51 protein-coding genes (2 of these 51 cut by a window edge) are annotated in these 56,983 nt (G+C 62.9%); 27 read left to right on the forward strand and 24 right to left on the reverse strand.

Annotated elements, in window-relative coordinates:
* Together mutL and AC0L26_RS05160 are read right to left on the reverse strand one after the other, a co-directional pair.
* Nucleotides 1-344 carry the 5' portion of a DNA mismatch repair endonuclease MutL gene (mutL, locus tag AC0L26_RS05155; RefSeq protein WP_473631592.1) on the reverse strand. 1,531 nt of this gene lie to the left of the window's left edge, so 344 of the gene's 1,875 nt are visible here — the first part of the coding sequence; its start codon is at nt 342-344; its stop codon lies beyond the left edge, outside the window.
* Nucleotides 345-419: 75 nt separating this feature from the next.
* The gene (locus AC0L26_RS05160; protein ID WP_473631593.1) at nt 420-1,322 is read right to left on the reverse strand and encodes a LysR family transcriptional regulator; all 903 of its coding nucleotides are present in this window, start codon (nt 1,320-1,322) and stop codon (nt 420-422) included.
* 104 nt (nt 1,323-1,426) lie between these two features.
* Between AC0L26_RS05160 and AC0L26_RS05165 the strand changes: the two genes are divergently transcribed.
* On the forward strand, nt 1,427-2,416 hold the full coding sequence (locus tag AC0L26_RS05165) for a zinc-dependent alcohol dehydrogenase family protein (protein ID WP_473631594.1): 990 nt from the start codon (nt 1,427-1,429) through the stop codon (nt 2,414-2,416).
* A 21-nt stretch (nt 2,417-2,437) separates the two neighbouring features.
* Here AC0L26_RS05165 and AC0L26_RS05170 read toward each other — a convergent pair whose 3' ends face one another.
* Nucleotides 2,438-3,346 (reverse strand): LysR substrate-binding domain-containing protein, encoded by a 909-nt coding sequence (locus tag AC0L26_RS05170; protein WP_354493858.1) that lies wholly within the window; start codon nt 3,344-3,346, stop codon nt 2,438-2,440.
* 92 nt (nt 3,347-3,438) lie between these two features.
* On the opposite strand from AC0L26_RS05170, the gene AC0L26_RS05175 reads away from it, so the two are divergent.
* From AC0L26_RS05175 to AC0L26_RS05195, 5 genes are all read left to right on the forward strand, one after another.
* Complete coding sequence (locus AC0L26_RS05175) at nt 3,439-4,989, forward strand: trimethylamine methyltransferase family protein (RefSeq protein WP_473631595.1); 1,551 nt, start codon at nt 3,439-3,441, stop codon at nt 4,987-4,989.
* Nucleotides 4,990-5,031: 42 nt separating this feature from the next.
* Nucleotides 5,032-6,681 (forward strand): ABC transporter substrate-binding protein, encoded by a 1,650-nt coding sequence (locus tag AC0L26_RS05180; RefSeq protein ID WP_473631596.1) that lies wholly within the window; start codon nt 5,032-5,034, stop codon nt 6,679-6,681.
* Between the two features lie 184 nt (nt 6,682-6,865).
* Entirely contained in the window at nt 6,866-8,851 is a 1,986-nt protein-coding gene (locus AC0L26_RS05185; protein ID WP_473631597.1) for an oxidoreductase, read from the forward strand.
* A gap of 264 nt (nt 8,852-9,115) precedes the next feature.
* Nucleotides 9,116-9,592, forward strand: coding sequence for a DUF3828 domain-containing protein (locus AC0L26_RS05190; RefSeq protein WP_473631598.1), 477 nt, complete (start codon nt 9,116-9,118; stop codon nt 9,590-9,592).
* A 4-nt stretch (nt 9,593-9,596) separates the two neighbouring features.
* Nucleotides 9,597-10,172 (forward strand): hypothetical protein, encoded by a 576-nt coding sequence (locus AC0L26_RS05195; RefSeq protein ID WP_473631599.1) that lies wholly within the window; start codon nt 9,597-9,599, stop codon nt 10,170-10,172.
* A gap of 20 nt (nt 10,173-10,192) precedes the next feature.
* Here AC0L26_RS05195 and queF read toward each other — a convergent pair whose 3' ends face one another.
* Nucleotides 10,193-10,654 carry a preQ(1) synthase gene (queF, locus tag AC0L26_RS05200; protein WP_473631600.1) on the reverse strand — a complete coding sequence of 154 codons (462 nt, stop codon included), beginning with the start codon at nt 10,652-10,654 and terminating at the stop codon, nt 10,193-10,195.
* Nucleotides 10,655-10,713: 59 nt separating this feature from the next.
* Here queF and AC0L26_RS05205 point away from each other — a divergent pair, with 59 nt between their 5' ends.
* On the forward strand, nt 10,714-12,759 hold the full coding sequence (locus AC0L26_RS05205; RefSeq protein WP_473631601.1) for an oxidoreductase: 2,046 nt from the start codon (nt 10,714-10,716) through the stop codon (nt 12,757-12,759).
* Nucleotides 12,760-12,900: 141 nt separating this feature from the next.
* Here AC0L26_RS05205 and AC0L26_RS05210 read toward each other — a convergent pair whose 3' ends face one another.
* Complete coding sequence (locus tag AC0L26_RS05210; protein ID WP_473631602.1) at nt 12,901-13,308, reverse strand: hypothetical protein; 408 nt, start codon at nt 13,306-13,308, stop codon at nt 12,901-12,903.
* A 146-nt stretch (nt 13,309-13,454) separates the two neighbouring features.
* Between AC0L26_RS05210 and AC0L26_RS05215 the strand changes: the two genes are divergently transcribed.
* A complete protein-coding gene (locus AC0L26_RS05215) occupies nt 13,455-13,853 on the forward strand; it encodes a MarR family winged helix-turn-helix transcriptional regulator (RefSeq protein WP_473631603.1) in 399 nt (132 codons plus the stop codon).
* A gap of 29 nt (nt 13,854-13,882) precedes the next feature.
* On the opposite strand, the gene AC0L26_RS05220 is transcribed toward AC0L26_RS05215, so the two are convergent.
* The 3 genes from AC0L26_RS05220 to AC0L26_RS05230 all read right to left on the reverse strand — a co-directional run bounded on the left by AC0L26_RS05220 (nt 13,883) and on the right by AC0L26_RS05230 (nt 16,764).
* On the reverse strand, nt 13,883-14,398 hold the full coding sequence (locus AC0L26_RS05220) for a polysaccharide deacetylase family protein (RefSeq protein ID WP_473631604.1): 516 nt from the start codon (nt 14,396-14,398) through the stop codon (nt 13,883-13,885).
* Complete coding sequence (locus tag AC0L26_RS05225) at nt 14,386-14,619, reverse strand: polysaccharide deacetylase family protein (protein WP_473631605.1); 234 nt, start codon at nt 14,617-14,619, stop codon at nt 14,386-14,388. The genes AC0L26_RS05220 and AC0L26_RS05225 overlap by 13 nt, the downstream gene beginning before the upstream one ends.
* 72 nt (nt 14,620-14,691) lie before the next feature.
* Nucleotides 14,692-16,764 (reverse strand): putative bifunctional diguanylate cyclase/phosphodiesterase, encoded by a 2,073-nt coding sequence (locus tag AC0L26_RS05230; RefSeq protein ID WP_473631606.1) that lies wholly within the window; start codon nt 16,762-16,764, stop codon nt 14,692-14,694.
* A gap of 278 nt (nt 16,765-17,042) precedes the next feature.
* On the opposite strand from AC0L26_RS05230, the gene AC0L26_RS05235 reads away from it, so the two are divergent.
* The 3 genes from AC0L26_RS05235 (at nt 17,043) to AC0L26_RS05245 (ending at nt 19,753) form a co-directional block, all read left to right on the forward strand.
* Nucleotides 17,043-18,230, forward strand: a complete 1,188-nt coding sequence (locus AC0L26_RS05235; RefSeq protein ID WP_473631607.1) for a glycine C-acetyltransferase — start codon at nt 17,043-17,045, stop codon at nt 18,228-18,230.
* A gap of 66 nt (nt 18,231-18,296) precedes the next feature.
* On the forward strand, nt 18,297-19,331 hold the full coding sequence (gene tdh, locus AC0L26_RS05240; RefSeq protein ID WP_292399008.1) for an L-threonine 3-dehydrogenase: 1,035 nt from the start codon (nt 18,297-18,299) through the stop codon (nt 19,329-19,331).
* Nucleotides 19,325-19,753: a hypothetical protein gene (locus tag AC0L26_RS05245; protein WP_473631608.1), complete on the forward strand. Its 429-nt coding sequence runs from the start codon at nt 19,325-19,327 to the stop codon at nt 19,751-19,753. Before tdh ends, AC0L26_RS05245 begins: the two co-directional genes overlap by 7 nt.
* Here AC0L26_RS05245 and AC0L26_RS05250 read toward each other — a convergent pair.
* The gene (locus AC0L26_RS05250) at nt 19,750-20,208 is read right to left on the reverse strand and encodes a MarR family winged helix-turn-helix transcriptional regulator (protein ID WP_473631609.1); all 459 of its coding nucleotides are present in this window, start codon (nt 20,206-20,208) and stop codon (nt 19,750-19,752) included. The genes AC0L26_RS05245 and AC0L26_RS05250 overlap by 4 nt on opposite strands.
* 88 nt (nt 20,209-20,296) lie before the next feature.
* Between AC0L26_RS05250 and hmgA the strand changes: the two genes are divergently transcribed.
* The 5 genes from hmgA to AC0L26_RS05275 are packed head-to-tail and all read left to right on the forward strand — an operon-like array spanning nt 20,297 to nt 24,418.
* Nucleotides 20,297-21,610, forward strand: a complete 1,314-nt coding sequence (gene hmgA / locus AC0L26_RS05255) for a homogentisate 1,2-dioxygenase (RefSeq protein ID WP_473631610.1) — start codon at nt 20,297-20,299, stop codon at nt 21,608-21,610.
* On the forward strand, nt 21,607-22,515 hold the full coding sequence (locus AC0L26_RS05260) for an MBL fold metallo-hydrolase (RefSeq protein ID WP_473631611.1): 909 nt from the start codon (nt 21,607-21,609) through the stop codon (nt 22,513-22,515). Before hmgA ends, AC0L26_RS05260 begins: the two co-directional genes overlap by 4 nt.
* A 47-nt stretch (nt 22,516-22,562) precedes the next feature.
* A complete protein-coding gene (locus tag AC0L26_RS05265) occupies nt 22,563-23,576 on the forward strand; it encodes a fumarylacetoacetate hydrolase family protein (RefSeq protein ID WP_473631612.1) in 1,014 nt (337 codons plus the stop codon).
* A gap of 4 nt (nt 23,577-23,580) precedes the next feature.
* Entirely contained in the window at nt 23,581-23,874 is a 294-nt protein-coding gene (locus AC0L26_RS05270) for a hypothetical protein (RefSeq protein WP_473631613.1), read from the forward strand.
* A 4-nt stretch (nt 23,875-23,878) separates the two neighbouring features.
* A complete protein-coding gene (locus tag AC0L26_RS05275; RefSeq protein WP_473631614.1) occupies nt 23,879-24,418 on the forward strand; it encodes a DinB family protein in 540 nt (179 codons plus the stop codon).
* Here AC0L26_RS05275 and AC0L26_RS05280 read toward each other — a convergent pair whose 3' ends face one another.
* The 3 genes from AC0L26_RS05280 to hppD all read right to left on the reverse strand — a co-directional run bounded on the left by AC0L26_RS05280 (nt 24,419) and on the right by hppD (nt 26,202).
* On the reverse strand, nt 24,419-24,793 hold the full coding sequence (locus AC0L26_RS05280) for a type II toxin-antitoxin system VapC family toxin (RefSeq protein ID WP_095485688.1): 375 nt from the start codon (nt 24,791-24,793) through the stop codon (nt 24,419-24,421).
* Nucleotides 24,790-25,017 carry a type II toxin-antitoxin system Phd/YefM family antitoxin gene (locus AC0L26_RS05285; protein WP_095485689.1) on the reverse strand — a complete coding sequence of 76 codons (228 nt, stop codon included), beginning with the start codon at nt 25,015-25,017 and terminating at the stop codon, nt 24,790-24,792. The genes AC0L26_RS05280 and AC0L26_RS05285 overlap by 4 nt, the downstream gene beginning before the upstream one ends.
* Nucleotides 25,018-25,086: 69 nt before the next feature.
* Nucleotides 25,087-26,202, reverse strand: a complete 1,116-nt coding sequence (hppD, locus tag AC0L26_RS05290; RefSeq protein WP_473631615.1) for a 4-hydroxyphenylpyruvate dioxygenase — start codon at nt 26,200-26,202, stop codon at nt 25,087-25,089.
* Nucleotides 26,203-26,341: 139 nt separating this feature from the next.
* On the opposite strand from hppD, the gene AC0L26_RS05295 reads away from it, so the two are divergent.
* The gene (locus tag AC0L26_RS05295; protein ID WP_473631616.1) at nt 26,342-26,809 is read left to right on the forward strand and encodes an Lrp/AsnC family transcriptional regulator; all 468 of its coding nucleotides are present in this window, start codon (nt 26,342-26,344) and stop codon (nt 26,807-26,809) included.
* Here AC0L26_RS05295 and AC0L26_RS05300 read toward each other — a convergent pair.
* The 4 genes from AC0L26_RS05300 to aztA form a co-directional block, all read right to left on the reverse strand.
* On the reverse strand, nt 26,806-27,144 hold the full coding sequence (locus AC0L26_RS05300; protein ID WP_473631617.1) for a protein tyrosine phosphatase family protein: 339 nt from the start codon (nt 27,142-27,144) through the stop codon (nt 26,806-26,808). The two genes, AC0L26_RS05295 and AC0L26_RS05300, sit on opposite strands and share 4 nt — an antisense overlap.
* A 142-nt stretch (nt 27,145-27,286) precedes the next feature.
* Nucleotides 27,287-28,207, reverse strand: a complete 921-nt coding sequence (gene aztC / locus AC0L26_RS05305; protein ID WP_473631618.1) for a zinc ABC transporter substrate-binding protein AztC — start codon at nt 28,205-28,207, stop codon at nt 27,287-27,289.
* Nucleotides 28,208-28,228: 21 nt separating this feature from the next.
* Nucleotides 28,229-29,104, reverse strand: a complete 876-nt coding sequence (gene aztB / locus AC0L26_RS05310; protein ID WP_352933032.1) for a zinc ABC transporter permease AztB — start codon at nt 29,102-29,104, stop codon at nt 28,229-28,231.
* Nucleotides 29,104-29,910: a zinc ABC transporter ATP-binding protein AztA gene (aztA, locus tag AC0L26_RS05315; protein ID WP_473631619.1), complete on the reverse strand. Its 807-nt coding sequence runs from the start codon at nt 29,908-29,910 to the stop codon at nt 29,104-29,106. The genes aztB and aztA overlap by 1 nt, the downstream gene beginning before the upstream one ends.
* Nucleotides 29,911-30,123: 213 nt before the next feature.
* Here aztA and AC0L26_RS05320 point away from each other — a divergent pair, with 213 nt between their 5' ends.
* Nucleotides 30,124-30,468 carry a RidA family protein gene (locus AC0L26_RS05320; RefSeq protein ID WP_095485694.1) on the forward strand — a complete coding sequence of 115 codons (345 nt, stop codon included), beginning with the start codon at nt 30,124-30,126 and terminating at the stop codon, nt 30,466-30,468.
* Between the two features lie 168 nt (nt 30,469-30,636).
* Here the strand turns inward: AC0L26_RS05320 and hutC are convergent, their stop codons facing one another.
* Together hutC and AC0L26_RS05330 are read right to left on the reverse strand one after the other, a co-directional pair.
* Nucleotides 30,637-31,377 carry a histidine utilization repressor gene (gene hutC, locus AC0L26_RS05325; RefSeq protein ID WP_473631620.1) on the reverse strand — a complete coding sequence of 247 codons (741 nt, stop codon included), beginning with the start codon at nt 31,375-31,377 and terminating at the stop codon, nt 30,637-30,639.
* The gene (locus tag AC0L26_RS05330) at nt 31,374-32,726 is read right to left on the reverse strand and encodes a formimidoylglutamate deiminase (protein ID WP_473631621.1); all 1,353 of its coding nucleotides are present in this window, start codon (nt 32,724-32,726) and stop codon (nt 31,374-31,376) included. Before AC0L26_RS05330 ends, hutC begins: the two co-directional genes overlap by 4 nt.
* Nucleotides 32,727-32,826: 100 nt before the next feature.
* Here AC0L26_RS05330 and hutI point away from each other — a divergent pair, with 100 nt between their 5' ends.
* The 8 genes from hutI to AC0L26_RS05370 all read left to right on the forward strand — a co-directional run bounded on the left by hutI (nt 32,827) and on the right by AC0L26_RS05370 (nt 50,509).
* Nucleotides 32,827-34,062 carry an imidazolonepropionase gene (gene hutI / locus AC0L26_RS05335; protein ID WP_473631622.1) on the forward strand — a complete coding sequence of 412 codons (1,236 nt, stop codon included), beginning with the start codon at nt 32,827-32,829 and terminating at the stop codon, nt 34,060-34,062.
* Nucleotides 34,059-35,600 (forward strand): histidine ammonia-lyase, encoded by a 1,542-nt coding sequence (gene hutH, locus AC0L26_RS05340; protein ID WP_473631623.1) that lies wholly within the window; start codon nt 34,059-34,061, stop codon nt 35,598-35,600. The genes hutI and hutH overlap by 4 nt, the downstream gene beginning before the upstream one ends.
* Entirely contained in the window at nt 35,597-36,412 is an 816-nt protein-coding gene (gene hutG / locus AC0L26_RS05345) for an N-formylglutamate deformylase (RefSeq protein ID WP_473631624.1), read from the forward strand. Before hutH ends, hutG begins: the two co-directional genes overlap by 4 nt.
* A 40-nt stretch (nt 36,413-36,452) precedes the next feature.
* A complete protein-coding gene (hutU, locus tag AC0L26_RS05350; RefSeq protein WP_473631625.1) occupies nt 36,453-38,123 on the forward strand; it encodes a urocanate hydratase in 1,671 nt (556 codons plus the stop codon).
* 8 nt (nt 38,124-38,131) lie between these two features.
* A complete protein-coding gene (locus AC0L26_RS05355; RefSeq protein WP_473631626.1) occupies nt 38,132-38,719 on the forward strand; it encodes a HutD/Ves family protein in 588 nt (195 codons plus the stop codon).
* Nucleotides 38,720-38,965: 246 nt separating this feature from the next.
* On the forward strand, nt 38,966-47,527 hold the full coding sequence (locus AC0L26_RS05360) for a glycoside hydrolase family 94 protein (RefSeq protein WP_473631627.1): 8,562 nt from the start codon (nt 38,966-38,968) through the stop codon (nt 47,525-47,527).
* Between the two features lie 360 nt (nt 47,528-47,887).
* On the forward strand, nt 47,888-49,660 hold the full coding sequence (locus AC0L26_RS05365; RefSeq protein ID WP_354493825.1) for a glucan ABC transporter ATP-binding protein/ permease: 1,773 nt from the start codon (nt 47,888-47,890) through the stop codon (nt 49,658-49,660).
* A gap of 96 nt (nt 49,661-49,756) precedes the next feature.
* Nucleotides 49,757-50,509 (forward strand): heme ABC transporter permease, encoded by a 753-nt coding sequence (locus tag AC0L26_RS05370; RefSeq protein ID WP_473631628.1) that lies wholly within the window; start codon nt 49,757-49,759, stop codon nt 50,507-50,509.
* Between the two features lie 44 nt (nt 50,510-50,553).
* On the opposite strand, the gene AC0L26_RS05375 is transcribed toward AC0L26_RS05370, so the two are convergent.
* The gene (locus AC0L26_RS05375) at nt 50,554-51,612 is read right to left on the reverse strand and encodes a D-TA family PLP-dependent enzyme (protein ID WP_473631629.1); all 1,059 of its coding nucleotides are present in this window, start codon (nt 51,610-51,612) and stop codon (nt 50,554-50,556) included.
* A gap of 139 nt (nt 51,613-51,751) precedes the next feature.
* Here AC0L26_RS05375 and AC0L26_RS05380 point away from each other — a divergent pair, with 139 nt between their 5' ends.
* On the forward strand, nt 51,752-52,438 hold the full coding sequence (locus tag AC0L26_RS05380) for a D-lyxose/D-mannose family sugar isomerase (RefSeq protein ID WP_473631630.1): 687 nt from the start codon (nt 51,752-51,754) through the stop codon (nt 52,436-52,438).
* 42 nt (nt 52,439-52,480) lie between these two features.
* On the opposite strand, the gene AC0L26_RS05385 is transcribed toward AC0L26_RS05380, so the two are convergent.
* The 5 genes in view from AC0L26_RS05385 to AC0L26_RS05405 are tightly spaced (each overlapping or abutting the next) and all read right to left on the reverse strand, a layout consistent with a single transcriptional unit that may run on beyond the window.
* Nucleotides 52,481-53,797 (reverse strand): aspartate aminotransferase family protein, encoded by a 1,317-nt coding sequence (locus AC0L26_RS05385; RefSeq protein ID WP_473631631.1) that lies wholly within the window; start codon nt 53,795-53,797, stop codon nt 52,481-52,483.
* A complete protein-coding gene (locus AC0L26_RS05390; RefSeq protein ID WP_473631632.1) occupies nt 53,794-54,576 on the reverse strand; it encodes an N-formylglutamate amidohydrolase in 783 nt (260 codons plus the stop codon). The genes AC0L26_RS05385 and AC0L26_RS05390 overlap by 4 nt, the downstream gene beginning before the upstream one ends.
* The gene (locus AC0L26_RS05395; protein WP_473631633.1) at nt 54,576-55,895 is read right to left on the reverse strand and encodes a type I glutamate--ammonia ligase; all 1,320 of its coding nucleotides are present in this window, start codon (nt 55,893-55,895) and stop codon (nt 54,576-54,578) included. Before AC0L26_RS05395 ends, AC0L26_RS05390 begins: the two co-directional genes overlap by 1 nt.
* On the reverse strand, nt 55,892-56,539 hold the full coding sequence (locus AC0L26_RS05400) for a cysteine hydrolase family protein (RefSeq protein ID WP_473631634.1): 648 nt from the start codon (nt 56,537-56,539) through the stop codon (nt 55,892-55,894). The genes AC0L26_RS05395 and AC0L26_RS05400 overlap by 4 nt, the downstream gene beginning before the upstream one ends.
* Nucleotides 56,536-56,983, reverse strand: the 3' end of a protein-coding gene (locus tag AC0L26_RS05405) for a MurR/RpiR family transcriptional regulator (RefSeq protein ID WP_473631635.1). 506 nt of this gene lie beyond the right edge of the window; 448 of the gene's 954 nt are visible here — the last part of the coding sequence; its start codon lies beyond the right edge, outside the window — the gene reads right to left on this strand; its stop codon occupies nt 56,536-56,538. Before AC0L26_RS05405 ends, AC0L26_RS05400 begins: the two co-directional genes overlap by 4 nt.

A 56,983-nucleotide genomic window follows, 5' to 3' on the forward strand; every position in this document is an offset into this window, starting at 1 on the left:
CCGTTGGCCGTGCGCGAGCGGATCGATAGCCGCGCCACCGAGCCGATCGACGGCAGCGCTTCGCCGCGAAAGCCGAGTGAGCGGATGTCGTGGATGTTGTCGGCGAGCTTCGATGTGCAATGGCGCGCGATCGCCAGCGCCAGTTCCTTTTCCGGGATGCCCGAGCCGTCGTCGGTAACGCGGATCAGGTTGAGCCCGCCGCCGGCGGTAACGATCTCGACTCTGGTGGCGCCGGCGTCGAGTGCGTTCTCAACCAGCTCCTTGACCACGCTTGCCGGACGCTCGATGACTTCGCCGGCGGCGATCTGGTTGATCATCGTTTCGGAGAGCTGGCGAATGGGCATAAGAGCACTATAGGCGGATTCGCGGGCCATGCGGGAGGGGTAGAATTAAGCAATCCGGGCGGCCGACCGCGCTCTTCACGTCATGAGCCTGGGCAGTGCTGTCGCCAGCGCGTCCACGGCAAGACGAACCTTCAGCGGCAAGTGGGGTGTCTGCAGCCATAGCGCATAGGCGTCGTAAAGAAATCCCGGCTGGTCCGGCAGCAGCACGACCAGTGTGCCGGCCTGAATGCGCTCACGGACCAGCCAGTATGGCAGCCAGGCAAGTCCCATGCCGGCGGCCGCGACATCGGCGATCGCATCGAGGTCGTCGAGCCGCAGCCGGCTGACCGGCATGACTTCCAGCGCGGGCTGGCCGTTGCGCGGAAACAGCCATGGTTGAACGACACGGCCCGAACGGCGGTAGATGATGGCCTGGTGCCTGCCGAGATCCTCTATCTGCCGTGGCCATCCATGCATATCGAGATAGGATGGCGACGCGCAGACGACCATGCGCTGGCGCGCGATGCGACGCGCCATCACTCCGGCCTGATCCTCCAGATTGCCGGTCCGGATGGCAAGGTCGCAGCCATCCTCTGCAAGATCGGCGAGGGGATCGCTGAACGACAGGTCGAGTTCCAGCGCGGGATATTGCTGCGCCAACTCCAGCAGGATCGGAGCAACGCAGCGCCGGCCGAAATGCACCGGCATGATGACGCGCAGCTTTCCGCGTGGTTCGGAAAATTGATCTGCTGCCAATGCGTCCGCAGCCTCGGCTTCCGCGATTATCATTCGGCAGCGCTCGTAATAGGCGCGCCCGAAGTCTGTAAGGCTCTGACGGCGTGTGGTCCGGTTGATGAGGCGCACGCCCAGACGCTCCTCGAGAAACCGGACATGCTTGCCCACCATCGGCCCGGACAGATCGAGAGCGGCAGCAGCCGCCGCGAACGAGCCCAGGTCAACGGTTTTGACGAATACGGCCATGCTCGTAAGGCGATCCATATTCGAAACTCTCAGTTTCTACTGTTCTGCCCAAGCAGCTATTTATCTGCCAGATGGCCGCTGGCATAGGCTATTCGGTTCAAACATTTTGGAGTGGTGGCCGGATGGCACGTGTTGTTCGTTTTCATGAGCATGGTGGTCCCGAGGTTCTGCGCATCGAGAATCTCGACATTCCCGCGCCAGGTCGAGGCGAGATCCGGATCCGGGTCAAGGCATTGGGCCTCAACCGGGCCGAGGCGCTGCTGCGCTCGGGCACTTATATCCAGACGCCGCCATTGCCTTCCGGCCTTGGCCTTGAGGCAGCGGGTGTCGTCGAAGCGGTCGGCGAAGGCGTGGACGGTTTTGCGCCAGGTGACGCCGTCAGCGTCGTGCCGCCACTATCGATGGCCCGCTGGCCCGCCTATGGCGAGATCGCCACATATCCCGCCGAGCTTGTGGTCAAACACCCGCCGTCGCTCAGCTGGGAAGAGGCGGCTGCCGTCTGGATGCAATATCTCACCGCCTATGGCGCACTGATCGATATTGCCAAGCTCGGCAGGGAGGATTTTGTCGTCATTACCGCGGCATCGAGCAGTGTCGGACTTGCAGCGATCCAGATTGCCAACGTCGTTGGTGCGACACCGATCGCGGTCACGCGGACATCTGCCAAGAAGCAGGCCTTGCTCGAGTTCGGCGCAGCTCACGTCATCGCTTCAGCGGGCGAAGATCTGGAAGCCCGGCTGAAGGAAATCGCCGGCCCGGACAACATCCAAGTGGTGCTCGACGCAGTCGGCGGCCCGATATTCGAGCCTTTGACGGCGGCGATGGCACGCGGCGGCATTCTCATCGAATATGGCGGCTTGAGCCCCGAGCCGACGCCGTTCCCGCTGTTCGCCGTGCTGGCCAAGACACTGACGCTGCGCGGCTATCTCGTCCACGAAATCACGGGCAATCCAGCGAAGCTGGAGGCCGCCAAGGCGTTCATCCTCGACGGCCTGATGTCGGGGTCGCTGCGGCCAGCGATCGCCAAAACCTTTCCCTTCGACCGGATCGTCGAGGCGCATCGCTTTCTCGAGTCGAACGAGCAATTCGGCAAGATCGTCGTGACGGTTTGACCAGGCACGATTGGCATAGCCTCATGCCTGCGCGGCCAGCCAGTCCCGCACCTTGCGGGCATTGTCGCTGAGTTCGCGGTTCTTCGGCCAGATGACATAGAACGCCTTGCCAGTGGTCATGACGTGATCCGTTGCCCGCACTAGCAGCCCTGACGCCAGCAGCCGCTCGGCGAGGTGCCGCCAGCCGAGCGCAATGCCTTGCCCCTCCATCACCGCTTGGATCACCAGGGCATAGTCGTTGATGCGCAGGCCGCGCCCGGCATCGGCCTCGCTGAGACTGGTGCCGGCTGACGCGAACCACTCCTCCCAGCTCGCCGCCTCGCGAAACGGCTCTTCGAGATGAATGAGGCGGTGGACGGCAAGAGCCTTGACGGTATCGGGAAGCCCGAACCGGGCCACATAGCTGGCGCCCGCGACCGGGAATATCTCCTCGTCGGCCAGCGGCAGCGAGTGATAGTCGGCCCATTCCCTGGGCTCGCCGCCGCGCACGCCGAGCGGGATACCCTCCGCGATGATGTCTAGGTCGCGGTCGGCGGTCTGGATGCGCAGATCAATGCCTGGCAGTTCGTCGCGGAACTGCTGCAGGCGCGGCATCATCCAGAAGGAACCGAAAGCGGTCGAAGCGGCAAGCGTCACATGGCCGCCGGTCGCCTGCAGGCGCAGATCCTCTGCCGATTTGCGGATGTGCGACAGGCCGAGGGAGACATCGGCATGAAAGCGGTCGCCGGCTTCGGTAAGACTGACTTGCCGATGGCGGCGCTGAAAGAGCTTGGCGCCGAGCTGCTCTTCAAGGCCGCGGATCGCATAGGACACGGCAGCCTGCGTCATGCCGAGCTCCCGGCCAGCGGCGGTAAAGCTCGACAGCCGCCCGGCGGCCTCGAAGACGATCAGGCTGCCGGCCGACGGCAGCAGATGGCGTAGGCTTCGCATAAGCTGAGTTTATACAAGAGATCAGGATTTTCCAGCGTCACAGCGATATTACGTCTCGTTAAGTTGACTGACCCTGGGAGGATGGAGTTGCCATGAACGCACCGGCCGTTGAAGTGACCGAACACACCAACCGCCGCAGCGGCGGCCGCCTGGGGCGCAAGGCGCTGCGAGGCGCTCCGGTCACGTCGTTCCCGACCCTTGTCCGCAAAATTCCGGTCTATCAGATGGTGCCGGACGAGGCGGTGGAGCTGATCCACGAGGAGTCGCTCTCGATCCTCGAAGAGGTGGGATGCGAGTTTCGTGACGACGAGGCGATCGCGATGTGGAAGGCGGCGGGGGCCGACGTTTCGGAAACGAGAGTGCGAATCGACCGCGCCCTTCTGATGGAACTCGTCTCGAAGGTGCCGTCGGAATTCACGCTTAATGCGCGCAACCCTGAGCGCACCGTGCAGGTGGGCGGAAACAACTCCATCTTCGTGCCGATGTATGGCGCGCCTTACGTGCGCGACCTCGACAACAACAGACGCTATGGCACGCTCGCCGATCTCAACAATTTCCACAAGCTCGCCTATATGGCGCCAGCGCTGCACTCGTCGAGCTCGATCATCTGCGAGCCGATGGAAATTGCGGTGCCGAAGCGCCACCTCCACATCATCCATTCGGCGCTAAAGCACTCAGACAAGCCGTTCATGGGCATCGTGACATCAAAGGATCGGGCCGAAGATACGATGGCGATGGCAGGCATCGTCTTCGGCGCGGATTTTGTCCGCGACAACCCGGTCCTGGTGGCGATCACCAACTGCAATTCGCCGCTGGTTTGGGATGCCACCATGCTGGACGCGATGAAGGTCTATGCGCGCCACAACCAGCCGCTGATCCTGGCGCCTTTCGCGTTGTGCGGCGCCTCGACTTCGGCTTCCGCCGTGGGAGCGGTCGCGCAGGTCAATGCGGAAGCGCTTGCCGGCGTCGCATTCACGCAGCTCCTGCGTCCGGGTTCGCCGCAGATCTACGGACAGTTCATGGTGACGGTCGACATGAAGACCGGCGCGCCCATGGGCGGCACGCCGGAAGCGGCCCAGATGATGTATCTGATGGGAGCACTGGCGCGGAAATACCGGCTGCCATGGCGAACGTCGGGCTTCCATGTCGGGTCGAAGCTGAACGACGCGCAGGCGGGCTACGAGGCGAACATGCTGATGCACGCCGCCATCCTTGCCGGCGCCAATTACATCTGGCACTCCGCTGGATGGCTCGAGGCCGGCCTGACCTGCGGCTATTCGAAATTCGCCACGGACTGCGAACAGCTTGTCGGCTGGTACAAATACGCCGGCGGGCTCCCGTTCGACGATTTCAAGGAGGCTATGGCGGCGATCCGCGAGGTCGGGCCGCAGGGCCATTTCCTCGGCACCCAGCACACGCTTGACCATTTCCAGTCCGCCTTCTTCATACCGAGCATCATGGACTTCAATTCGTTCGAACAGTGGAAGGCTGAAGGAGCAAAGGACCACGACACCCGCGGCCGCGAAAAAGCGCGCAACATGCTCGCGGATTACGAGGAGCCGAAGCTCGATGAAGGCATTGCCGATGGCCTGCGAGACTTCATCGCGCAGCGCGAGGAGCGGCTGCCGGACAGCGTTAGTTGATGCAACGGGCGAAGACCCAACGGGAACCACAGGGAGAAAAAAATGGCACTCTTCAGAAGCAACGGTGATCGTGTCCCGAGCCCTATAAAGGCGATGGCGCAAGAAGCCCGCTCAGGTCGCATGGACCGGCGCGAGTTTCTGGCGCTGGCGAGCGCCTTTGGGGCATCGACGGCTTTGGCCTACGGCATGATCGGTCTCGCGGTGCCGGAACGGGCCTTGGCCGAAGAACCGAAGAAAGGCGGAACGCTGCACGTTTCGATGTCGGTAAAGGCACAGAAGGATCCGCGCACTTACGACTGGGTGGAGCTTGCGAACATCTCGCGCTGCTGGCTGGAGCCGCTTGTCCGCTATACGCGCGAATTCACATTCGAGCCGGTCCTGCTCGAAAGCTGGGATGTCAACGACGACGCCACCGAATACGTGCTGCATGTGCGCAAGGGCATCACCTGGAACAACGGCGATGCTTTCAACGCCGATGACGTGGTTTACAACCTGACGCGCTGGTGCGAGAAGGGTGCGGCCGGCAATTCCATGGCCGCCCGCGTCGGTGCGCTGATCGACGAGAAGACCGGCAAGGCCAAGGATGGCGCGATCAGCAAGGTCGACGACAGCACGGTCAAGCTGAAGCTGAACGAGCCTGACATCTCGCTGATCCCCAACTTCACCGACTATCCGGCGCTGGTGGTCCACCGCAATTTCGACGCCGACGGTGCGGATCCTATCAAGAAGCCGATCGGCACTGGCCCCTTCGAGCTCGTCTCTTACGACGTCGGCCAGAAAGCCGTCGTCAAGCGCCGCGAGAACGGCAAGTGGTGGGGTGGTGAAGCGCCGCTCGATAGCGTCGAATTCATCGACTACGGCACCGACTTCAACGCCTCGGTGAACGCGTTCGAGTCCGGCGAGATCGACCTCAATTTCGAGACGCCCGCCGACTTCATCGACATCCTCGACAAGATGGGGCTGGAGAAGACCGAGGTCGCGACCGCGACGACGCTCGTTGCCCGGACCAACATCACGCACAAGCCCTATGACGACCAACGGGTGCGCAATGCCCTGCAGATGGCCGTCGACAACAATGCCGTGCTCCAACTTGGCTACGCAGGACGAGGCACCCCAGGTGAAAATCACCATGTCAGCCCAATCCACCCGGAATACTACCCGCTGCCGAAAAAGACGCGCGACGCGGCGGGCGCCAAGAAGCTGATGACCGAGGCCGGACAGGCCGACTTCGAGCATGAACTGATCACCGTTGAGGACGATTGGCAAAAGAACACCGGCGACGCGATTGCCGGCCAGTTGCGCGATGCCGGGATCAAGGTGAAGCGCACGGTGCTTCCAGGGTCGACCTTCTGGAATGACTGGACGAAATATCCCTATTCCATGACGATCTGGTACATGCGCCCGCTTGGCGTTCAGGTGCTGGCGCTCGGCTATCGCACCGGCGAGGCCTGGAATGAATCGGCGTATTCGAATCCCGATTTCGACGCCAAGCTCAAGCAGGCTCTTTCACTCATCGATGTGGAGAAGCGCCGCGAGGTCATGAAAGACGTCGAGCAGATCCTGCAGGATTCGGGCGTTATCGTTCAGCCGTTCTGGCAGAAGCTGTTCAGCCATATGGACAAGAAGGTGAAGAATTACGCTGTCCACCAGACCTTCGAAATGGATCTCCAGAACGTCTGGCTGGACGCGTAATTTCCAAAGCTTGGCAACAAGCCGCGCTGGCACTCGATGGGGCGACGGCGCGGCTCGATCAACAATCGGAGCATAGCGATGAAGTGCAGGCACGACGTTGACCACGCTTGAGCACAGCAGTCCGATCTGATCGGCATCGGACCTGTGTTAGCCATACTGTCGCGCGTTGAACGAGAGAGGGCATATGTCTGAGCGGGCCTTCAAGCGTCTGTTCGAGCCAGCAACGTTGCGTGGCAAAACGCTGCGCAACAGGATCGTGTTCGGAGCACATACCGCGAACATGGCCGAGGATGGGCTGCCGACGGAGCGCCATGTCGGCTACTATGCCGAACGGGCGATGGGCGGTGCCGGCATGATCGTGGTCGAACCGATGCCTGTACATCAGGCTGCGGTGCTGACGCGCGGTAACTTTCGCCCTTGTGACGACAGCGTCGTTCCTCATTTTCGCAAAGTAACCGAGGCGATCCGCAGCAATGGCGCCATCGCCATCCAGCAGCTCTACCATGTCGGTCAACACGCGGACGCGGATAACTCGTTCCATGCTGGCTGGTCGCCTTCAGGCTTGCCGAGTTATCACGACTCCGACGGTTCGCATCGAATGTCCGAGCGCCAGATCGAAGAGACGATCGACGGCTTCGTACAGGCAGCACGCCGCTGCCGCGAGGCCGGATTCGACGGCGTCGAGGTCTGGGCCGCGTACCATTCGATGCTGGACCAGTTCTGGACGCCTTGGTCGAACCGCCGAGATGACCAATGGGGCGGCAGCCTTCAAAATCGGACGCGCATGAGCCGCGAGGTGATGACCCGCATCCGCAGGGAATGCGGCGAGGACTTCATCATTGGTCTGGCGATCAACGACGAACCCGAAGTCGAGGTGGCGCTGAAGCGAGAAGCGTTGGCCGAGATAATCGACGTGCACGACCGCGACGCCTTGATGGATTATGTCACCTGTGGATCGGGTTCCTACTTCGATTTCTACAAGATCATGCCAACCTTCCTTTATCCGGAAAAGCTCGGTGCGGACCTCGCGGCGGTACTCAAATCGACCGTGAACCACGCGCTGATCACCGCCGAGAGCCACATTCGTACTCCTGAAAACGCCGAGAGCGTGCTGAGTGAAGGCCGCGCCGACCTCGTTTCCATCGTCCGCGGTCAGATCGCCGATCCGCACCTTGCCGCAAAGGCTGCCGCCGGACGGCACGAGGACATCCGCGGGTGCCTGTCCTGCAACCAGATGTGCTGGGGCCGACGCAGCCGCGACTACTGGATCAGCTGCGTGATCAATCCGTCGGCGGGACGAGAATGGGAATGGGGAGGCGACCGCTTCTCCCCGGCCGTTCGGCCGAAATATGTGTTTGTCGTTGGCGGGGGGCCGGCCGGTCTCGAAGCTGCGCGTGTGGCAGCCGAGCGGGGTCATCGTGTCACGCTGGCCGAGGCATCGGACCGCCTCGGGGGGCAATTCCGACTTGCCGGTCTACAGCCGCGCCGGGCGCAAATCCTGGATCTCATCGACTGGTATCAGCGTCAGCTTAGCCAGCTTCAGGTGGACGTGCGGTACGGTCAGTATGTCGAGGCTGAGGATGTAGAGCGCGAGGGTGCGGATCACGTCATTGTCGCCACCGGCTCCTTGCCGCAAGCCGGGGCGTTCCAACGGGCACTGCCGCAATGGGACAGCATTCCGGGTGGCGGCCCGGTTCTCTCTGCCGAAGCTGTGATGGCCAGGGAGGCAAGGCCGGGAAAACGTGTGATCATCCTGGACGACGGCGGCAACTGGAAAGGCTGTGGCACCGCCTGGAAACTCGCCGAGGACGGTCACGCCGTGACAATCGTGACACCCGACGCCCTGGTTGGCAAAGAACTTCAGCGAATGGCCGTGGACGCGCCGCTGCGTCGAGCGCTCGCCGGGCTGAAGGTCAAGTTTGTCACCGAGAGCGCCGTTGTGCGCTGGGATGGCAAGACGGCCAGAATTGCTTCGCTGCTCGACGGGACTGAGCAAGAGGTGGGGGCCGACGCTTTGGTCTTCGCCGCTACCAATATGGCGGAGGACAGCCTGTCCATCGAACTCGAAAGGCTCGGTATCGGGCATACCTCTATCGGCGATTGTACCGCCTCCAGGCAGGCGGCATTTGCCATTCATGACGGGCGCAAGGTGGCGCTTGGCCTTGATTGATTGTGCTCGTCAGGGATCCGTTCCCGTCTCACCGATTTCTGAAACGCAGTTGCCGACTCTTTTGCGACGGCTTGATCGAACCCCTCGGCCCGCATCGCCACGACCGTCGCGGCAGTCGCACTGCGGAACTCCAGAAACCTTCAGACGTCCGGCTGCGCGCTTCAGGCTGGCGCTCCGGGACTTCATGAGCCGCACAAAAGCCGATATGCAGGGTGCGTGGTACTGGACCTTGCCAGTTCGCCGCCGATCGCCCGGAGCGCCCCGATGAAACCGATAGTGCTGGCCGTTGCCTTTTCCCTTGCCGTGCCGGGCGCCGCCTTGGCGGGCCCGGCTTCAAATGCCGTGAAGTTCTTCTACGTGCCCGAAGTGAAGTTCGAGGCCGACGCGAAGTACCGCGACCGCTTCACCGAGCCGGTGACCAGGCTGTTCGCTCTCAACGACCAGGCGCAGAAGAACAGACCGGATGAAGTGCCCTGCATCGACTTCGCCCCCGGACTTGACGCGCAGGACTACGACGAGAAGACCGTCGCCAAGACGCTCAAGCTGTCTGAGGCGGTGGATGGCGAACGCGCCGAGGTGACGGTGACCTTCAATCTCTTCCCGGAAGGCGACGATTCCAAACGCGAAATGGTCTGGTCCCTCAGGAAGGTCGACGGCAAATGGAAGGTCGCCGACATCGCTTCCAAATCCAGCGGCTGGACGCTCAGCGCGCTGGAGTGCATGCTCGGTTCGGCGGAGTGATGTCGTGCTTCGTCGCCTTGTCCTGGCACTCTCGTTGGTCTCGATGCCGGCGGCCGGGCTGAACGGCGGCGCCTTGGCGCAAGATCTGTTCGGCGCGCCGCCGCCGAACGCGCCTTCCGGCGATGCCGGCAACCCGCCCGCCGATACATTTTCGGCGAACCCGCCGGCGACATCGGCGCCGGCCGCACCGGTACTGCCGGGGTCGCCGACGGCCGTGGTAAAACCGTTCTACGGGCATCTCGGGCTGGAGCTCGACCCGGCCGAGCGAAAGAATTTCATCGACCCGGCCAAGACCGTGCTCGACAAGAGCGATGCGCTCAGAAAATCGGGGCAGGGCGAATGCCTCGATCCCAACATGGCGCTCGGCAATGCCGATTACGATAAGCTTGCGATCGACAAGAGCCTGAAGACCATCGAAGCGGTCAATGGCGATGAGGCCAAGGTGGTCGTCGCCTTCGCCGTCGAAGGCAATGCGCACCGGCTGGAGTGGAAGCTCAGGAAGGTGGACGGCGGCTGGAAGATATCGGACCTTCTGTCGGTGACCGGCGAATGGGCGCTGAGCCAATATCAGTGCGAATGACTACGATCGCATCAGACCGCTCAACCCCTTCCGCGATAAGGCGCGACGCCTGTGTCGGGGAGCCATGCGCCTTCCGGCGGCGCGCCGGTCTGCCAGAACACATCGATCGGAATGCCGCCGCGCGGATACCAATAGCCGCCAATGCGCAGCCACAGTGGTTTGGTCGCGGCGATAATGCGGCGGCCGATCATGACGGTGCAGTCCTCATGGAAGGCGCCATGATTGCGAAACGAGGTCATGAACAGCTTGAGCGACTTCGATTCCACCAGCAGCGTGTCGGGTGCATAGTCGATGACGATATGGGCGAAATCCGGCTGGCCGGTGACCGGGCAGAGCGAGGTAAATTCCGGGCAGGTGAAGCGAACGATGGCCGGCGGCCCGTCGCCGCGCTCGAACGGCACGGTTTCCAGGACTGCCGCTTCGGGGCTCTGTGGCGTCTCGACCTTGGTGCCGAGCTGGGTAAGGTTTTTGGTGATGGTCATCGCGGCAACTCCTTGAATTTTTGCCGCTCATTAGCACAATTTGAAACAGCAGGAAGACGATGACCAGCAACGATCCGCTTCTCCAGCCCTATCAGCTCAAACATCTGACGCTGAAGAACCGGGTCATGTCGACCAGTCACGAGCCGGCCTATTCCGAGGACGGCATGCCGAAAGAGCGATACCGGCTCTACCATGCCGAAAAAGCCAAAGGCGGCATGGCGCTGACCATGACGGCAGGCTCGGCGATCGTCTCGCGTGATAGCCCAGCCGCCTTCGGCAATCTGCATCTCTATGACGACCGCATCGTGCCATGGCTCAAAGAGCTCACCGATGCCTGCCACGAGTATGACTGCAAGGTCATGATCCAGATCACCCATCTCGGGCGCCGCACCGGCTGGAACAAGGCAGACTGGCTGCCGGTGCTGTCGGCCTCACCGGTGCGCGAGCCGGCGCATCGCGCCTTCCCCAAGACAATCGAGGATTGGGACATCGAGCGCATCGTTACCGACTACGCCTCGGCCGCTCAGCGCTGCCAGGCGGCTGGCCTCGACGGCATCGAGTTCGAGGCCTACGGCCATCTGATGGACGGCTTCTGGTCGCCGGCCACCAACCATCGCGACGACGAGTTCGGTGGCTCGCTCGACAACCGCCTGCGCTTCACCAACATGGTGCTCGATGCGGTGCGGGCCGCGGTCGGCGAAAAGTTCGTCGTCGGCATCCGTATGGTCGCCGACGAGGATTTCGAGAAGGGCCTTTCGAAGGAGGAGGGGGTCGAGATCGCCAAGCGGCTGGCCGGCTCCGGCAAGGTCGATTTCCTCAACATCATCCGCGGCTCGATCGAGAGCGACGCGGCGCTGACCAAGGTCATTCCGGTGACCGGTATGCGTTCTTCGCCGCATCTTGATTTTGCCGGCGAGGTGAGGGCGGCGACGAAATTCCCGACCTTCCATGCGGCGCGCATTTCCGACGTCGCTACCGCACGTCATGCCATCGCCACGGGAAAACTCGATATGGTCGGCATGACCCGCGCCCATATCGCCGACCCGCATATCGTGAGGAAAGTGATGGAGGGTCGCGAGCATGAAATCCGCCCTTGCGTCGGCGCCACCTATTGCCTCGACCGCATCTATGAGGGCGGCGAGGCGCTGTGCGTCCACAATGCGGCGACCGGCCGCGAGGCCGAGATCCCGCACATCATCGCCAAGACCGCGGGCCCGAAGCGCAAGGTGGTGATCGTCGGCGCCGGCGCCGGCGGGCTGGAAGCGGCGCGCGTCACGGCCGAGCGTGGGCACGAGGTAACGGTGCTGGAGGCCTCGGGGCAGGCCGGCGGCCAGGTACGGCTGGCGACGCAAAACCCGCGCCGCAAGGAGCTGATCGGCATCATCGACTGGCGGCTGGCCGAACTGGACCGGCTCGGTGTCGAGATCCGCTACGACACCTGGGCGGAGAAGGACGATGTTCTGGCGCTGTCGCCAGACGTGGTGGTGGTCGCCACCGGCGGCCTGCCGCAGAACCCGCCGCTAGTTGCAGGCGATAACCTCGTCACTTCCAGTTGGGATATCATGGCCGGCAGCGTCAAGCCTGCCGAAAACGTGCTGCTCTATGACGACAATGGCGGCCATCAGGGCATGGGCGCGGCCGAGCTGATCGCGGGCAGCGGTGCAAGGCTGGAGCTGGTTTCGCCAGAACGCTTCTTTGCCCCGGAAATGGGCGGCATGAACCACGTGCCCTATATGCGCGCCTTCCAGGAGAAAGGCGTCACCATCACCATCAACACGCGGCTGCGTTCGGTGCGGCGCGAGGGCAATCAGCTGGTCGCCGAGCTTGCCTCCGACTTCGCCGACGGCTGGCGTGGCGAGCGGCGGGTCGACCAGGTGGTGGTCGAGCACGGCACCCTGCCGCTCAACGATCTCTATCTCGCACTGAAACCGCTGTCGAAGAACGGCGGCGCAGTCGATTACGAGCGGCTGGTCAGTGGCGGCGACATTTTTCCCCAGCGCAATCCGCAAGGCGGTTTCGTGCTCTTCCGCATTGGCGACGCGGTCGCCTCGCGCAATATCCATGCCGCCATCTATGACGGCATCAGGTTCGGCCTCCGGATCTGACGATCGTCACCGCTCGATTGGTGGCGCGCAGCCGAACGTCCGCACGGAGAGCCACCAGGCACGTCCGTTCGGTCTGCGCGCCGCGCACGCCGCCGGCTGACGGCCGGACATCGTAAGATCTTGTCAATTGCGGCAGGCCGCTCAAAACATCCTGGCGGTGGCCATGCAGAACACAGTGATGACCAGCAGTCCGCCAGCGATGCGTTGGCCTCGTGTCATCTTCGCGCGCAACTGGTTTTGCGTCGCTGCATCAGCGCTGGCCAACTGCCTGCTGGCAGAGCCGACCAGCGCGCCCTGGACGCCGGCGGCAATTAGGGCCGTCACGATGCCCAGCGCCAGCACCTTCTCCATCGAGCCGAAAACGCCCTCATGGAAAAAGTACCAGAGCAGCAGGCCGGTGAGGAAAACCAAGCCGGCCGCGCCCATTTGCGGCCGGAAGAACCGTTCCGCCCGAATCTCCGGTTCGCGGGCAACCGCGATGGTCGTGCCGGCCCAGAACACACCCGCCATGACGTGAAGGCCGAGGACGATGATGTAGACATATTGCATGACCGCATTTCCTCTCTTGCCCGCCGCTAGCGATATAGATAGATATCTAATGATTAGATGTCAATGTGTGGGTCGAGCCAGTTCCATAGGCCTTGGCCTTGTTCTAGTGTCGGATCATGACGCCCTTTGACCGCCCGCCAATCGGGATGAATCTCGCTCGGACCGCAAAGCTTGTCGCACAGGCCTTCGACGCAGCCTTGGTCGAGGCGGGCGGCACGCTGCCGGTCTGGGTCACCCTGCTGTCGGTCAAGTCGCGCGAACTCGCCAACCAGCGCGAGCTCGCCGGCATGATCGGCATTCGGGGCGCAACGCTGACCCACCATCTCAACGCCATGGAGACGCAAGGCCTGCTGACCCGGCGCCGCGATCCTGTCAATCGCAGGGTTCACCAGGTCGAGTTGACCGAAGCCGGCGAGGCGCTGTTCCTGAAACTGCGCACCGCCGCGTTCGCCTTCGACAAGCGGCTGCGGAAGGGGCTATCCGACGACAGGCTGGCGGAGTTTGCGGAAGTGCTTGCGGCGCTGCGGGCGAATGTCGAGGGCTAGGTGGCGCAGTCCGAATCTACCTGATGTGCTCAGCCGTCATGATCGGAGATCGCGCCGAAGGTGTAGCGGCGCAGCTTCAGCGCCTTGACCAGGGCCGTCAGGTTCGCCTTGCCGTCGAACACGTCCTGGAACATCTCGTCATGCATCAGCAGGATCAGCTTGCCCGGTTTGACGAAGCGGCCATAGCCGAACAAATGATCGATTTCGCTGACCAGATGATCGACGGTCTGCACCGGATTGCCGCTGTTTTCGTGAACCCATTCATGATCCCAGCCGTAGAGATGGAAGCCAGACGCAGCGACGAACTCGTAGTCGGGGTCCTCGCGGCCCTCTTCGGCCAGTCCGAGTGAAGTGTCGTTCTTCGACATCGAGAGCAGCCTGAACACGTCGCGCCCCGGCAGCCGTGCATGGACCGATGGTTTCAGCCCCAGCACCGCGTTGGCCCGCAGCATGTCGGCGACGACCCCTTCGGTGTCCCCGTAGAAGTGCCGGTAGTGGTTGTATGCGTGGCTGTAGCTGTAGTTGCCGATCGTTACCAGCGGCATCCTCTTGGCGCGCTGCACCAGCGCTTTGTTGAGCGCGTTCGCCTGGCATGCATGCCAACCATGAAGAGAGTCGCCGGAACTTGCTCGGCCTCGAGCACATCGAGAATGTTGCTGGTGCCGGTCAGCGGGCGGTCGTCGAAGGTGAGATAGATGGTGCGATCGGCGGCGCCTGCCGGGAAAGCAAAAAACAGCACGATCAGCACGGCAAGGCGAAGCGGCATCAGTATCCGGAATATCCGTTTCCGATCACGACAGGCGGCCATTTCCGAGGAAGCTTGTCAAGGTTTGGCGCCTTACGCCAGGCTTCCCTGGAGCACCCTCAACCTGGCCTTCCTCGGCGCCCGCGCGACCAGCCATTCGCGTGCCTTGTCCTGCGGCATCGGGAAGGCGATGGAATAGCCCTGCACCTGATCGCAGCCGATCGCCATCAGCGAATCGAGCTCGGCCTCAGTTTCTGCGCCCTCGGCGACGATCGAGATGCCGAGGCCGCGGGCGAGTTCGGTGATGGCTCGCACGATCTTGGTGTTGTCGCCGTTCTCATTGATATTCTGGACGAAGCGACGATCGATCTTCAGCCGGTCGATCTCGTTCGGGTTGACGTGACTGAGCGATGCGTAGCCGGTGCCGAAATCATCCAGTTCGAGATGCACGCCGGCGGCGCGGATATTTCGAAGCTTTGCCGCAATGCCGGTTTTCTCATCATCTAGAATGACGGATTCGACAATTTCGAGCGAAAGTCTTTGTGGCGGCAGGCCAGCCTTTTCCAACGTCTCGAAGAGGAACGCATCGAAATCAGGCTCACGCAGTTCGGAGCCGGACACGTTGACGGCGAGCCGTCCGAAGGCAATGCCGGCGCGGTTCCACTCGGCCGCCGCGCTGATCGCCTTGGCGATGACGATGCGGCCGATCTCTGCCATGAGTCCGCATTTTTCGGCGAGGGGAATGAACTCGCCCGGTGCGATCATGCCGCGCTCGGCGTGTTTCCAGCGAACCAGCGCCTCGATCCCGCCGATCGTGCCACTCGACAATGAAACCTGCGGCTGGAAATAGACCTGGAACGCCTTCTCCGAGATGGCAATCCTGATGTCATGCTCGAGCTGTTTGCGGTAATCGAGTTCCTGCCGCAACTCCTCGGAGAAGAATGAGAGACTGCCGCCGTTCTGCTTCTTGGCGCAGTGGAGCGCGAGGTCGGCGTGGACGAGCAGATCTTGTGCATTGTCGGCGTCGACCGGATAGACGGCGACGCCGGCACTGGCGCCCGGAAGGATGGTCGTGCCCTGAAAGACGATCGGCTCGTTGACCTTTCTCAGGGTGCGCCTGGCAACCATGTTGATATCCTCGGTCCCGCCGGCACCGTCGAGAATCATCACGAATTCGTCGCCGCCGAGACGAACGCAGAGATCCGACGTCCGGCAAGAATCGCGCATCCGCTGCGCCGTCACCACCAGCACATAGTCGCCGGCGGCGTGGCCGAGTGTGTCGTTGATCTGCTTGAACCGGTCGAGGTCCAGCTGGACCGCCGCAAGCCGTTCTCGCCGACGCTGCGCGCCCTTGATCAACGTATCGAAATGGTCGGTCAGGAAGGTGCGGTTGTGCAAGCCGGTAAGGCCGTCATGCACGGCGATGAAGGCCATCGAATTGCGGGCATCGATCAGCTCATGCGTTTTGCGCAGAATGGCGTTCGACATCGGCCTGAAGATGAAAAGTGCCACCAGCACGATGACGCCGATGGTGGTGTAGAACAGCGTTCGATGGAGATCGAGAAGTGTTTCCGATCGTGCATCGGCGTGGGCGCTGATGCGCTGGCCGAGTGCCGCATAGCCCGACAGCGTAGCGTTGGCGATGGAAGCGTCGAGGTTGACGCGTTCGCCGCCGCCCTTGTAGCCGCCATTATCGGCCATGCCGAGTTGCGATTCAAACGCCGAAACCAGGCGTCCGCCGTTGGCAATAAGCCCGACCGAGAAGTAATCGAGATGAAACGGCTTGGCGAAAAGTACGCTCTCGATCGATTTTGGGTCGAACCTTGCCGGCGACGCCGGGTGGGCGACGACTCGCTCGAGCAGGAGATCGTAGTTCCTCTCGAACTCCGCCGTTGCCTGTTTGAATGCGGTGACCAGAGCCGGTTGCTGGTCACGCGAAGCAGCACCTGCCGCGTTGGCAAGGAAGACAATGCGTTGCGACAGCGCCTTTTGCGTGCCGACGACGTCGAGCAGCGCATCGTCGTGCCGCTGGGCAGCCATCATCTGCTGGAGAAGGACGAAAGAGGCAATCACCATGGCTGCAATGATCAGCAGCGCCAGCCAATAGCCCGCCCTGATCAACAGTACGAGCCTGCCCGAAATGGTTTGCACCGGCTGCTGCGACATTTTCTGGGGCGGTCCCTCTCGCCGACAGATTGTTAGGTGTGAGAACCATTGGCTTGAAAGTGTTAACAGCTCTGGAAGTCGACAGACCGGCGACAGCGGCAGCGGTGGAAAAGCTCGCGAAATGGTTATCGCGTTCTTTCGCGGCGCGCCCGCATTTGAACATCAGCCATTGACGCCATTCGGGGTACTGGCCTTCGCGCCACCAAAGCGGTCGCTTTTGCGGTGGATTTTTCGCCCGCGCGGGGCGACAGTCCATTCAATCTCAACAGGGCCTGATCATGAGCGCGGCATTCCTCTCCCACATCGACAGCGAGCTTCAGGGGCTGAAATCGGCCGGCCTCTTCAAATCCGAGCGGGTGATCACCTCGACGCAGTCGGCCGAGATTGAAGTGGGCGGCGAGAAGGTGCTGAATTTCTGCGCCAACAACTATCTCGGCCTCGCCGACAGCGCCGAGTTGCGCGACGCGGCCAAGCAGGCGCTTGACCGCTATGGTTATGGCATGGCGTCGGTGCGTTTCATCTGCGGCACGCAGGAAGAGCACAAGCAGCTCGAGGCGACGATTTCTGGCTTTCTCGGCATGGAGGACACGATCCTCTATGGCTCCTGCTTCGATGCCAATGGCGGCCTGTTCGAGACGCTGCTCGGCGAGGAGGATGCGGTCATCTCCGACGCGCTGAACCACGCTTCGATCATCGACGGCGTGCGGCTGTCGAAAGCAAAACGCTTCCGCTACGCCAACAACGACATGGCCGATCTGGAGGCGCGGCTGAAGGAGGCAATGGATTGCCGTTTCCGGCTGATCGCCACCGATGGCGTGTTTTCCATGGATGGCATCATCGCCAATCTGAAGGGCGTCTGCGATCTCGCCGAAAAGTACGATGCGATGGTTATGGTCGACGACAGCCATGCGGTCGGCTTCGTCGGCAAGAACGGCCGCGGCTCGGCCGAGCATTGCGGCGTCGAAGGCAGGGTGGATATCATCACCGGCACGCTCGGCAAGGCATTGGGCGGCGCGTCGGGCGGCTACACATCGGGCAGGAGCCAGGTGGTCGACTGGCTGCGCCAGCGCTCGCGGCCCTATCTGTTTTCCAACACGCTTATGCCGGCCATCGCCGGCGCCTCGATCCGGGTCTTCGAACTGATCGGCAATGGCGATGCGCTGCGTCAGCGCCTATATGCCAATGCGGCGCGCTTCCGGTCTGAAATGGGTAAGCTCGGCTTCACGCTTGCCGGCGCCGACCATCCGATCATCCCGGTCATGCTGGGCGACGCGACGCTGGCGCAGGAGATGGCAGCGCGCATGCTGAAGCGCGGCATCTACGTCATCGGCTTCTCGTTTCCGGTGGTGCCGAAGGGCCAAGCGCGGATCCGCACGCAAATGTCGGCCGCCCATTCCAGTGCCGACATCGACCGTGCGGTTGAGGCGTTCGGTGCGGTCGGGCGCGAACTCGGTGTGATTTCCTGACGGCCGGAACCGAAAAGCGATTCCGGATCAAGAGATGCAAGCGACTAAGGTTCTGGGGACAAAAGCATGTCGAACATGATGAAGGCGCTGGTCAAAGCCAAGGCCGAGCCGGGCATCTGGATGGAAGAAGTGCCGGTGCCGGAAATCGGCCCGAACGACGTTCTGATCAAGATCAAGAAGACCGCGATCTGCGGTACCGACGTCCACATCTACAATTGGGACCAGTGGGCGCAGAAGACCGTGCCGGTGCCGATGGTGACCGGCCACGAGTTTGTTGGCACGGTCGCCGATTTCGGTGCGGCGGTAACCGAGTACAAGGTCGGCCAGCGCGTTTCGGGTGAAGGCCATATCGTCTGTGGCCATTGCCGCAATTGCCGGGCAGGCAGGGGGCATCTGTGCCGCAACACGCTCGGCGTCGGCGTCAACCGGCCGGGCGCCTTCGGCGAATATCTGGCGATCCCGCAGCACAATGTCGTGCCGATCCCCGACGATGTGCCCGACGAGATCGCCGCGATCTTCGATCCCTTAGGCAATGCGGTGCACACCGCATTGTCCTTCGATCTCGTCGGCGAGGACGTGCTGGTCACCGGCGCCGGGCCGATCGGCATCATGGGTGCGCTGGTGGCGCAGTGTGTCGGCGCGCGAAAAGTGGTCATCACCGACATCAACCCCGTGCGATTGGCGCTGGCGAAAAAACTCGGCGTCCAGCATGTGGTCGACGCGTCGAAGGAAAAGCTGCGCGATATCATGCCGGCGCTCGGCATGACTGAAGGTTTTGACGTCGGCCTCGAAATGTCGGGTGCGGCGCCCGCCTTCCGCGACATGATCGACACCATGAACAATGGCGGCAAGATCGCCATCCTCGGCATCGCGCCGACCGGCTTCGAGATCGACTGGAACAAGGTCATCTTCAAGATGCTGCACTTGAAGGGCATCTACGGCCGCGAGATGTTCGAGACCTGGTACAAGATGATCGCGCTGGTGCAGGGTCCGCTCGATGTCAGCGGCCTGATTACCCACCGCATCGGCATTGACGACTATATTTCCGGCTTCGAGGCGATGAAGAGCGGCAATTCCGGCAAGGTGGTGATGGATTGGTAGGCCAGCTATCCTTCCGCCACCTGAACCCACACTGGAACGCTGAGCCGAACGCTCCCGATGTGGAACTGACGGTTGAGGGCGACACGGTTCAGCTTACATTTCTCTTGAATTCCTGGGCCTATGACGCGAGCAAGGGAGAAACAGGAACCCTTCGTTTCATCGGTTGCAGCCGTTGGCGATGGGACTCCACTAACGATCACGCCTGGTTCGCAGGTAAGGGCCTTTACGGCAAGCAAGCTCCAAAATGGGGCGAGTTCTACGAGGTGATCGGCGATAGCCGGCCAATCGGCGAAGACGACTGGGAAGTTCTGTCGCCAGACGGACCCACATCGCGACAATTCCTGTTCTATTTTCGCGACGACGCCATCGAAGTCATTGCTGAAGACTGGTCGCTTACTCGACAATTGCCAAGCATCGACTAGCCTTTTTGTTCAGGGGGCGACTTACTCCCCAAGCGAGCATCCAGTGCGGCCAACGCTGTTTTGATTGCCGCCCGTTCGACGTTGCTCAGTTTCTCCAACAATTCCCGCTCGAACGCTTTTGCGAGCGGCACCATCTCGCCATAGGCGGCAAGGCCTGCTCTTGTCAGGGTCAGATGTTCGAGGCGGCGGTCATTTTTATCCGGAGTTCGGATCAGCCACCGACGCCTCTCCAGCTCCGCCACGGCTCGAGAAACCTTCGTCTTGTGCATGGCCGATTGCTTGCCGAGCTCCGTCGCGGTCATCGTGCCGTGCTGGCCGAGACCGGCCAGCGTGCGCCACTCCGGGCGCGTGAGGCCGTGACGGTCCTTGTAGACTCGCGAGAATTCGCGACTGACGGCATCGGCGAGACGATAGAGCCGGTAAGGCAGGAAGCTTTCGAGCTCGAGAATGTCCATTGTGCGCATCCGGGCAAATCGGAAGATTGATAGTTACATCTTCGATGGTTACAAATGAAACCAATTTGGTCAATCCAAGGAGGATGCCATGGCCTTTTCCTACATGCCGGGGTTCGGCAACGACTTCGAGACCGAAACCTTGCCTGGCTCGCTACCGCAAGGCCGGAACTCGCCGCAGCGGCCGGCCTACGGCCTCTATGCCGAGCAGCTTTCGGGCTCGCCCTTCACCGCGCCGCGCGGCACCAATGAGCGTTCCTGGCTCTATCGCATCAGGCCGAGCGTCAGGCACACCGGTCGCTTCAAACCAGCAAGTTACCCCCTGTGGAAAAGCGCGCCCAATCTCGGCGATCACGAGTTGGCGCTCGGCCAGTATCGCTGGAATCCGGTGCCGATGCCGAAGGAGCCGACCGACTTCATCGCCGGCATACGCTCGATCACCACCGCCGGCGACGTGCTCGGCCAGACCGGCATGGCCGCCCATGTCTATGTCGCCAACCGTTCGATGGTCGACGACCATTTCTTCAACGCCGATGGCGAGTTGCTTGTCGTGCCGCAGGTCGGCAGCCTGCGCTTCGTCACCGAGATGGGCGTCATCGAACTCAGGCCGGGCGAGATCGCGGTGCTGCCGCGCGGCCTCGTGTTCAAGGTCGAGCTGGTCGATGAAACAGTGCGCGGCTATGTCTGCGAGAATTACGGCGCCAAGCTGACGCTGCCGGATCGTGGCCCGATCGGCGCCAATTGCCTGGCCAACCCGCGCGATTTCAAGACGCCTTGCGCCTGGTTCGAGGACAAGGAGACGCCGTGCCGGCTGATCGTGAAATGGTGCGGGCAGTTCCACGTGACCGAACTTGATCATTCGCCGCTGGATGTGGTGGCGTGGCACGGCAATTATTCGCCCTACAAATATGATCTTGCGACCTTTTCGCCGGTCGGCGCACTGTTGTTCGACCATCCCGATCCGTCGATCTTCACGGTGCTGACAGCGCCGAGCGGCGAGGAGGGCACCGCTAATATCGACTTCGTCATCTTCCCGCCGCGCTGGCTGGTGGCCGAGAACACCTTCCGCCCGCCCTGGTATCACCGCAACATCATGAGCGAGTTCATGGGCCTGATCCACGGCCAGTACGATGCCAAGGAAGAGGGCTTCGTTCCCGGCGGCATCAGCCTGCACAATCTGATGCTGGCCCACGGGCCTGATGCGTCTGGCTTCGAAAAGGCCTCGCGCGCCGAACTGAAACCGGTCAAGCTCGACAACACCATGGCCTTCATGTTCGAGACGCGATTCCCGCAGATGCTGACCCGCTACGCCGCCGAGGTTGAAACCCGGCAGGATAACTACATCGACTGCTGGGCCGATCTGAAGAAGCGTTTCAACGGCACGCCCGAGGGCGACTGGTCTTGAGCGCTGATCCAACGCGGCTGGTGCTTCTGGGCTCGAAGGGTGGCCCGGCGCTCCGGCCGGGCGGGCCGTGGCCGAGTTCGTCGCTGCTGGAGATCGGCGGCCGCAACATCGTCGTCGATTGCGGGCTTGGCGTGACGCGCGGGCTGGCCGACGCCGGCATTAGCCTCAAGGCGCTCGACCTGGTCTTCGTTACGCATCTGCATTCCGACCATGTGCTGGAACTCGGGCCGCTGATCCACACCGCCTGGACGGCGGGTCTGGCGACACCGGTCGCTGTGTTCGGCCCGCCCGGCACCGGCCATTACTGGCAGCGCTTTTGCCAGGCGATGGAGTTCGACATCGAGATCCGCATCACCGACGAAGGCCGGCCGGATATCGCAGACATGGTTTCGATCGTCGAATTCGGCCAAGGCCGGGTGGTGGAGGAGCGCGGCCTGAAGGTTTCAGCGCTGCGCGTCGATCATCCGCCGGTGACCGACTGCTTTGCGCTGCGCTTCGAACATGGTGCAAAAAGCGTCGTGTTCTCAGCCGATACGGCATATTTTCCGCCATTGGCCGATTTTGCCAAAGGCGCGGACATCCTCGTCCACGAAGCCATGCTGGAAGGAGGCATCGAGCGGTTGGTTGCTCGGACCGGCAACGGCGCGCGTCTAAGGGAACATTTGCTCGCTAGCCACTCGTTTGCCGCAGATGCCGGCCGTATCGCCACTGATGCCGGGGTCGGAAGACTGGTGCTCAACCACCTCATTCCGGCCGACGATCCCGAGTTCGGCGAAGCCGACTGGATCGCCGCCGTCAGGAAAACATGGGCCGGCGACTTGACGATCGCCCGCGACGGCCTTGTTGTGGGGCTGGAGCATGATCCCGAAAAGTGGGAACCGGTTTTCGGAAGAGATCATGCGTAAAACAAAATTCAAAGCGGCACCAAAGCCGCATCAGGAGAGGAAACCGCATGAAGCTTGCCACAATGAAGGACGGGACGCGTGACGGAAAGTTGGTCGTCGTCTCGCGCGACCTGACGCGGTTCACCGATGCCTCGTTTCTGGTGCCGACGCTGCAGGCGGCGCTCGACGACTGGGGCCGGATAGCGCCGCATTTGGCTGCCATGGCGGAATCGCTGGAGAACAATGCGGTGCCGTCAGCACGCTTTCACGAGCACGACGCCCATTCGCCGCTGCCGCGCGCCTATCAATGGGCGGACGGCTCGGCCTATGTGAACCATGTCGATTTGGTGCGGAAGGCGCGGGGCGCCGAGATGCCGGCAAGCTTCTGGACCGATCCGCTGATTTATCAGGGTGGTTCGGACAGTTTCATCGCGCCGCGTGATCCGATCCGGGCGGCCGACGAGGCTTTTGGCGTCGACATGGAAGGGGAGGTTGCTGTCGTTATCGATGATGTTCCGATGGGAGCAAGCCTGGATGAGACGCGGGCCGCGATCCGGCTGGTCATGCTGGTCAATGACGTCACGCTGCGCTCCCTGACCGTGCCAGAGCTTGCCAAGGGCTTTGGCTTCTTCCAGTCGAAACCATCCTCGGCTTTTTCGCCCGTCGCGGTGACGCCGGACGAGTTGGGCGATGCCTGGGATGGCGGCAAGGTCAGCCTGCCGCTGCTGGTCGATCTCAACGGCAAGCCGTTTGGCCGGGCGAACGCCGGCGTGGATATAACCTTCGATTTTCCGGCGCTGGTCGCACATGCCGCGAAAACGCGGCCGCTGGCCGCCGGCACCATCATCGGTTCGGGCACGGTCTCCAACAAGCTCGACGGCGGCCCGGGCAAGCCTGTCTCGGCGGGCGGCGCCGGCTATTCCTGCATTGCCGAATTGCGCATGATCGAGACGATCGAGGCGGGCGCGCCGAACACGCCATTCCTGCGCTTTGGCGACACTGTGCGCATCGAGATGAAGGACAAGGCCGGACATTCGATCTTCGGCGCCATCGAGCAGAGGGTCGAGAAATACGAAAGCTAGGACAATGACAGGCACGTCTTTCTATTTGCTGTGCGGCGTCTGGGCCCTTGTCATGCTGGCGATCTTCATCCAGGCGATCCGGCTGAGCTATCGTATCGAAGCACGCTCTCCCGACCTGACCAACCGCAGCGGCTTTCCGCGCAACGCGATGATGTTCCACACCGTCACCAACATGAACGTCGCGCGGGATCAGGAAACGCAAGCCATGCGGCGGCGCATGAACCGGCTTCTGCTGATCGTTCTCGCCGGATTTGCGCTTCTGTGGGCGGGCGTGTCTTTGGTCCAGTCAGCGGAGTGAAGCCATGGACCTGCTAGACCATCTCCGTCGCATGGCGTGCAACAATCTCTGGTCGAACGACCGGCTCTATCGTGCTGTGTTGCAGCTTCAGCCCGGTGAATTCGAAGCCGAGCGAACCAGCTTCTTCCCGTCGATCAAGGCAACGCTCAACCACATCCTGGCGGTCGATCATCTCTATCTCGATTTTCTCGAAGAGGGCGGCGTTGGCGCCGCGGCCTATGATGAGTTCTTGTTCTTCGACGAAGCTGACGCGCTCTTTGGCAAGCGGGCGGCGGCCGACCGGCGGCTGGTCGTCTTTTGCGACCGTCTGTCGGCCGACGATCTCGATCGCCGCGTCATAACCGACCGGCGCGAGGACGGCATGATACCAGAGCGCATCGGCGATCTGCTCGCCCATCTATTCATCCACGACATCCATCATCGCGGCCAAGTGCACGCAATGCTGTCCGGCACGTCGGTGAAGCCGCCGCAACTCGACGAGTTCTTCCTCGACTATGACCTGAAGCTGCGGAAAGCAGAGGTCGAGAGGCTGAATCTGGAATGATCAAACCAACGCAACGTCATAGGCTGAAAAATGCCGATCCGCAGTGACCAACGTCAGGCCTTCAATTTGAGCCTGTGCGATGAGCAGACGGTCGAAAGGATCGCGGTGATGGAGCGGCAAATGCTCAAGCCTCGCCGCGTGTAGTTCATTCACACTGAGGATCGGAATGCCGTTCGACCGCAAGATCTCCACTATGTTGCCTGTGAGCGTGACTTTGCCGAGCGATTTCTTGATGGCGATCTCTGCTACCGAGACGGCGCTGACGACCACATCCTCGCCCGCAAGAAAGATGTCGCGATGGTGGTCCGAAAGGCGTGAGTCTGCGTTGAGTACCCAAAGCAGAATATGAGTATCCACCAGATATTGGTGGCTCATTTAGTGTACTCGTCCCATTCGGGACCGAGTTCATCAAAATCATCCGATATCCGAATTTGGCCTTTCAGGGCCCCAAAAAGGCCCTTGCTCCCGCCAGCCCGGGCGGGCGCGCTCAAGGTCGCCACCACCTCCCCATGCCGCGTCAGATGGATCTCTTCGCCGGCCTGGGCACGTTTCACCAACTCGGAGAGTTGGGCCTTTGCTTTTGCCATCGGAACATTCATGGTCAGACCTCTTATGACCAGAATTTAGGTCATAACTGATCAAACCACAAGGCACCTCGGCCGAACTGGCTACGCCGCCTTGCCGTCCACCTTCAGCACCCCGCGCTTGATCTGGTCCTGCTCGATCGATTCGAACAATGCGCGGAAATTGCCCTCGCCAAAGCCTTCGTCGCCCTTCCTCTGGATGAACTCGAAGAAGATCGGTCCGATTACGGTTTTTGAAAAAATCTGCAGCAGAATCTTGGTCGTGCCGCCGTCGACGACGCCTTCGCCGTCGATCAGTATGCCGTGCCTCTTCATCCGGTGGATCGGCTCGTCATGGCCGCTCACCCTGTCAAGGGACATGTCGTAATAGGTCTCGGGCGGACCCGGCATGAATTTCAGCCCGTTGGCGGCCAGTCTGTCGGTGGCGCCGTAGATCTCGTCCGTGCCGACAGCGATGTGCTGGATGCCTTCGCCATTGTACTTCTTCAGATATTCGGCGATCTGGCTGGTGTCGTCCTTGGACTCGTTCAGCGGAATGCGGATCTTGCCGCAGGGCGAGGTAATGGCGCGGCTGACCAGGCCGGTGATCTTGCCGTCGATGTCGAAGAAATGGATTTGCTTGAAGCCGAACAGGTCGCGATAGAAGTCCCACCATTTGTCCATCTGGCCGCGGTAGACATTGTGGGTGAGGTGGTCGAGATAATAGAAGCCGACGCCTTTCGGCTTCGGGTCGCGTGTCCCCAGCCAGTCGAACTCGGCATCATAGGCCGAGCCTTTTTCGCCGTAGACCTCGATGAAATAAAGCAGCGACCCGCCGATGCCGACGATTGCTGGCACATCGAGCGCCTTGTCCGCGCCTTCATAGGGCGTGGCGCCCTTGGCAACGGCATGATCGAAGGCATGCTTGGCGTCGACCACTCGCCAGGCCATCGAGGCTGCGCAAGGCCCATGCTTGTCGACGAATTTCATCGCATGCGAGCCGGGCTCGGCATTGACGACATAGTTGATGTCGCCCTGCCGCCAGACGGTGATGTTCTTCGTGCGGTGTTTCGCAACCGCGACATAGCCCATACGGTTGAAAAGCTCGGCCAGCTTTTCCGGCTCGGGATGCGCGAACTCGACTAATTCGAAGCCGTCGGTGCCGGCGGGGTTGGCTTTGCTGATCTTCGCGGGCGGAGCATCGTGCGGGAAGGGGCCCATGGCATTGTCCTCCAAAGCTGGTGTGGCCAATAAGGCCACTTCAACCCGATCATAGCGCGGAGCGGGCGCATGGTGCTTGCATTCAAACGCTTGAAATGATCAGATCATGCGGGAGTTGTGCATGGCAGAAGGAGAATTCATGGATGACACGCGCGTTGATCGGTTTGACCGCAAGATAATGGCTCTATTGCAGGGCGACGCGCGGCTAACCAACAACGATCTGTCGGAACGGGTGAACCTGTCGGCGTCGCAATGTTCGCGCCGCCGCCAGAGGCTGGAGGAGGACGGCTATATCAGAGGCTACAGGGCTGTACTCGACCGCGACAAGCTCGGCTTCTCGCTGGTCAACGTCATCTCGGTGACGCTTGCCACCCACAACCGCGACAATGCGCAGCGCTTCGGCGAATTGGTGGCGCGGCTGCCGGAAGTGCAGGAGGCGCATGCGCTGACCGGCGAGATGGACTACATCCTGAAGGTGGTGACGCCCGACCTGAAATCGCTGTCGGAGTTCGTCAACGGCGTACTCCTGCCGCACGAATCCGTGCAGCATGTGAAGACGGCGATCGTGCTCGAAACGCTGAAGGAAACCGGCGCGCTGCCGATTTAGCCCTTCGACTGTTGGATCAGCCCATAAAGATTGGTGCAGCGGGCGCCGGAACGGCAATAGGCGAAGATCGGGCCTTCGAGCTCATCGAGCGCCTCGGCCTGGTCCTCGACATTCTCGGCCGTGATCTGGCCGCTGACGACCGGGATGTAACGGAAAGCGAGCCCGGCGGCTTCAACCGCCGCTTTGACCGTGTCGGCCGAAGGCTGGCCGGGCTGCTCTTCATCCGGTCTGTTGCAGATGACGCTCTTGAAGCCGGCGGCCTTGATGGCAGCGACGTCGGCGGGCTGGATCTGGCCCGAGACCGAATAGTCCTCGCTAATCTCACGATATTCCATGGTCTTGTCCTCGCAATCTTGTTGGCGGCAGTCTTGCCACTCCCCGACGAAGCCGGCAATCCGCATCGGGGGAATTCTCTGCCAAATAAATATTGCGAGCCGGAAAATCCAACCGGGGCGGCAATGCCCCAGTCGAATAGACTCAGCTTCCGAGGATCGCGCCTTTGATCTGGGCGATGTTGTTGTGCATCAGGGCGATATAGGTCGAGGCCGGGCCGTCGGGCTGCGACAGCGCGTCCGAATAGAGCGTACCGCCCACCTTGATGCCCGTCTCGCTGGCGATCTGCTCGATCAGCCGCGCATTGGTGATGTTCTCGATGAAGACTGCCGCCGCCTTGTCCTGCTTCACCTGGCTGACCAGCTTGGCGACGTCGGCAGCGGACGGCTCCGACTCCGTCGACACCCCTTCGGGGGCCAGGAAGGTGAGGCCATAGGCCTTCTCGAAATAGCCGAAGGCATCATGCGAGGTGATGACGACGCGTTTCTCTTCCGGTATCGACTGGATCGCCGCCTTCACTTCGCCTTCGACCGCATCGAGCTTCGCCGTGTAGGCCGTGGCATTGGCCTTGTAGCTGTCGCAACCCGCGGCGTCGGCGGTGCAGAAGGCGTCGGCGATGTTCTTCACATAGATCTTGGCATTGGCGATCGACTGGAAGGCATGTGGATCGGTGTCTTCGCCTTCGGCGGCATCGGTGTCGGCGAATTCGGGTTTGAAGTTGATCGGCGTGACGTCCTTGGTCAGAACGGCGATTGTCGCCTTGGTGGCGCTGGCGTCGACAAGGCGCTGCAGAAAGCCTTCGAAATGCAAGCCGTTGACCAGCACCACATTCGCACCCGCCATGGCCACCGCGTCCGCCGGGCTCGGCTCGTAGACATGGGCATCGCCATCCGGCCCGACGATAGTGGTCAGATTGATGCGATCGCCGCCGACATTTTTGGCGAAATCGGCAATGATCGTGAAGCTGGCGACCACTTTCAACGGCTCCGCGAGGGCCGACGACGCGCTAAAGGCAGTTAATGTTATAACGCTCATTGCCAAGGCGGCGCGGATCGACTTCAGCATGGACAAGTCTCCTTTTTGGGATCAGGCGGTTCTGTGGCGGTGATGGATAATACGGGCGCGCAAGATGCCGCGCGTGCCGAACAAGATCGAAGCAAAATAGACGACGCCCGCAGACAGGATGATGGCCGGGCCGGACGGCAGCGACACGTGGTAGGACAGAAGCAGCCCGGCGACGCAGGAGGCAAATCCGATCAACACCGCCAGCACGCACATCGGCTCGACGCGCATGGTCCAGAAGCGGGCGGCGGCGGCAGGCAGCATCATCAGTCCGACCGACAGCAGCGTGCCGAGCGCCTGGAAGCCGCCGACGAGATTGAGCACGACGAGGCCGAGGAAGATGAAATGCACCGGGCTGCCCAATCGGCTGACCGAGCGCAGGAACAATGGATCGAGGCATTCGGCGACCAGCGCCCGCCAAAAGACGGCGAGGCTGACCAGCGTGACCAGCACGATGCCGCCGATCAGCGTCAGCGCTTCATTGTTGAGTGCCAGCACGGTGCCGAACAGTACATGCATGAGATCGACGCTGGAGCCGCGGATCGATACCATCAGCACGCCGATGGCCAGCGAAATCAGATAGAAGGCCGCCATCGAGGCGTCCTCGCGCTGGACGGTAAAGCGCGACACGGCGCCGGCACCGAGCGCCACGATGATGCCGGCAATCAACCCGCCGATGGTCATCGGCAGGATCTCCAGCCCATAGAACAGGAAACCGGCGGCAGCACCCGGCAGGATGGCGTGGGCCATGGCGTCGCCGGAAAGGCTCATGCGCCGCAGCATCAAAAACACGCCGACGGGGCAGGCGCCAAGCGACAGCATCAGCGACCCGGCAAGCGCCCGCTGCATGAAGGCGAAATCGGCGAACGGAGCGATGAGAAGACCGTAGAGCGTCTCCATCATGCCGCCCTCGGCCCGGAACCGTGACGATGGTGGTGCCCAGGGTTGTGAACGTGATCGCCGTGCTCATGATTGTCGGGCTCGCACCAGGGCGCATTCTCCTCCCAGGCCTCGTGGAAGCGTCGCGCGCGCAGCAGATTTTCCGGCCGCAGCGTTTCCTTGGTCTCGCCCCAGGCGATTGGCTGGCGCGCCAGCAACAGCGTTTCAGGGAAATTCTGGCGCACCAGCTCCAGATCGTGGACGACGACCATGATGGTGCGTTCCTCGCCATGCCAGCGCTTGATCAGTGCGATCAGGTCGCCGACCGTTTTGGTGTCGACGGCGTTGAATGGCTCGTCGAGCAGGATCAGGTCGGCATCCTGCAGCAGAACGCGGGCAAACAGCGTGCGCTGCAGCTGGCCGCCCGACAGCGTGTCGATTGGGCGCTTCTCGAAGCCGCCGAGGCCGACCGCCATCAGCGCCTGGCTGACCGAATCGCGATCTTCCTTGGTGTAGCGGCCGAGCAGCCCGCGCCGTGGCCACAGCCCGAGCGAAACCAGATCGACGACCCTGGCCGGAAAGGAGCGGTCGAGCTCCGACTGCTGCGGCAGATAGGCGGCGCGTACGCCGGGCGCGCGGACAACCGTGCCGGCCATCGGCTTCAACACGCCGACGATACCCTTCATCAGGGTCGACTTTCCCGAGCCGTTGGCGCCGACGACGGCAGTCAGCGATCCCCGGCGGATCGTGCCGTCGAGATGATGGATCGCCGGATGGCTGTTGTAGCCCAGCGTCAGATCGCGGAAGGTCAGGCAGGTTTTGGTCATATGCGATCCGTGGCGGCACGACTGGTACGTCGGCGGCGATTGGATATGTGATGTTATTACATTAGTCAACAAGCCAATCGGGCGGAATTGCGGCGACCGAGGAGATTTGCCTGTACTCTTTGGTGGTTGGCTCAAGAGGATTCGCTCGTGCAACCTTGCCCCCGGCGAACCGCGACTCTAAAGAGGCGCGACCCACAAAGGAAGGAACGTCCAATGAGCATTCGTCGCATCGATGTAGGCCCGCGCATGAGCCAGATCGTCATCCACGGCAACACCGTCTATCTAGCCGGCCAGGTCGGTCAGCCGGGCGGAAACGTCGGCGCCCAGACAAGGGACATTCTGGCGGCCATCGACGAATTGCTGGCGAAGGCCGGCACCGACAAGACCAAGATCCTGCAGGCGATCATCTGGCTGGCCGACATGAGCACCTTTGCCGAGATGAATGCGGAATGGGACAAGTGGGTGCCGCAGGGCCACACCCCGGCCCGCGCCACCGGCGAGGCCAAGCTTGCCGGCCCGGAATATTTGGTCGAGATCATCGTTACCGCTGCCATCTGAGGCGCGGCGCTTTACCCTCCCCCTTGAGAGGAGGGTCGCGAAGCAAATTGCCGCAGGGTGGCACTTTGCGAAGCGGGGTGGGGTCGGTGCAACCTCGCCGACCCCACCCCGTCTCGCAGTCTCTGCTTCGCTCTGACTGCTCGCCGACCCTCCCCTCGAGGGGGAGGGTTACCCCTGCGAAGGCGCAAACCTTGCCACCAGCATGTGGCTGTCCGCCGGGTAGGTGAAACGCACATGGGTGACGGGGTGCTCGGCGCTCCATGTCCGCCGCTCGACCACCAGGCACGGTGCGCCGGCACCGATGTCGAGTGCCGCCGCAATGTGTCTGTCGGCGGCGACTGCGCGAATGCGGTGCTCGGCGGCACTCCACGGCACGCGGGCAATCAGCCACGGCCCGGGCGCGATGGCATGAAATTCTTCGTCGGCGGCCTCGGCCACGGCGGCCAGGTTGATCAGCCGCTGTTCGTGGGCGAACGGCCGCTTGCCGGCGAAATGCTTGCATTCCAGCGCCAGCACAGGTCCGGCGGCAGAGAGCTCCAGCAAGGCGCGATCCTCCGCGCTGCTGCGCCTTTTATGTCGCGCCACACGCTCGTAGCGATAGGGCAGACCGAGCGCCTCGACCTCGATCCTGATATCGTGGATTTCCAACACCGCGGCTTGCGACTGCGGCCGCCGGACAAAACTGCCGGAGCGGCGGCGGCGCTCGATCAGCCCGGCCTTGGCAAGCTGCGACAGCGCCTTGTTCACTGTCATGCGCGAGCATTTGTACTCGGCCGTCAACTCGTGCTCGAACGGGATGCGATGCCCGGGCGCCCAGGCGCCGGACAGGATCCGCTCGCTGATGTCGGACAGGATGCGCTGGTGCAGCGAGAGCGGCTCGCCAACGTCCATTGTCTCGATTGTACTCATGCCGAAAGCGCCGTCATCACCTTGCGAAAACGCTCGGCAATGGCATCGCGCCTTGCATGCCTGCCGCCGATGACCAGTTTCTTGCCATGCACCCAGACGCAGTCGACCTTGGTACCGTTGGCGAAGATCCAGGCATCGAGCACCGCATCGCCCGTCTTGCCGGCCAGCGAAGGTTGATTGTCATCGAGCGAGACGAAATCGGCCGAGGCACCAGCGGCGATCTGTGAGGGGCCCGCGCCAAGGGCGGCACTGCCGCCGTCGAGCGCTGCATCGAACAGCGCGCGGCCGGTCGAGCCGCCCGCCACCGCCAGCACGTTGCGGGCACGGTGGGCGAGACGCTGTGAATATTCGAGCTGCCGCAATTCGTCGGGCAGACCGATCAGCACGTTGGAATCGGAGCCGACGCCGAAGCAGCCGCCATGTTGCGTGAACAGGGGCGCGGCAAAGGTGCCATCGCCGAGATTGGCCTCGGTGATCGGGCACAGGCCGGCGATTGCTCCGCTTTTCGCCATGCCAATCGTTTCGGGCTCAGTCATGTGGGTGGCGTGGATCAAGCACCAGCGCTCATCGACCTTGGCATTGGCGAACAGCCATTCGACCGGCCGTGCCCCGGACCAGGCAAGGCAGTCCTCGACTTCCTTCACTTGCTCGGCAATATGGATGTGGATCGGTCCGCCCGGCACCATTGCCGCGATGTTTTCCAACTCCTCCGGTGTCACGGCGCGCAGGCTATGCGGCGCAACGCCAACGATACCTTGATTCAAGGTCCGAACGCATTCGCGGCATTTCTCAATAAGTCGCGAGAACCGATTCACATCGTTGATGAATCGCCGCTGGCCTTCGTTCGGCGCAGCGCCGCCGAAAGAGGAATGCGCATAGAAGACCGGCAGCAGCGTCAGTCCGATGCCGGTGTCGGCAGCCGCGGCAGTGATGCGCTCGGCCATTTCGGCGATGTTGGCGTAGGGCTGGCCATCACGATCGTGGTGGAGGTAGTGAAACTCGCCGACGCGCGAAAATCCGGCCTCCAGCATCTCGACATAGAGCTGGGCTGCGACCGCCTCGACCTGATCAGGTGTCATCGACAGTGCGAAACGATACATCACCTCGCGCCAGCTCCAGAAACTGTCGGCTGAAGGGCCGCGCTGCTCGGCAAGGCCCGCCATGCCGCGCTGGAACGCGTGGCTGTGCAGGTTCGGCATGGCTGGCAGCAGAATGGCATGGCGTTCGTCGCCGGGCTGGGATGAAGCGTTCGGCTCGATCGTGGTGATACGGCCATCACTGACGACGATCCGAGCATTGGAATGCCAGCCGTCGGGCAGAAGCGCCTGTTCCGCAAAGATCGCCGTCACGTTTTTCTCTCCGATTCCCTGTGTCCCGTGCAATGATACCACTTGCAGTGCGTTTCAATATGTATATACATAATCGCCACCGATTGAAACGGAAAAGATGATGGCAGGAGAGAGCAAAGATCGGGCAGGGGAGGTTCGCCTTTGGCGCAATGCGCGCCTGGCGACCATGGCTGAACGTGCTGCTGGGCTGGGCATCGTCGAACACGGCGCGATCGCCGCACGCGATGGCGTGATCGTCTATGCCGGCCCGGAAGCCGACATGCCGGCTGCGCTTTTACAAGGCGCCGAGATTGTCGATTGCGAAGGCCGTTGGATCACACCGGGCCTGATCGACTGCCACACTCATCTGGTGCATGCCGGCAACCGCGCCAACGAATTCGAGATGCGGCTGGCCGGCGCCACCTATGAAGAGGTAGCCAAGGCCGGCGGCGGCATCGTCTCGTCGGTCAAGGCGCTGCGCACTGCCAGCGAGCACGAACTGGTCGCCCAGTCGCTGCCGCGCCTCGACGCGCTGATTGCCGAAGGCGTCACCACGGTCGAGATCAAGTCGGGTTACGGGCTTGATCTCGAAAACGAGAAGAAATCGCTGCGTGCCGCGCGGCTCCTGGGCCAGCATCGTCCGGTAACGGTGAGGACGAGCTTCCTCGGCGCTCACGCGCTGCCGCCCGAGGCGAAAGGCGACAAAGACGCTTTTGTCGATCTGGTCGCAAACGAAATTCTTCCGGCGGTCGCCGCCGAGGGTTTGGCCGATGCCGTCGACGGCTTTTGCGAAGGCATCGCCTTTTCGGCCGAGCAGATTTCTCGCGTGTTCGACGCGGCGAAAGCAGCAGGCCTGCCGGTCAAGCTCCACGCCGATCAATTGTCCAATCTGCACGGCGCCGAACTCGCCGCGCGCTATGGCGCGCTGTCGGCAGACCATCTCGAATATACCGACGAGGCCGGTGCGGCGGCAATGGCCGCGGCTGGCACCGTGGCGACGATCCTGCCCGGTGCCTATTATTTCATTCGTGAGACCAAGAAACCGCCGATCGGCCTGTTCCGCCAGCATGGCGTCAAAATGGCGGTCGCCACCGACAACAATCCCGGCACTTCGCCGCTGACCTCGCTGCTGCTGACCATGAACATGGCGGCGACATTGTTTGGCCTGACGGTCGACGAATGCCTGGCCGGCGTGACCCGCGAGGCTGCCCGTGCGCTTGGGCTGCTCGGACAGACCGGCACGCTGGAAGCTGGCAAATCCGCCGACCTGGCGATCTGGAACATCGAGCGTCCGGCCGAGCTCGTCTACCGCATGGGCTTCAACCCGCTGCATGCCCGCATCTGGAGGGGACAATGACCGAACTCGTGCTGAAGCCTGGAAATGCGACGCTGGCCGACTGGCGCGAAATCTATCGCGGCGCCGTGCCGAAGCTGGATGCTGCTTGCCGTCCCAGGATCAAGGCCAGCGCCGAGGCGGTGGCGCGCATCGTTGCCAAGGGTGAGCCGGTCTATGGCATCAACACCGGTTTCGGCAAATTGGCCAGCGTTCGCATTCCCGCCGCCGACCTCGAGACCCTTCAACGCAACATCGTGCTGTCGCATGCCGCCGGCGTCGGCGAACCGATGCCGGTTGCGATCGTCCGGCTGATGATGGCGCTGAAGCTGGCCAGCCTGGCGCAGGGCGCCTCCGGCGTGCGGCCGCAGACTATCGAACTGCTGGAGGCGATGCTCGCCAACGACGTCATTCCGGTGGTGCCGGCGCAAGGCTCGGTCGGCGCCTCAGGCGACCTCGCGCCGCTGTCGCACATGACGGCTGTCATGATCGGCGTCGGCGAGTGTTTCACCCCGCATGGCCGCTTCCCGGCCAAGGTCGCTTTCGTCTCGCACGGACTGGAGCCGGTGACGCTCGGCGCCAAGGAAGGCCTGGCGCTGCTCAACGGCACGCAGTTCTCGACCGCCTATGCGCTGGCCGCCCTGTTCGATGCCGAAGTTCTCTATCAATCGGCGCTGGTTGCCGGCGCGCTGTCGACCGATGCCGCGAAAGGCTCCGACGCCCCATTCGATCCACGCATCCATCTCTTGAGAAAGCATCGCGGCCAGATCGAGACGGCAGAGGCGCTGCGCAATTTGATGGCCGGCAGCGCCATTCGTGAGTCGCACCGGGTCGGCGACGAACGCGTGCAGGACCCGTATTGCCTGCGGTGCCAACCGCAGGTGATGGGCGCGGCGCTCAGCGTTCTGCGCCAGGCCGCCGAGACGCTGGGCACCGAGGCCAACGGCGTCACCGACAATCCGCTGATCTTCGCCGAGGACGACACAGCGCTTTCCGGCGGCAATTTCCACGCCGAGCCGGTGGCCTTCGCCGCCGACATGATCGCGCTCGCCGTCTGCGAGATCGGCTCGTTGTCGGAACGGCGCGTCGCCATGCTGGTCGATCCGGCGCTGTCGGGCATGCCGGCTTTCCTGACGCCGAAGCCCGGCTTGAATTCCGGCTTCATGATCCCGCAGGTGACGGCGGCGGCACTCGTCTCGGAAAACAAGCAGAAGGCCTATCCGGCCAGCGTCGATTCAATCCCGACCTCCGCTAATCAGGAGGATCACGTCTCGATGGCGGCGCATGGCGCACGCCGGTTGATCGGCATGGTCGAGAATGCGACGGCCGTGATCGGTATCGAATTGCTGGCCGCGGCCCAGGGCTGCGATTTCCATGCGCCGCTGGTATCGAGCGATGCATTGGAGGCGGTGCGCAGGCTGGTCAGGGCCGAAGTGCCGCACCTCGACAATGACCGCCATTTCCATCCCGACATGGAAAAGGCCATCGCCATGGTGCGCAGCGGCGCGGCGATCAAGGCGGCAGGCGCGGTGGCGCTGCCGGGGATTTCTGGAGCAGCATGATGGACAGCTGGCTCACGGTCACCCGCGGCACTGCACCCCTGCTGGTTTCGATCCCGCATACCGGCATCGATCTCGCCGGTCTTGAGAACCGGCTGATCTCGCCCTGGCTCGGTCGGCGCGACTGCGACTGGTGGATCGACAAGCTTTATGACTTTGCCGAAGGCCTTGGCGCGACCGTCGTCCACACCGCGATTTCGCGCACCGTCATCGACGTCAACCGAGACCCGTCTGGGGCCTCGCTCTATCCCGGTCAGACGACCACCGGCCTGTGCCCGACCGAGACCTTCGACGGCGATCCGCTCTACCGCGAGGGCGAAGAGCCCGGACCGTCGGAAGTCGACGAACGCCGCGAAAAATACTTCATGCCTTATCATGCGGCCCTGCAGGCCGAGATCGACAGACTGCGCGCCTTGCACGAGAAGGTCGTCCTTTATGACTGCCACTCGATCCGCTCGGTTCTGCCGCGCCTGTTCGACGGCACGCTGCCGGTGTTCAATCTCGGCACCAATGACGGCAAGAGCGCCGATCCGGCCCTGCAGGCGATGGTCGACGAGATCCTCGCCGGAACCGGCGAGACATACGTTGTGAATGGCCGCTTCAAGGGCGGCTGGATCACACGCCATTTCGGCCAGCCGCAAGATGGCGTCCATGCGCTGCAGATGGAGCTCTCCAATCGCGGCTATATGCGCGAGCCGGAGGGCAAGGGGACACCTGAAAATTGGCCGGTGCCCTACGACCCCGCATTCGCCGCGCCGATCCGCGCCACGCTGAAGCGGATTCTGGAAAGCGCGATTGCATGGGCCGGGCGCTGACGCTCCTCCGCACAGCTCATTCGAAAGGAAAAGTGACGCCATGACCGATCCTCGTCATAACATCCGCGAAGTCCGCAGCCCGCGCGGCAGCGAGCTAAACGCCCGCACATGGCTGACGGAAGCGCCGTTGCGCATGCTGATGAACAATCTCGATCCCGACGTCGCCGAAAATCCCAACGAACTGGTCGTCTATGGCGGCATCGGCCGGGCGGCGCGCACCTGGAACGATTTCGATCGCATTGTCGCCTCCCTGAAAACGCTTGCAGATGACGAGACGCTCCTGGTGCAGTCCGGCAAGCCGGTCGGCGTGTTTCGCACGCACACCGATGCGCCGCGCGTGCTGATCGCCAATTCGAACCTGGTGCCGCACTGGGCGACATGGGAGAAGTTCAACGAGCTCGATAAGAAGGGCCTGATGATGTACGGCCAGATGACGGCCGGCTCGTGGATCTACATCGGCACGCAAGGCATCGTGCAGGGCACCTACGAGACCTTCGTCGAGGCCGGCCGCCAGCATTATGGCGGCAATCTCAGGGGCAAATGGATCCTGACCGGCGGCCTCGGCGGCATGGGCGGCGCCCAACCGCTGGCCGCGGTCATGGCTGGTGCCTGCTGTCTGGCGATCGAATGCGATCCCGACCGCATCGATTTCCGGCTGCGCACCCGCTATGTCGACGAGCGCGCCGACACGCTCGACGAGGCGCTGGAAAAGATCGAGCGCTGGACCAGCGCCGGCGAGGCGAAATCGGTCGGCCTGGTCGGCAACACCGCCGACATCGTGCCCGAACTGGTGCGGCGCGGCGTGCGTCCCGACATGGTCACCGACCAGACGTCGGCGCATGATCCGCTCAACGGCTATCTGCCCAAGGGCTGGTCGCTCGCCGAATGGCGCGAGAAGCGCACCAGCGACCCGAAGGCGGTCGAAAAGGGGGCGCGCGCGTCGATGCGCGAACATGTCGAGGCCATGGTGGCGTTCTGGAATGCCGGCGTGCCGACGCTCGACTACGGCAACAACATCCGCCAGGTGGCGAAGGAGGAAGGGTTCGAGAACGCCTTTGCCTTCCCGGGTTTCGTGCCGGCCTATATCCGGCCGCTGTTTTGCCGCGGCATCGGCCCATTCCGCTGGGCAGCCCTCTCCGGCGATCCTGAGGACATCTACAAGACCGACGCCAAGGTGCGCGAACTGACGCCCGGCAATACCCACCTGCACAACTGGCTCGACATGGCGCGCGAGCGCATCGCCTTTCAAGGGTTGCCGGCGCGCATCTGCTGGGTCGGTCTCGGCGACCGCCACCGGCTCGGCCTCGCCTTCAACGAAATGGTAGCGAAAGGCGAACTCAAGGCGCCAGTGGTCATCGGCCGCGATCATCTCGATTCCGGCTCCGTTGCCTCGCCGAACCGCGAGACGGAGGCGATGAAGGACGGCTCGGACGCCGTCTCCGACTGGCCGCTGCTCAATGCGCTGCTCAACACCGCCTCCGGCGCAACCTGGGTATCGCTGCACCACGGCGGCGGCGTTGGCATGGGCTTCTCGCAACATGCCGGCATGGTCATCGTCGCCGACGGCACATCAGAAGCGGCCAAACGCCTGGAGCGGGTGCTGTGGAACGACCCGGCGACCGGCGTCATGCGCCACGCCGATGCCGGCTATGATGTCGCCATCGACTGCGCCAGGGAGCACCAGCTCAACCTGCCTGGCATTCTCGGCTGAGCCACGCCTTGCACATCCTCCGGGCAGCCGAATACCGGTCCATGCCGTGGAAGAACGGCGGCGGGATGACGACGGAGATCGCCGTCTCGCCCGCAGGTGCCGCGCTCGACCATTTCGACTGGCGCGTCTCCATGGCACGCGTCGAAAGTGGCGGGCCGTTCTCCGGGTTTTCCGGAGTGGACCGAACCTTGGCCGTGCTGGAAGGCGAGGGGATTATCCTCGATATCGCCGGCCGCCCGGCTGCTGCGATGACCAGGGCTTCCGCCCCGCTTTCCTTTCCTGCCGACGTGCCGACGCAAGCGGCGCTGATCGCCGGTCCGATCATCGATCTCAACGTCATGACGCGGCGCGGGCGGATGGCCCACGCTGTCGAGCGCGTGGTGATCTCAGCCCCGATCGACGTCCATTCAGTGGCCGACGCGACCCTCATCCTGTGTTTTGACGGCGAGATCACAGTGGCCGGCGCGGCATCTGTCCGCATCGGGCCGCGCGACACATTATTGCTCGGGCCGGACGCCGTGAAATGGCGCCTGGAGCCTGCCCGAAAGGCAACGCTGTTCGTGATCAGGATCGAACGGGTTGCTGCAAACGATTAACGCCTGTTTCGAAACATGATCGCAGCACCGGCGAAATATGCCGTAAGCTCAAGCCCACATCACGAAAAAGCCCGAATCCTTCCGTCGATCGAGTCCCGACGGGAACGAGGGGGTGATCGTCTGAAAGTTGTGGTGCGAAAACAAACTTTCGGCCCGTGTTTCGATGCAACCAATTGCATTTGAATCGGTTTTAGGGACATTGCCGTGGCGGTGACGCCGCTATGCGTCCCCCATGCGGAATTTTCAATGAATATACAGACAAGCCCTACCCAAATGGAAAAGACGAGCGCGAGCTTCCCGACCATCACGGAAGAGCCGATACGCTCCAATTTCCTGCCGGAAGAGCGCCTGCGGACGCTGGGCACAAGTCTCGCCAAGGGGGACGTCAAGGATCTGTTCGGCCTGGAGCCTTTCGATTTCCAGCCACGCATCCGCGACAGCGCCGCCAAGATCCTGGAAGTCTATCGCTCGACCAATGCCGCGCAGGCGAAGGGCGAGACGATCACGCCGGCGGCGCAATGGCTGCTCGACAACAACTATTTGGTCGAGGAAACCATCTTCCAGGTCAAGCGCGACCTGCCGCGCCGTTTCTATCGGCAGTTGCCGACCCTGAAGCTGTCCGACGGCGCCAGCGTGCCGCGTGCGCTTGCGCTGGCCTGGACCTATGTCGCGCATTCGGACAGTTCCGTCTCCGCCACCATGTTCAAGGCGATCGTCGAAGGCTTTCAATCCGTCGAGCCGCTGAAGATCGGCGAGCTTTGGGCCCTACCGTCGCTGCTGCGCTTCGTTCTGATCGAAAACCTTCGCCGGATCGCGGTCCGGGTCAATCGGACCCGGCAGATGCGCCAGATTGCCAACGAGGTTGCCGACCGCGTGCTGGCGATCGACGACAGCGCCGACCGTCAGGCGATTCTGTCGCACTATGTCCCCCATGCACAGGACACCACTTTTGCCACCCAATTGCTCTATCGCCTGCGCGACGGATCGCAGAATGCCGGCAGGGCGCTGGAATGGCTGGAGGGCGAGCTTGAAAAGTCCGGCTCCGATGCCGAGGAAATCATCATCAGCGAGCACCGCACGCTGTCCGGAGGTAACGTAACCACCGGCAACATCATCCGCGGCCTCAGACTGATCAACGATATCGACTGGACCGTCTGGTTCGAAGGCGTCAGCCGCATCGACACCTTGCTGCGCGAGCGCACCGATTTCGCCGCGCTCGATTTCTTCTCGCGCGACCAGTACCGGACTGCGATCGAAGAATTGGCGCGCCGCTCCGATCGTTCCGAATTCCGCGTCGCCGAAAAGGCGATCGAACTCGCCGGCCATGCCGCCGTCGCCGATACCACCGATGCCGGTCCGACCGCTCACACCGACGTCGGGTTCTTCCTGGTCGGCCCGCGCCGGCTGGAGCTGGAAAAGGCGATCGGTTATCGGCCGACCGTCAGCGTCGCGACCAAACGGGCGTTCGGCAAGACCGGATGGCTAGGCATTGTCGTGCCGGTGTTCGCGTTGACGGTCCTGCTTCTGGTCCTCTCCGGCAATGCCCTTGCCAGTCTCGGCCTGTCCGTGCCGTCGATCGTCTTGATGTTGGCGCTGTTTGCCGTGCCGGCGAGCGAAGGCGCGCTTGCCTTCTTCAACACCGTCGTATCGTTGTTCCTGAAGCCGACCCGCCTCGTTGGCTACGACTACAGGCGCGGCATGCCGCCAGAGGCCCGCACGCTGGTGGTGGTGCCGTCGCTGATCGGCTCGCGCGACGACGTCGAGGAAAACATCCGCAATATCGAAGTGCACCACTTGGCCAACACGGCGGACGAAATCCATTTCGCCCTGCTTTCGGATTGGCCGGACTCGAAAACCGAAATCGACGCGGCGGATATTGAGATCCTCCAATATGCTCGCGACGAGATCGCGCGGTTGAACGCCCGCTATCCCAGCGAAGGCGCGCCGCGTTTCTACGTCCTGCATCGCCGGCGGCTCTACAATGAATCCCAGGGCGCCTGGATGGGCTGGGAACGCAAGCGCGGTAAGCTGCACGAACTGAATCTTCTGCTGCGTGGTGACAGCGACACCACATTTCTGCCGCTGGACGTGCCATTGCCGGAAAACGTCGTCCATGTGATGACGCTGGACGCCGATACGCGCACCACGCGCGATGCCGTCGCTAGTTTGGCTGGCAAACTTTGTCATCCGCTCAACCGGCCGCATTTCGATGCGGCAAAGCGCGTCGTCACCGCGGGCTACACCATCCTGCAGCCGCGCATCACCGCCTCACTGACCAGCGGCGACGACGCATCCTTCTTCCAGCGGGTCTTTTCCGCCAATCGCGGCCTTGATCCTTACGTCTTTGCCGTCTCGGATATTTACCAGGACGTCTTCGGCGATGGCTCCTTCACCGGCAAGGGCCTCTATCATGTCGACGCCTTCGAAGCGGCGCTGAAGGGCCGCATCGAAGAAAACACCATCCTTAGCCACGATCTGCTCGAAGGCGCCTTGGCACGCGCGGCGCTGGTCACGGACGTCGAACTGGTCGAGGACTACCCGACCCGCTATTCGGTCGACGCGTCGCGCCACCATCGCTGGGCACGCGGCGACTGGCAGCTTCTGGGCTTCCTTCTCGATCCGCGCTCCAGCGTGCCGGCGCTGTCGCGCTGGAAGATGGTCGACAATCTGCGCCGCTCGCTGACGCCGATCTTCTGGGTAATGGCGGCGATCGCCGGCTGGACGCTGCTGCCTTTCACGCAGGCGGCCCAATGGCAGGCGCTGCTGATCCTCACACTGTTCATGGCGCCGACGTTCGACATCGTCCACGCCATCTTGCCGAAAAGCGGCGACCAGACGCCACGCGGCCATTTCTCGGCGCTGGGGCGCGACGTTGTCTTCGGCACCGCCCTGGTGGCTCTGAAGATCGTGCTGATGGCGCATCTGGCTTGGATGATGGGCGACGCCATCATTCGCACGCTCTACCGCCTGTTCGTCAGCCGGCAGAACCTGCTCGAATGGCGCACTGCCTCGCAGGCGCACAAGAACGGCGATAACGATCTCGGCTCCTATTACGGCATGATGTATGGCGCGGTGATTGTCGGTGTAGTCGGTCTTGCAATCCCGGTTCTGGCCGATTCCACCGGAGCTTTCGTCGCTTTCTTCTTCGCGCTGTTCTGGATCGGCTCGCCGGCCTTCGCTTTCTGGATCAGCCGCTCGGCCGAAACCGAGGACCGTTTGCGCATATCGGCGGCCGACATTCATGCCTTGCGAACGGTCGCCCGGCGCACATGGCATTATTTCGAGACCTTCGTAACGGCCGAGCACCACAATCTGCCGCCCGACAATTTCCAGGAAAGTCCGGCACCTGTCGTGGCGCCCCGCACCTCGCCGACCAATATCGGCGTCTATCTCCTGTCCGTGGTTTCGGCGCGCGATTTCGGCTGGATAAGCCTGTCCGACGCCGCCACCCGCATCGACGCCACGATGTCGACCATCGAGAGCATGCCGCGCGAGCGTGGCCATCTCTTCAACTGGTACGACACGACGACGCTGAAGCCGCTCTATCCGCTCTACATTTCCGCCGTCGACAGCGGCAATCTCGCCGGCCATCTGGTGGCGGTGGCGGCAGCCTGCGCCGAATGGGCGGAAGCGCCTGCAGTCCACCTTCAAGGCGACTTCGAAGGTATCCTCGATACGGTGACGATCCTCGACGAAAGCCTGGCGGAACTGCCTGACGACCGCCGCCAGTTGCGGCCGTTGCGCCAGCGGCTCGCTGATCGCCTCGACGGCATGCGGCGGGCGGTCGAATCGATCAAGGCACAGCCCGAGATGGCGTCGATCCGCACCATCAATCTCGCCGTTCTGGCAGGCGAGATTCGCAAACTCGCCATCGCCATCCATACCGAGGCCGCATCGACACAGAGCGACATCATCGCCGACTGGGCGGCGAGACTGGAGGCCACCTGCGAGGCGCATGTCCATGATGCGCATAGCGACGACAATGCCGTCGAAGCGTTGCGGGCCAAGCTTCTTTCGTTGCGCGAGCGCTCGCGCCGCTTCGCCTTCGAGATGGATTTCTCGTTCCTTATGCGGCAGGAGCGCAAGCTGCTGTCGATCGGCTACCGGGTCGAGGAGCATCAGCTCGACGAAAGCTGCTATGACCTCCTGGCTTCCGAGGCGCGGCTGACCAGCCTGTTCGCCATCGCCAAGGGCGATCTGCCGACGGAGCACTGGTTCCACCTCGGCCGGCCGATCGTCGAGATCGGGTTCAAGGGCGCGCTGATGTCCTGGTCCGGCTCGATGTTCGAGTATCTGATGCCGCCGCTGGTGATGAAGGAGCCGCAAGGCTCGATCCTCAACCAGACCAGCAAGCTCATCATCAAGCGCCAGATCCAGTACGGCCGTTCGAAGAACGTGCCCTGGGGGATTTCGGAGGCGGCCTACAACGCCCGTGACCGCGAACTGACTTACCAGTACACCAATTTCGGCGTGCCCGGGCTCGGCCTGAAGCGAGGCCTTGGCCAGAACACGGTGATTGCGCCTTATGCGACCGTGCTGGCGGCGCAATTCACCCCGCGTGAATCGGTGCAGAACCTGGCCAGGCTGAGGCAGATCGGCGCCCTTGGCCGGCACGGCTTCTACGATGCGGTCGATTTCACCCCGCAGCGGGTGCCGGAGGGCACCGACCATGTCGTCGTGCTGAACTACATGGCCCACCATTCCGGCATGTCGATCGCTGCCGTTGCCGACGCCATCTTCGAAGGGCGCCTGCGCGACCGATTCCATAGCGATCCGGTGATCGAATCGGCCGAATTGCTGCTGCAGGAAAGGGCGCCGCGCGACATCCCGACCGCCACCGTCAGGACCGAGGCCGACGAACGGTCGAAGGACGAAACGGAAATCGAGAGCCCGGATACGCGCATCGTGCTTAACCCGCTCAAGGCGCTGCGTTCGACCAGTGTCATGTCCAATGGCCGCTACTCGGTCATGGTCACTGCGACCGGCTCCGGCTATAGCCGCTGGGGCGAGCTTGCCGTCACGCGTTGGCAGCCGGATCCGACCGAGGATCGGCTTGGCTCCTATATCTTCCTGCGCGACGGCGGCACCGGCGACTGGTGGTCGGCCACATCAGAGCCGAAGCGTGCCACCGACGAACAGGTGCAAACGCTGTTTTCCGATGACAAGGCGAGCTTCGTCAAATCGGTAGGATCACTGCGTTCGGAGGTCGAATGCATAGTCATCTCCGAAGGAAACGGCGAAGGCCGACGGGTGACGCTCTATAATGACGGCCCGGTCGACCGGCATATCGAGGTAACCTCCTTTGCCGAACTGGTGCTGGGTTCCGAGGCGTCCGACAATGCGCATCCGGCCTTCTCGAAAATGTTCGTGGAAACCGAAATCGCTGCGAATAATGCGGCGATCTTCGCCACAAGACGCAAGCGGGAAGCGGATGAGCCTGATGTCACCCTGGTGCATTTCGTTACCGACCCGTCTGGCTCGACGCGCGATGCCGAGGCCGAAACCGACCGGCGTGCCTTCATCGGCCGCGGCCGCACCATTGCCGACGCCGCCGCCTTCGATCCCAGCGCCAAGCTCGGCGGCCATTCCGGCTTCACGCTGGATCCGGTCGCCGCACTGCGCCGGCGGGTGCGCGTGCCGGCCAACAAGAAGATATCGCTGACCTTCTGGACGGCTGTCGGGGCCAGCCGCGCCGAGCTGGAAGAAGCCATTGCGCGGCTTGATCATCCGGAAGCCTTCGCTCGCCAGGCGATGCTCGCCTGGACCCGCTCGCAGGTGCAGACCCGTCATCTCGGCCTCAGCCTTGCCGATGCCGCCAATGTGCAGAATCTGGCGCGCTACCTGATCTATCCTGATCCGTTCCTGCGCCTCCCGGCCGAATCGATCGCTTCCGGGCTCGGTAAGCAGTCGGGCCTGTGGCCGACCAGCATATCCGGCGACTTTCCGATTTTCCTGGTCAGGATCGGCGACGTCGCCGACCTTGAAATCGTCGCCCAGGCGCTCCGCTTCCAGGAATATATGCGCGCCCGCGGCATGATGATCGACTTCGTCGTCGTCAACGAGCAGGCTTCATCCTACGTGCAGGACCTGCAACGGGCGGTCGAGACACTGTGCGAGAACAGCCGCCTGCGCGGCAAGGAGCTCGGACCCCGCCAGCACATCTTCGCGGTCCGCCGCGACCTGATGGACGAGACGACCTACAAGACGCTGCTCGCCGTCGCCCGCGTTGTCCTGCACACGCGCAACGGCACCATCTTCGATCAGATCGAGCGCGCCGAGGCCGCGGCGCTGCAAGCGCGAGACGCCTTGCAGCCGGCGGCTGCACCAGCGCTTCGTGAACCGTCTCCGCCGGAGCCACAGGCGTGGGTTGCCCAAGCCTCGATCGAAGCCAGTGCCGACGGCAGCGGGCTCAACCAGTGGAACGGTTTTGGCGGCTTCGACGGCGATGGACGCCACTATGTCGTGCGTCTGGCCGGGCGGCGCACGACGCCGCAACCCTGGATCAACGTCGTCTCCAATGCGTCGTTCGGTTTCCACGTTTCGGCTGAAGGCGCCGCCTTCACCTGGAGCCGAAACAGCCGTGACTATCAACTGACGCCGTGGGCGAACGACCCGGTCACCAACCGGCCCGGCGAGGGCATCTATATCTACGATCACGCTAGCGGCCGGGCGTTTTCGCCGCTGGCCGCCGTGGTGCGCGATCCAGCCATGACCTACGAGACATGGCATGGGCAGGGCTTTTCGACCTTCCGTTCGAAGCGCGGGCCTCTATCGATGGATCTCACCCATGTGGTGGATCCTGTCGATCCGGTGAAAATCTCCCGATTGCGCATCCAGAACTCGGGTTCGGTGCCGGCGCGCCTGCGCGTCTATGCCTATGCGGAGTGGGTTCTTGGCAGCCATCGTTCGCGCACCGCGGCGACCATCGTTCCGTCCAGGGATGCGGCGACCGGGGCGTTGCTGGCGCAAAATCCCTACGGGCTCGACTTCAGCGAGCGGGTCGCCTTCCTGGCCGCCGACAGCCCGGCGGATTCGGTGACGGCCGACCGCGGCGAGTTCATCGGCCGGCACGGCACCAGCGAACTTCCGCATGCCGTGCTCAGCGGCGCCAGCCTGTCGGGCCGCGTCGAGGCCGGCGACGATCCTTGTGCTGCAATCGCTCGCGACATCGACATCCCTGCCGGAGGCGACGTGACGCTGCTCTGGCTGCTCGGCGATGCAGCCTCTGCCGAGGAAGCCAGCGCCCTGGTGCAGCAGCATCGCAGCAAGGATTTCGATCAGCGGCTGGCCGACAACGAACGCACGTGGCGCGGGTTTCTCGACACCATCCAGGTCGAGACGCCGGACAAAGCGCTCGACGCCCTGGTCAATCACTGGCTGCCCTATCAGAGCCTTGCGTGCCGCATCCGCGCCCGCTCCGCCTTTTACCAGGCGAGCGGCGCCTTCGGCTTCCGCGATCAGTTGCAGGACACGCTGGCCCTGCTTGTCCATGATCCGAAGCTGGCGCGCGACCAGATACTCAACGCGGCGCGGCGGCAATTCCCCGAAGGCGACGTGCAGCACTGGTGGCTGCCGCGCACCGACGCAGGCGTCCGCACCATGATTTCCGACGACGTGGTCTGGCTCGCCCACGCCACGGCACGCTACTTGCTGGTGACCGGCGACACCGCGATCCTCAGGGAACAACTGCCCTTTATCGACGGGCCGCCGCTGGAGGAAGGCGAGCACGACGCCTTCTTCACCCCGGAGATATCGAAGAAGACCGCTTCACTCTACGATCACTGCGCGCGCGCACTCGACCTTGCCATCGAGCGCAGCAGCCCCGCCGGGCTGCCGCTGATCCTTGGTGGCGACTGGAACGACGGCATGAACCGTGTCGGCGAGCACGGCAAGGGCGAGAGCGTCTGGCTGGGCTGGTTCCTGCTGAAGACGCTGGGCGACTTTGCACCTATCGCCAAGGCGGAAGGCGACGCCAAACGCGCGCAAGCCTGGACCAAACACGCCGACGTGCTGAAGCGGGCGTTGGAAAGCACGGCCTGGGATGGTGAATGGTACCGTCGCGGCAGCTTCGACGATGGCACGCCGCTGGGGTCGCGTGCTTCGCAGGAGTGCAAGATCGACTCGATTGCCCAGTCGTGGAGCGTGCTGTCAGGGGAGGGCGATCCGGCGCGGTCGACGACAGCGATGCAGCAGGCGATGAAAATGCTCGTCGACGACGAGCTCAAGATCGTCAAGCTTTTCACCCCGCCCTTCTCCAAGACGGAACAGAACCCGGGCTACATCAAGAGCTACCCGCCAGGTGTTCGTGAAAACGGCGGCCAGTACACTCACGCAGCGACATGGTTCGTCATTGCGCTCGCCGAAATGGGGCGCACTAACGACGCATACCGCTGTTTCTCGATGCTCAATCCGGTCAATCATGCGCTCGATGAGGCGGCTGCCGAGCACTACCGCGTCGAGCCTTATGTCGTTGCCGCCGACGTCTACGCCGGACAAGGCAAGGGCGGCCGCGGCGGCTGGACCTGGTATACCGGATCGGCCGGCTGGCTCTACCGCGCGGCGGTCGAGGGTATCCTCGGCATCGAGCGCAGGGGACAGCGCATCCAGTTCAAGCCGAAACTCCCCAGCCATTGGGACGGCTATGCGGCAACGCTCAAGGTGCTGGGGGCCGAACTCAGGGTTCGCGTTGTCCGTGACGCCAAGGCCAAAGCCATCTCGCTTGAGGTGGATGGTAAAAAGACGAAGGCGTCGTCTTTCGAACCGAAAGCCGGCGACAAGGCCGAGGTGGTCGTCAGGATACCGGCGTAGTTTCAAGGATTTGGAGCGTCTTTACACGCCTTAGGGACGCGCATTGTTTAAGGATGTTCTAGCAATTCTACCGCGCATCAGCTTTCCGAAAAGCCGATGCAGGCTGTAGAAACTCGTACCTAACCATTTGCTGATTAAAATTGCGGCAGTGCTTGGAGCCTGCCATGATTTTGCCGCAACGCTGACATTTTACCTTTTTTCTCAAACCGTTAGGTGATCACGACAGATTTCGCAGCGTCGCCATCTTTTGTTCGCGAATTGGGAACTGAAGGGGTAAACGAGCATTGTTTCGCGACACGTCAACAGGTACGAGTCAGAAAATGATGCAGTGCACAATAACAATTTGCCGGAGTAGCTGAAGTGTCCCTTCTGCAAATCTACTGGAGAGCGCTCGGTTATCTCGCTGCCGACAGGAAACGCGTGGCGTTTATCTGCGGGGCGAATGTCGCGCTTGCCATTATCGCCATCCTTGAGCCGATCATGTTCGGACGGGTGATCGATGCTATTTCGGACGGGGGCTCGGTCTTTTCGACGCTCGCGGTGTGGGCCGGTATCGGCGTCTTCAACGTCGTCGCCTTCGTTCTGGTGGCGCGCGGCGCCGACCGCTTTGCCCATGCACGCCGCAGCGAGGTTCTATGCCAGTCGTTCGAGCGCGTGATCACCATGCCGCTTGCTTGGCATCATCAGCGCGGCACCTCCAATTCGCTGCATACGCTTCTGCGCGCGGTCGAAACCTTGTTCAGCCTCTGGCTCGAGTTCATGAGGCAGCATCTGTCCACTGTCGTCGCGCTGGTTCTGCTGGTGCCGACGGCGCTCAGCATGGATGTTCGCATGTCGATGGTCCTGCTGGCGCTCGGCGCGCTGTATGTCGGAATCGGGCGGCTGGTGATGCGTCGCACCAGGGAAGGCCAAGCGTCGGTCGAGCGGCACTTCCACAAGGTGTTCGCGCATGTGAGCGACTCGGTCAGCAATGTCGCTGTGCTGCAGAGCTACAATCGCATCGGCCACGAGACCGACGCGTTGAAGCGCTATGTCAAGAATCTGCTTGATGCCCAGTATCCGGTGCTCGATTGGTGGGCATTGGCCAACGCTCTGCACCGCCTGTCCTCGACCATCTCGATGATGATCGTATTGTTGATCGGCTCCTATCTGGTCATGCATGGCCAATTGCGTATCGGTGACGTCATCGCCTTTACCGGCTTTGCCACGCTGCTGATCGCCCGGCTCGACCAGATGTCGGCCTTTGCCAACCAGATCTCGGAAGCCAGGGCCAAGCTCGAGGAATTCTATCGCCTTGAGGACTCCGCGGCCGACGCCGCCGAGCCGGACGGGTTGCGTGACCTCGGCAATGTCACCGGTCATGTGCGTTTTGAGAACGTCAGCTTCGAATTCGCCAATTCGGGCCAGGGCGTGCACGACGTGTCATTCGAAGTCCATGCCGGCCAGACGGTGGCCATCGTCGGTCCGACGGGCGCAGGCAAGACCACGCTCATCAATCTTTTGCAGCGCGTCTTTGCGCCATCCAGCGGCCGTATCCTGATCGACGGCATCGATACCCGCACAGTGACCCGCAAGTCGCTGCGCCATTCGATCGCCACCGTGTTCCAGGATGCGGGCCTGCTCAACCGCTCGATCGAGGACAATATTCGTGTCGGGCGCGCCGAGGCGACCTACGATGAGGTCCATGCAGCCGCCAATGCCGCGGCCGCGCAGGATTTCATCCTGTCGAAGAGCAACGGCTACGACACGGTCGTCGGCGAACGCGGCGGACAGCTTTCAGGCGGCGAGCGCCAGCGTATCGCGATCGCGCGCGCCGTACTCAAGGACGCGCCCATCCTGGTGCTCGACGAAGCGACCAGCGCGCTCGATGTCGAGACGGAAGACCGCGTTAAGGAAGCGATCGACGAATTGCGGCGCGGCCGCACCACCTTCATCATCGCCCACCGCCTGACCACGGTTCGCGATGCCGATCTGGTCGTGTTCATGGACAAGGGCAGGGTGGTCGAAATGGGCGGCTTCGCCGAACTGTCGATGCGCAATGGCCGCTTCGCCAGCCTGCTGCGCGCCGGCGGCCTGCTCAACGACGAGGAAGTCCGCCGCCTCAGCCGCACCATCACGGGCGAGGCCGCCTGAGTTCTTTCCCTTCTCCCGTGAGGAGAAGGGAAAGCCTCGCCTGCGACACCACCACTCGATTGCCCCAAACGCATCGTCGGTTTATTGTAAAGCCGCATGAGTGACCTGACTTCACGCCTCAGCGGCTGGATGGATTTCGCCAACCCGACGCGGTTTGTCGGGCTGGCTGACAGGCTGGTGCCGTGGCTGGCGACCACCGCTACGCTTCTCCTGGCCACCGGGCTCTATATGAGCTTCACGGCGCCGGAGGATTTCCAGCAGGGCGTAACAGTGCGCATCATGTATATCCATGTGCCCTTCGCCTGGCTGGCCATGATGTGTTTCACGCTGATGGCGGTTTCCGCGTTGGGCACGCTGGTATGGCGCCATCCGCTGGCCGATGTCGCGCTGAAATCCGCGGCACCCATCGGCGCCGTCTTTACGGCACTCGCACTGATCACCGGTTCGATCTGGGGCAAGCCGATGTGGGGCACCTGGTGGGTGTGGGATGCGCGGCTGACTTCGGTCTTCGTGCTGTTTCTGATGTATCTCGGCATCATCGCGCTGACGCGGGCACTCGACGATGCGGCGCGTGCCGCCTGGGCCGCCGCAATCATCACCCTGGTCGGCTTCATCAACATCCCGATCATCAAATTCTCGGTCGACTGGTGGAACACTCTGCATCAGCCGGCTTCGGTGTTCCGGCTCGGCGGGCCGACCATCGATCCCAGCCTGTTGCGGCCGTTGCTGGTGATGGCTCTCGGCTTTACCGTGCTGTTCTTCGCGCTGCATCTGATGGCGATGCGCACGGAAATCCTGCGTCGTCGCGTCATCTCCATGCGCCGTGTCGCGGCGAGACAGGCTAACTGAGTTCCGTCGATTTCCTTCCCGCCAGCGTTTAGGAAGTTGAAGCGCTACCCCATGCGACCGCGCGCCGCCACCGGCAGCGTCTGAAGCACCTTGTCGCCGTCGATCAGATGCACCTCGTCGAACAGGTTGGTGACGACGCAGCAATGGTCTGGCACAACGCGCACGCGCTCGCCGATGCGAAGTTTTGTTTCGCCTGAAAGCGTGACAGTGCCATGCTCTTCGCTGAGGCCGGTCACCCTCGCGCCGGGAATACCCAGCAATTCGCCGAAATCGGCAAGCCCCAGTGTGTCGCTGGACAAGGCCTTGCTGCCGGCGTCGAGGATGGCGCGCTCCTGTGTCGGATGGCTGACCACGGTCGACAGCACCGTCAGCGCGCAATCGTCTAGGCTTCCGACGCCTTTGGCGACCTGGTAGCGATCGAGATAGATGTACGTGCCCGGTCGGTATTCGGTGACGACGCTGTCCTCGCCCGAGCGCCACATATCCGGCGTGCCGCCGCTGGAGATGCGTTCGCAGGCAAGGCCTGATGCGGCGAGCGCCTGGCGCGCCTCGGCGAGCCACGTCTCGGCTTCGGCAGCGCGGCCTGCCGCCGGATAGGTCATCAGCCCGCCGAAGGCGAGCCCCTTGGCCTTGTCGATCTCTCTGGCCAATGCGACCGCCTCGCTGGCGGACTGGACGCCACAGCGGCCCATGCCGGTATCGCACTCCACCAGCACCTGTAGCGGCTGGCCTGGATCGGTGAAGGTGGCATCGAGCCCGGCAAGCGTTTCCACGCTGTCTGATGTCACCGACAGGGTCACACGGCCATGCAGCGCCTTGAGGCGCTCCAGCTTGGCCTTGCCCAGAATGTTGTAAGGGAGAAAAATGTCGGTGAGACCGGCATCAGCCATCACCTCGGCTTCGCCGATCTTCTGGCAGGTGATGCCGACAGCGCCCGCTGCGATCTGCTTCTTGGCCCAGTAAGGCAGTTTGTGGGTCTTGATGTGTGGCCTGAGCTTCAGCCCGTGGCGGTTGGCATGGGCCTGCGCCCGCGCGATATTGGCTTCGGCGCGGTCGATATCGATCAGGATGGCCGGCGTATCGAGGTCGTCTATGCTCAGCATGGATTGTCGCCCTTGGGATTTGCCTGGACTTATGGCCTTGATCGAACCGGATGTCATGAGGCCAGCATGCGCTTTACGTCGACACCGGAGCGGTGTTCGGTTATGCGCTGTAGGCGCCGCCTGAAGAAGGATCACGACCATGAAACGTTCCACTGTCAACGACATCATCCGCGATGCCGATACCTTCATTCGCTCGTTCGGCTACATCATGCCGCCCTTCGCCTATTGGTCGCCGGAAGAGATGAAGGCGCGCCGGCAGGATTCGTCGGCCATCTTCTCCTCCCGGCTTGGCTGGGACATCACCGATTACGGCCAGGGCAAGTTCAACGATCTCGGCCTCTTCCTGTTCACCGTTCGCAACGGCCGCTACGAGGACATGAAGAAGGGCATGGGCATGCTCTATGCCGAAAAGATCATGATCTCGCGCAAGGATCAGCTGTCGCCGATGCACCGCCACAACATCAAGGCCGAAGACATCATCAACCGTGGTGGCGGCAGGCTGGTGCTGGAACTGTTCATGCACGATCGCGATGGCGGCATCGACCCGAAGGCCGAGGTATCGGTGCCTGTCGACGGAACCATCCACAGGCTGCCGGCGGGCGGGCTGTTGAAGCTCGACCCAGGCCAGAGCGTCACGCTGCTGCCCGGCGTCTGGCATGCCTTCTGGGCCGAGGGCAAGGATGTGCTGATCGGCGAGGTGTCGACCGTCAATGACGATCTCACCGACAATGTCTTTCGCGAACCGATCGGCCGCTTCGCCGACATCGACGAAGACGTCGCGCCGCTGCACCTGCTGGTGTCCGACTATGAGAAGTGGGTGGGATAGCTTTTCCCAATGGCGGGCGCGCCGCCCTTCAGCTGGCCCCCGCTACCACATCATGAAGGACGCGACATCGGTGTCTGAGACCTTGCCGGCGCTGACATCGGCGATCGCCTGGTCGACGATCGCCACGCCCTCGGCAACCTCATCTTCGGTCAGCGTCAGCGGCGGCATGAATTCGAGCACATTGGCCTTCAGCCCGACATAGGTGAAGGCCGCGCCCAGTTCGTAGCCGCGATAGATGATCTTGGCCGTCGTCGTCGCCGCGACGGGGTCGCGCGTCTTGCGGTCCTTGACCAGGTCGACGCCGACGGCAAGGCCGCGCCCGCGCACGTCGCCGATGATCTCGTGTTTTGCGGCGAGCGTTTTGAGCGTATTCGAGAACAGCGCGCCGACGCGCGCCGAACGCTCGACCAACTCCTCGCGTTCGATCGTTTTAAGCACCGCATTGCCAGCTGATGTCGCCACCGGGTTGCCGGCTGTGGTCTGCAGCGCGAAGGCCGGTGCGTGATCCATGATCTCCTTCGGGCCGATCACGGCCGACAGCGGCAGGCCGCCACCGATACCCTTGCCGAACACGACGAGATCAGGCGTCAGGCCCTCATGCTGGAAGCAATGCATCATGCCGCTGCGGGCCAATCCGACCTTGACCTCGTCGACGACGATCCTGATGCCGTGCCTTCGGCAGCGCTCTTCAAGCGCCTTGAGGAAGCCGGGCGGCGGCACGATCAGCCCGCCATCCGACATCAGCGGCTCGATGAACACGGCCGCGACCTGATGCGGCGGGCAGGTGGTCTCGAACTGATAATCGAGGAGGGCCAGAACCTCCTCGGCGCTGAAGTGCGGCCGGTAGGGATCGGGGTAGGGGAGCAACAGCACGCCAGGCCTCGGCAGCGTGTGGGTCATGGCGGTATGGCCGCTGATGCCCATCGAGCCGGAGAGGTTGCCGTGATAGGAGCCGATGAAGGAGATAAAGCGGGAGCGGCCGGTTGCGGCCTGCAGCACGCGCACGGCGCAGTCATTGGCGTCCGAGCCGGAATGGCCGAACCAGACGCGGCGCTCGCCATTGCCGGGCGTGATCGCCAGCAAGCGCTCGGCCAACGACACGGCCGGCTCGTTCGGATAGAGCAAGAGACTGGCGCCGGCCATGTCGCGGATCGAGGCTTCGACCGCCTCGACGATCGCCGGGTGGCCGTAGCCGAGAATGGCCGGACCGGCCGAGCCGGACAGGTCGAGCAGCGAGCGGCCGCCTTCCTCGATCAGCCGGTTACCTCGGCCGCCGACGACGCTCAGCGGGGAGAAACGCAGCTTGCCGATTTGGGCGATGGTTGCCGCGTCGCGCTCGCGCAGGCTGAGATTGCTCATGACGCCTTCTCCCTCTGCATGGGCAAGGCGGCGGCCAGGCGGTTCGCCCATGCCTCGATGCCGGCGCGGCTCGCCAACAGGTCCTGCCGGATCTCGATGAGGACGGCGGCAATGCCGCGATCGTCGCCATGGATGGGCACGGCGTAGTCGGCATCGCGGCTGATCACGTAAGGCACATTCGCCGCGACGTTGAGGGCTGTGTCGTTGCGCAGGCCGGTGAGGATCGTTTCACCGAAATCGCCGGCGCGATCGTAAAGCACGCCGGCATGCCAGGGCCTGGGAACCCCGAGGAAGACCGGCGTGAAGCTGTGGATCGTCGCGATCCGCGTCGGCCTGCCGTCCTTCGCCCGAAGGTCGAGATGGGCGGCCACCCGATCATGGAAAGGCGCGAACATGATTTCGGCGCGACGTGCCCGCTCGGACGGATCGAGCCCGATATTGCCGGGAATATCGGTGTCTTCGGAGAGCACCGGAATGCTGCCATTGGTGCCCAGCGGCCGGTTAAGGTCGATCAGCAGCCGGGAATAGCCGCTGAGGAAGGCCGGCGCATCGAGCAGCACCGACAGGCGGCGCGTCACTTCGGCGGCGCCGATATCCCAGGCGATGTGACGTTGCAGATGGCCGATATCGAGCCCCAGCTGTCCATACTCCGCCGGAATGTGATTGGACGCATGCTCGCACAACAGCACGATATCGGACCGGCCATTCTCGTTGAGCACGTCGACGGCGGCCGGCCACTCTTTTCGAGGCTGGTCGGCATGTGCAGGCTGGGTAGCCATCAATAAAGCGTCCGGTAGAGGTCGCAGACGGCCACCGGGTCGAGGCCGGCGAGGCGCTCGGTTTCATGCCGCTTGAGGCCGAGGAAGGTCTCGACGAACACCGGTGCGAACCATCCGGTAACGGTGCTGTCGGCGGCGAGCGCGTCGAGCGCCGCCGGGAGGGTTTCAGGCAGGCGTACGAGCCCGAGCTTCTTGCGCTCCGCCTCGCTCATCACCGTCGGGTCGCCGATGACCAGCGGCGGCGTCGGCAGCTTGGCCTTCAGCCCTTCCAGGCCGGCCCGAATGATCGCCGCCAGTGACAGATAGGGATTGCCGGTAGCGTCGGCCGCCCGGTATTCGATGTTGTATTGCCGTGCCGGGTCGCGCCCGCCGATCGTTACCGTCGGGCAGATACGTAAGGACGCCTCGCGGTCGCGATCGGCAAGCCAGGTGTAGGAAGAACTCCAGGTATGCGGCTTCAGCCGGTAATAGGACGACACGCTCGCCGCCGTCATGGCGGTGATACCAGGCAGATGGCGCAGCACTCCGGCGCAGAAGGCGCCGGCCTGGCTGGAAAGACCGCCCGGTCGTGCTGGATCGTAGGTCGCCGGCTTGCCGGCCGCATCGATGAAGCTGAAATGGATGTGAAGGCCGTTGCCGACGGCGTCGGGAGCGGCTTTCGGCGTGAAACTGGCGCGCCAGCCGGCATTGCGTGCGACTTCGCGGGTGATTTCCCGGATGGAGACGGCGCGGTCGGCCGCCGCAAGCGCATCGGCCGGCTCGTGCGTCACCTCGAACTGCTCGTTGCCGAACTCGGCGATCACCACTTCTGGCGCGACGCCGGCTTCCTCCAGCGCCGCCATCAGATTGGGCGCGAAGGGATCGGTCCGCCGCAGCGCCTGAAACGACAGCGAATGCCCCGGCACAAAGTCGCCCTCGATATGAAATTCATGTTCGAAGGCGGCGATGACGGAAAGCCCGGTTGCCGCCTTCAACTCCGCCAGCGCATCCCTGAGCATGGTTCGCGTGCAACCGACCCACGGGCTGCCGTCGAGTTCGACGATGTTGCCGGCGACCATGTCGAACGGCGTCGCCGATCCGGTCAATGCCGTGCGAAAACGGGCGTTGAGGTCAGGCACCAGCCGCACATCGCCGGACGAACCCCAGGGGTTGGGATCGACGATGGAATTGAACGGTGTCAGCGACAGATTGGCCTGCAGCCAGCCGACGCCGGTGGCGGCGATCTTCTGCAGCTTGCTTTCGACGACCGAGCGGCCGCGCGTGATCGCGGACAGATCGGTGGTGACGACGGCAACGAGCGGTTCGACTGTCGAAGTCATGCAGCTTTTCCCAAGGCTTCGAAGCGGGCGACGACCTCGTCCGTGTCTGTGACCCAGCAGTATCCGCCGAACGCCTTGAGCGCGATGTCGTGGCGTTCCTGCGTCGCCGCGGCGCAGGCATCCGACACGCAGGTGACGAGATAACCGCGGTCGGCGCCGTCGCGCACCGTCATGTCGACGCACTGGTCGGTCATGATGCCGACTACGACGAGGTAGCGCACGCCAAGGTTCTTCAGGACGTAGTCGACATTGGTCGAATTGAAGATGCCGGACGACGTCTTCGGCAGCATGATCTCGTCGCCGACCGGCGCCAGCGACGGCACCGGCAGGCCTTCCGGCAGGCTGGGAGCGATATGGATCGGCGTCAGCTTGTGGTCGAGCGAGCGGTCGCGGCCGTCTTTTGTCAGGCTCTGGATGATGGTGTGGATGACCTCGACGCCGTTGGCGCGAGCTGCCGCCAAAAGACGCTCCTGATTGGGGATCGTCTGCGACGATGTCTGCCTGTAGAAATAATGCTCAGGGCCGCGTTCGGGGTGCCCCGGATCGGCGCCCGGCTCCAGCCAGACACGTTGCATGTCGACCAGAAGCAGCGCGGTTTCGCCGGCCCGGAACGGCTCGTTTCGTTTTGGCAACATCTGCGTCATGCTTTCTGATCCTGCTTCGCTGATTTGGATTGGCCTGATTTGGGTTGGGCTGATTTGGGACCGGGCATTCTGCGCGCTCCGGTGTCGTCGGGGCCGGCACTGTCGAGGGTCACGGCATTCGCATGCCGCACCTCCTCCAGCCTTTCGATGCGTTCGCGGGCGCCATCGCTCAGCGTGGAAACGATATGGGCGACCAGCGCCTCCATCTGTGCGATCGCCGGCGCCAGCGTGTCGTAGGGGGACGCGACTTCCAGCGGGCTGACGATGGTGACCTCGGCGAGATCGGCGATCGGCGACAGCCACTGGTCAGTGAATAGCACGATGCGTACGTCGCGCGCCGCCGCCTGCCTGGTGTAGTCGATGACATCGAACTGGTAGCGGCGATAATCGAAGACGACGAGCACGTCGCGGCGACCGAGATCGGCCAGCGTGTCGAATGCCTGT

Source organism: Mesorhizobium sp. WSM4823 (genome assembly GCF_055811195.1).

Bases quoted from the DNA above. Each gene is read 5' to 3' on its own strand.
- AC0L26_RS05265 (WP_473631612.1), top strand. From the start codon at position 22,563: ATGAAGCTTGCCACAATGAAGGACGGGACGCGTGACGGAAAGTTGGTC.
- AC0L26_RS05360 (WP_473631627.1), top strand. From the start codon at position 38,966: ATGAATATACAGACAAGCCCTACCCAAATGGAAAAGACGAGCGCGAGC.
- aztA (WP_473631619.1), bottom strand. From the start codon at position 29,910: ATGACCAAAACCTGCCTGACCTTCCGCGATCTGACGCTGGGCTACAAC.
- AC0L26_RS05270 (WP_473631613.1), top strand. From the start codon at position 23,581: ATGACAGGCACGTCTTTCTATTTGCTGTGCGGCGTCTGGGCCCTTGTC.
- hppD (WP_473631615.1), bottom strand. From the start codon at position 26,202: ATGGGCCCCTTCCCGCACGATGCTCCGCCCGCGAAGATCAGCAAAGCC.
- AC0L26_RS05385 (WP_473631631.1), bottom strand. From the start codon at position 53,797: ATGAGCAATCTCAGCCTGCGCGAGCGCGACGCGGCAACCATCGCCCAA.
- AC0L26_RS05275 (WP_473631614.1), top strand. From the start codon at position 23,879: ATGGACCTGCTAGACCATCTCCGTCGCATGGCGTGCAACAATCTCTGG.
- hmgA (WP_473631610.1), top strand. From the start codon at position 20,297: ATGGCCTTTTCCTACATGCCGGGGTTCGGCAACGACTTCGAGACCGAA.
- AC0L26_RS05215 (WP_473631603.1), top strand. From the start codon at position 13,455: ATGAATCTCGCTCGGACCGCAAAGCTTGTCGCACAGGCCTTCGACGCA.
- AC0L26_RS05220 (WP_473631604.1), bottom strand. From the start codon at position 14,398: ATGCCGCTGGTAACGATCGGCAACTACAGCTACAGCCACGCATACAAC.
- hutG (WP_473631624.1), top strand. From the start codon at position 35,597: ATGATGGACAGCTGGCTCACGGTCACCCGCGGCACTGCACCCCTGCTG.
- AC0L26_RS05185 (WP_473631597.1), top strand. From the start codon at position 6,866: ATGTCTGAGCGGGCCTTCAAGCGTCTGTTCGAGCCAGCAACGTTGCGT.
- AC0L26_RS05180 (WP_473631596.1), top strand. From the start codon at position 5,032: ATGGCACTCTTCAGAAGCAACGGTGATCGTGTCCCGAGCCCTATAAAG.
- AC0L26_RS05395 (WP_473631633.1), bottom strand. From the start codon at position 55,895: ATGACTTCGACAGTCGAACCGCTCGTTGCCGTCGTCACCACCGATCTG.
- hutU (WP_473631625.1), top strand. From the start codon at position 36,453: ATGACCGATCCTCGTCATAACATCCGCGAAGTCCGCAGCCCGCGCGGC.
- aztB (WP_352933032.1), bottom strand. From the start codon at position 29,104: ATGGAGACGCTCTACGGTCTTCTCATCGCTCCGTTCGCCGATTTCGCC.
- queF (WP_473631600.1), bottom strand. From the start codon at position 10,654: ATGACCATCACCAAAAACCTTACCCAGCTCGGCACCAAGGTCGAGACG.
- AC0L26_RS05205 (WP_473631601.1), top strand. From the start codon at position 10,714: ATGACCAGCAACGATCCGCTTCTCCAGCCCTATCAGCTCAAACATCTG.
- AC0L26_RS05380 (WP_473631630.1), top strand. From the start codon at position 51,752: ATGAAACGTTCCACTGTCAACGACATCATCCGCGATGCCGATACCTTC.
- AC0L26_RS05235 (WP_473631607.1), top strand. From the start codon at position 17,043: ATGAGCGCGGCATTCCTCTCCCACATCGACAGCGAGCTTCAGGGGCTG.
- AC0L26_RS05285 (WP_095485689.1), bottom strand. From the start codon at position 25,017: ATGAATGTTCCGATGGCAAAAGCAAAGGCCCAACTCTCCGAGTTGGTG.
- AC0L26_RS05210 (WP_473631602.1), bottom strand. From the start codon at position 13,308: ATGCAATATGTCTACATCATCGTCCTCGGCCTTCACGTCATGGCGGGT.
- AC0L26_RS05370 (WP_473631628.1), top strand. From the start codon at position 49,757: ATGAGTGACCTGACTTCACGCCTCAGCGGCTGGATGGATTTCGCCAAC.
- aztC (WP_473631618.1), bottom strand. From the start codon at position 28,207: ATGCTGAAGTCGATCCGCGCCGCCTTGGCAATGAGCGTTATAACATTA.
- AC0L26_RS05165 (WP_473631594.1), top strand. From the start codon at position 1,427: ATGGCACGTGTTGTTCGTTTTCATGAGCATGGTGGTCCCGAGGTTCTG.
- tdh (WP_292399008.1), top strand. From the start codon at position 18,297: ATGTCGAACATGATGAAGGCGCTGGTCAAAGCCAAGGCCGAGCCGGGC.
- hutI (WP_473631622.1), top strand. From the start codon at position 32,827: ATGGCAGGAGAGAGCAAAGATCGGGCAGGGGAGGTTCGCCTTTGGCGC.
- AC0L26_RS05175 (WP_473631595.1), top strand. From the start codon at position 3,439: ATGAACGCACCGGCCGTTGAAGTGACCGAACACACCAACCGCCGCAGC.
- AC0L26_RS05160 (WP_473631593.1), bottom strand. From the start codon at position 1,322: ATGGATCGCCTTACGAGCATGGCCGTATTCGTCAAAACCGTTGACCTG.
- AC0L26_RS05250 (WP_473631609.1), bottom strand. From the start codon at position 20,208: ATGGACATTCTCGAGCTCGAAAGCTTCCTGCCTTACCGGCTCTATCGT.
- AC0L26_RS05320 (WP_095485694.1), top strand. From the start codon at position 30,124: ATGAGCATTCGTCGCATCGATGTAGGCCCGCGCATGAGCCAGATCGTC.
- AC0L26_RS05230 (WP_473631606.1), bottom strand. From the start codon at position 16,764: ATGTCGCAGCAGCCGGTGCAAACCATTTCGGGCAGGCTCGTACTGTTG.
- AC0L26_RS05300 (WP_473631617.1), bottom strand. From the start codon at position 27,144: ATGGAATATCGTGAGATTAGCGAGGACTATTCGGTCTCGGGCCAGATC.
- AC0L26_RS05190 (WP_473631598.1), top strand. From the start codon at position 9,116: ATGAAACCGATAGTGCTGGCCGTTGCCTTTTCCCTTGCCGTGCCGGGC.
- AC0L26_RS05295 (WP_473631616.1), top strand. From the start codon at position 26,342: ATGGATGACACGCGCGTTGATCGGTTTGACCGCAAGATAATGGCTCTA.
- AC0L26_RS05400 (WP_473631634.1), bottom strand. From the start codon at position 56,539: ATGACGCAGATGTTGCCAAAACGAAACGAGCCGTTCCGGGCCGGCGAA.
- AC0L26_RS05280 (WP_095485688.1), bottom strand. From the start codon at position 24,793: ATGAGCCACCAATATCTGGTGGATACTCATATTCTGCTTTGGGTACTC.
- hutC (WP_473631620.1), bottom strand. From the start codon at position 31,377: ATGAGTACAATCGAGACAATGGACGTTGGCGAGCCGCTCTCGCTGCAC.
- AC0L26_RS05225 (WP_473631605.1), bottom strand. From the start codon at position 14,619: ATGCCGCTTCGCCTTGCCGTGCTGATCGTGCTGTTTTTTGCTTTCCCG.
- hutH (WP_473631623.1), top strand. From the start codon at position 34,059: ATGACCGAACTCGTGCTGAAGCCTGGAAATGCGACGCTGGCCGACTGG.
- AC0L26_RS05390 (WP_473631632.1), bottom strand. From the start codon at position 54,576: ATGGCTACCCAGCCTGCACATGCCGACCAGCCTCGAAAAGAGTGGCCG.
- AC0L26_RS05170 (WP_354493858.1), bottom strand. From the start codon at position 3,346: ATGCGAAGCCTACGCCATCTGCTGCCGTCGGCCGGCAGCCTGATCGTC.
- AC0L26_RS05375 (WP_473631629.1), bottom strand. From the start codon at position 51,612: ATGCTGAGCATAGACGACCTCGATACGCCGGCCATCCTGATCGATATC.